We start from the raw sequence: 53,821 nt of genomic DNA on the forward strand, positions 1-53,821 counted from the left end.
CCTCGCGCTCGGCCGGCGCCATGAGCGAGCGCTGCCTACGACGAGGTCCGAACACTGTGTTCCTATGGAGCCGACGTCGTCTCAGCACTGGCCAAGGGGCCGCTGGGTCGGCGAGGACCCGCGCACTTGGCGGCTCCAGGTCGCAGAGCGCGCCCACGTGTCTCGCGACATTGTCATGCGCCTCGGGTACGCCAGGACGCCAGCGCTGAACACCTCCTGCGGGTCTGCCGGGCCCTGGGTGTGCTCGACATGCTCACCGGCGCCTCGACCCGCGCTCCGAGACAGGATCTCAGGGGCCGAGCAGCCCGAGAGGGATGACCGCGACGCCGTCCTTGCGACGGTAGGCGTCCCCGCCGGTGATGACCACGACCCGCTCGACCAGGTCGGTACCGATCTGGGTTTCCATCCAGTTGAGGTGACGGACGTCGGAACCCCCAACCGATGCCGAGAGCTTCACCTCGAGTGCCACGACGGCCCCGTCACGCTCCACGATGCAGTCCACCTCGTGGCGGCCCGACTCGGTCCGCAGATGGTAGGTGGCGGCATCGGCGGCCTGAGCGAATGTCCGCACCGACAAGGTCACCAGCGACTCGAAGAGCGCACCGAGCAGCGCCCCGTCGACGATCAGCGGGCTCGTCACGCCGGAGAGCAGGTCTGCGCCGCTCAACCGCAGAAGGCGGACAGCGAGGGCTGGGTCGGCCATGTGATGCTTGGGGGCGGAGGTCAGACGGGTCAGGTGGTTATGGGTCGGCAGCCACGCCTCGAGCGGGTCGAGGATCCGCAGAGCCGTGAGCAGCTCGGTGTAGGCGCTCGTCGTGGTCTTCGCCGGCTTGTTGACCGTCCGGCTCGTGGCGGCGTCCCGGATCTTCTCCCATGATGCGGTCGTGGCGCTCGCTGCGGCGTAGGCCCGCATCCATGCCATGACCGTCGCCGGCCGGCGCACGCCGTAGCCGGCCTCGGGCAGGTCGTGGTCGACGATGCGGTCCAGGTAGCTGCCGAGCTGCACCTGAGCGGCCTTGCCGCTCAGGTCCCGCATGCCGGGGAACCCGCCGGCGACGATCTCTTCGACGTAGTCGGTGAGGGTGTAGCGGCAGGCCACGCTGATCTTGGGGCGCTCCCCGGCGAGGAGTGAGCGCAACGAGATCTCCCCGCCGTGCGGGGCACGCTCCAAGAGGCAGAGGGGGCGCATCCGCAGAGCGGCGATCCGACCCGCCCCCGAATGGGTGCCCTGCAGCGGTGCAGAGCCCGTCAGGAGGAACTGGCCAGCTCCGGCGCCCTCGTCGACCAAGCGGCGCACCGCATCCCACACCCCGGGGACCCGCTGCCACTCATCGATGAGCACCGGCGGCGCATCGCCGCCGACGACGAACGGGTCCGCATCGAGGACCTCTCGGGCTGGCGCAGAGTCCAGGCGGCGGACAGTCGCCGCCCGCTCGAGGGCGGTGGCGGTCTTGCCGACTCCCTTGGGGCCATCGAGAAGCACAGCGGGCAGCTGGGTGAGGAGCACGTCGAGCTCGTCGTCAATGACCCGGCGGACGTAGGGCCCGTTGAACACCGCAGCGCTCTTCACCGCCACCACGCTCCTGCGTGGCCGGCTGCCTGCAGGCGTTCCGAAGCCATGTCACTTCGGGCCCGTGACGCCACGGAGAGTTGCTGCGGGCTCTACCGGGCGGCCGAGATCGACCAGACCTGGATGACCAAGCTCACCAACAATGACGACATCGCCGCCAAGCATCACGGTGCCCCGGGCTCACCCCCGGCGCGCTGGCGTGCCCGGCCGAAGAGACGCTGGCCAGGTACGCCGAGCGCGAGCCTGGACAAGTGGCGGAGGAGGTAGGCGTCGCCGCGGCGCTCGTGGCGCAGAGCTTCGGCGGCATCGATGAGGCGGCGTGGCACCGAGAGTGCATGTACAGCTTTCCGGCGCCCTCGAAGCGGGACATCGTCTGGCTGGCGGCTCACACGCTCCACGAAGGTGAGCATCACCTTCGAGACTTCGACCGGGTCATGGAACAGGTGGCCGCGCTGTCCCCGGCGCCGTAGGGGGATCCGCTGCGGCACACGGCCAGGGCCCTGGGTCACCCTGCGATGACGACCTCGACTCCGACCTTTTCATAGGTGTCCCGGGCCCGGGCGTCGCGGGTGGCGAGGGCAACCTTGTGCTCGACCGCGGCCAGCGCCACCAGCGCGTCGTAGACCGCTCCACCCGCGATCTCCATCCGGCTCAGTACCTGGGGTAGGCGACGCGCCGTCTGCGGACCGAGCAGAAGCGGTGGGGGGAACCGGTCCTCTAGGAGCCGCGCAGCGTGTGGCGGCGCCATTCGGATGTCACCGGGCAGCCGCGTCAGCACCGAGTACGTCTCGGCCAACGCATGACCGCTCAGGGCGACCTCTCGACCAGCCCACCAGCGGACCACGGCCGCGTGGGCAGCATGGGTCTGTACCAGTAGCGGCACGGCGACGCTGGTATCGACTGCCAGAGAGATGCTCACCGCCGCCCAGCATCGAGGAGAGCGAAGACGATCTCGTCATCGATCTTGGTATCGCCGGTGACGACCGGGACACCTCCCTCCAGGACCACCTGCGCGGTACGACCTGCCGGGATCAGTTGGAGTCCCGCCCCGTAGCGTGAGATCTCGACCTCGGACCCCGGCTGGAGGCCGAGGGCGTCACGCAACGGCTTGGGCACCACGACACGTCCGACCGAGTCGACTACAGCCTTCATGGGAATAGGTTACCAGTGATTTCCCAGTAAGCCGTAAGCGGATCTACAACTGGACTTGGGCAACCGCCGTGGCTGCTGAGACGCTGGTGTTCCGGTGAGGACGCATAGGCGGTGCCGTGGAAGCTGCGATGCTGGCTCTGTGCGCGAGCCCAGCGACGTGCTCGACTCCGTACGCCGCGTCCGCCGGCGGCTGGCCGAGGCTGGTCCGAGCAGCGAGCGAGAGCCCGGCGACTTCCCCCGCGTCGCCCTCCCCGAAGGCGATGCCGATGTGTTCCGGGATCTGCTCATTGCCGAGCGAGCCCGTGTGGTCATCGAGGTGGGCTTGGCCTATGGCAGCTCGGCGCTGGCCATCGGTGAGGCACTCCTCTCCCAGGCCGAGCCGTGGCCCACACAGGTGATCATCGATGCCTACCAGGACCACTTCGGGGATGCCGGTTGTCGGGCGGTCGCCGAGGCTGGCCTGACCGGGGTTGCGAGGCTCTTCCGACAGCGCTCGCTGCCGGTATGGCCGCGCCGGTGACCGAGGGTTCGTGGCCGACGCTGCCTGCGTGGACGGCAGCCACGTCTTCCACAACGTCTTCGTCGATCTCTACTTTCTCGGAGAGCTGGTGCGGCCCTCAGGGCTGGTGATCCTGGACGACTGCCAGTGGCCGTCGGTCGCGACAGCGGTGCGCTACTTCGAGCTCAACGTCGGTTGGCGACCGGTCACGATAGTTGCGTCCACCCGCCTGAGCGCCTACCGCTTGCCCGAACCCCGCGTGGACTCCCCCTGTGAGGACTTCCAGCCGTTCGGCTAACCCCCGATCCCGGCGTCGGCACCGCAGAAGTGAAGGTCGATGGGGGATCCGCTTTCGGGCACGCAGGCCGATGGTCTCAGCTGGCCCGAAGGTACTGGCCGATGGCCCGGCGGATGACCTCGGAGACGCTGATGCGCTCCTCCGCCGCCCGTAACAGCAGGTCGCGCTTCAACTCTGGATCGAGCCTGACCGACTCGACGGAGGATGCCGCAGAGCCCATCGCTGGCCGCCCGCCACGCCGGCGACGAAGGATCTCATCGACGTCGTAACCTCGCTCGGCCTCGTCGGCCATGGGCTCGACCATATCGGCTGTGATGGGGGTGCCATCGGCCTTGGTCCCGTGCGTCTCGGGCATGATCATCCCCTTCCCTCCAAGAGGCTCCGGTACTTCGCTTGCATCGGCATGGAGTGGATCACCGCAGGGCGCGCAGAGAGACGACCAGGGACACCATGTAAATGGAGTTGCACCAATTCCACTTACATGGAGGATCCCAAGGTGAGCGCGCCGACCTCCGCCGGGTGACTTACCGGGTAGAAGTCCGTAGTTCTGGCCGGCGAACGGTCGGGTCAGGCTGAGGTTGAAGTCGGTGCGCACCCCTGACACCGTCGCCATCGCTCCCGTCACGGATGGAGGCCCCGCAGGAACATTGTGAGCAGGCGCCGGCAGGTAGCGCCCCAACGGGGGTCGGTGGGGCGGGGTTGGGCGAGCATGGCGCCGAAGACGACGATGTCTCGGGGTGCGAGGTCTGGACGCAGCGTTGCGTCGTCGACGCCGCGCTTGATGATCCGGCCCACGACCGCGTGGACTTCGGCGCGGACGGCCTTGGTCGCCGGCGAGGTGGGAGCCGGGCCGCCGTGCAGGGGCAGCACCAGTTCGTTGCGTTGGCTGATGGCGGCGTCGATGAACAGCCGCAGGGATTCAGTCGGGGTGGAGCCGTGGCGCTCCGCCGCGCGGGCGTTGGCGAGCACCTGCTCGAACGACTTGTGGGTCAGGTGACTCAGCAGGTCCTCGCGGCTCGGAAAGTGCCGGTACAGGGTGCCGACCCCGACGCCGGCGTCGGCCGCGATCGTGGCCATGGGGACGTTCAGCCCTTCTCGATGGACCGCCGCCGTCGCGGCCCGGGTGAGTTCCTGTTGGTTGCGCGCCGCGTCGCTGCGCAGCTCACGCGAGGGAGCGGGAGGGGTGGTTGCGGGGGCCATCTGGTTATTGAACCCTTCGCCTTCCCGGGTGGACGGAACGATGATAACATGAAGCGGACGAAATCCTCCGTTTATCGACTGGCGGTGCGATGTGAGAGCGCTGGCGGTAGGGGCAACTGGGCAGTTCGCCGGACTGGTCGTTCCTGCCCTCGCAGCCAAGGGGGTGCAGGTGCGGGCGCTGGTGCACGACCCAGCCAAGGCCGAGCGGGCCCGCGAGTTGGGCGCGGAGGAGATCGTCGCTGGTGACCTGCGCGACCGCTGCTGCATCGACGTGGCACTGGACGGGGTCGACGGGGTTTTCCACATCACGCCTGCCTTCGCCCCCGACTCCGCCGAACTCGGGGTCGGCATGGTCGAAGCCGCAACGGCGGCCGGCGTGGGGCGGTTCGTGTTTTCCGGCGTCTACCACCCGTCGCTGTCGCTGGTCAACCACTCGAGCATGCGCCCGATCGAGGAAGCGCTGTACCGGTCCGGTCTGGCCTTCACGATCTTGCAGCCGGCGATGTTCCTGCAGGGACTAGCGGGCAGCTGGGCCGACGCGACAGCGCGCGGCGTGTTCGCGATGCCGTACTCAAAGAACTCGGCGATGACCTTCGTGGACTACCGCGACGTCGCCGAGGTTGCGGCCCTCGCTTTCGTCACCGACGAGCTGGTCGGCGGCACCTTCGAACTCGCCACCGGAGGCATGATCACCCGCGCCGAGATCGCCGCGCTGATGAGCCGCCACGCCCGACGCGAAGTCGTCGCGGTGGACGTCGACCCGGGCTTGGCGCTGGCCGGCATGCCGCCCGGCGCGATGCGCGACGGACTGACCGCGATGTTCGCCGACTACACCGCGCATGGCTTTCACGGCGGCAACAACCTCGTCCTGCGCACGATCCTCGGGCGCGCGCCCCGAACCCTCGACGACTACCTGCGCGAACTCGCCACATCCCCCGTCAGCCAGGAGACGCGATGACCGACCAACCGACCACACCCGCACCGATCCCGCCGGACGATCTGGCCCGCCGGCTCACCGTGGCCCGGCCCGATTCCGACCAGAGCCTGCCGCACCTGGGCCTGGTCGGCGACACCTACACGATCCTGGTAGGCGGCGGCGACACAGACGGCCGCTACACGCTCATCGACATGCATGTCCCACCCGGCGGCGGACCACCGCCGCACCGCCACGACTTCGAGGAGATGTTCACCGTCCTGGACGGCGAGGTCGAAGCAACCTTCCGCGGCCAGACACTGATACTGCGGGCCGGCGAGACGATCAACGTACCGGCCAACGCCCCGCACGCCTTTCGCAATATCGGTGACCAACCCTCGCGCCTGCTGTGTCTGTGTGCGCCGGCTGGCCAGGACGAGTTCTTCACCCTGGTCGGCCAGCCCGTGGCGACCCGCACCACCCCACCGTCACCCCTTGACCCAGCCGGACAGGCCGCCTTCGTCGCCAAGGCCCAGTCGCTGGCCCCGCGGTACAGCACACAGCTACTGCCCCCGCCCGGCACAGGCCGATGAGTTTCACCGTCGACCCCGAGGTGGCGGCCACAATCCAGGCGATAGCAGAAGCGAACGGACCGCTGCCCCCACCGCCACCGGTCGGCGATGTCGAAGCCCGCCGCGGTGCTCTCAATGCCATGCTCGAATGGGCCAACAACGAAGCCCAGCCCATCGCGACCGAGGTCGATATCGTCGATCATGAGATAACCGCGGCCGACGGAACCGCGTTGTTCGGCCGCTGGTACCGGGCGCGCTCCAGCGACAGCCGGGCCGCGGTCCTTTATCTGCACGGCGGCGGAATGATCCTCGGCTCGGTACCGATCTTCGACGGGCCGGTCTCCCGCTACGTCGCCCACACCGGCGTGCCGATGCTGTCGATCGACTACCGCCTCGCGCCTGAGCACCCCTACCCGACCCCGGTCGAGGACGCCTACGCCAGCCTGGTGTGGCTGGCTGGCCACGCGACCGAGCTCGGCGTCGACCCGGATCGCATTGCCGTCATGGGCGACAGCGCCGGCGGCGGCCTCGCCGCGGCCGTCGCCATCCTCAGTCGCGACCGCGGCGGCCCACCGCTGGCCCGGCAGATCCTGCTCTATCCGATGCTCGACGACCGCAACACGGCACCCGACCCGGAGATTGTGCCGTTCGCCGGGTGGAGCTACGAGGACAACATCACCGCCTGGAATGCCCTCCTCGGACCAGGGCACGAGGACCGCGCGGTCGACCCGTCGGCCGCCCCGGCCCGACTCATCGACGCCCGTGACCTTCCGCCGGCCTACATCGAGGTCGGGCAGCTCGACATCTTCCGCGACGAGGACGTCGCCTACGCCCTCACCCTCAGCCGCGCCGGGGTAGACGTCGAACTCCACCTGCACCCCGGCGTGCCCCACGAATACGACGCCATCGCCCCCCACGCCGACGTCTCCCGCCGCGCCCAAGCCGACCGCCACCGCGTCCTGAAAAGCGTTTGACCGACCAGGAATCGCAGCCGGCACGGCATGGCTCTCAAGGCCGGACGATCGGCGCTGCGGGCCGACTCGCCCCGGTCGACGTATTCGCCGGTGAGCCGCGTCCCGGGGATAGCCGAGCTGCTCCACCTGCAGGACATCAACGCGCTCTGGAGCCCCGAAGACGGGGCTTGGATGGCCGACGTCCCAGACCTTCGCTACTGCTCGACCCCCGGTGATACCCCAAATCAAGAGTTCCGATAGGGCGCGGCTTCCCTGGAGTGACTACGCGGCGAGCGGGATGGCGCCCACCGACACGCTCCTTCGATCATCCCGGCGGCGAGCGCCGTCGGGTAGTCGAGGTGGGGCGCCTTGTTCTTCAAGTATCTGGCTGCCTCATCGGCCTTGGTGCGCTTGGAGGTGGCGAGGCCCTCGTCCGGCGCCCGGCGGCGGATGCCTGATCCTCCGTCCTCACGAGAGGGAACGACCCAGTACAAGGGGGGCTCCGCCCGCTCGAGTTGGAGGTAGGGAGAACACGCCAGCCCCGCCCGGCCAGCCGCCAGGTTGCTGCCGGTGGCGTTACCGACGGTCGAAGCCAGCACGGGTGCTATCACGCTATCATTCGCCTATGGCTCAGCTCTTGGTCCGTCAGCTCGACGAGGACGTGAAGAACGCGCTCCAACGTAGGGCTCGAGCCCATGGGCGCTCCACCGAAGAAGAGGTGCGAGAGATCCTCCGGGACGCAGTGCGGGTCGGACCGGCCAGACCGGTTCGGCTTGGGTCGACGATCGCGTCCCGGTTCCGCCGCGAGGGAATTGAACACGACTTCATGGAGTTGCGCGGACACCCGTCCCGGGGCGCGGACCTCTCGGAGCCGTGATCCTGCTCGACACCAACGTGCTCTCTGCGCTCATGCGATCCGAGCCGGAGCCCATCGTGGTCGACTGGCTGGACGCTCAGCCGTCGGAATCGATCTGGACAACCTCGGTCACCGTGTCCGAGATCCGAACGGGCTTGGAGCTCCTTACGGCGTCGCGTCGACGTCGGCATCTCGAAGCTGCCTTCGAGCAGGTCCTCAGCGAGGATCTCGACCAACGAGTCCTCGCCTTCGATGTCGCCGCCGCAGATGCTGCCGGGGCACTTGTTGCTCGAAGGCAGCGGGCTGGCAAGGCGGTCGAGATACGCGACGCTCAGATAGCGGGGATCGCACTTGCACGTAAAGCGCCCGTCGCCACCCGCAACGTCCGTCACTTCACGGATCTCGGCGTGCGCCTCATCGACCCTTGGGCTTTTACGAGCGGACCGAAGCGGTGACACTCAAGGCTCCTGGTTCGACGGTCCTCAGGGCGTGGCTCGGCTGCTTCCGCAGTTCCGTCCGGTTCGAACAGCGACAACGCAGGATCACGAAATTTGTGCTCGGCGTCAGCGCTGGTCGGGACCGCGAATCGCGGCGGATGCCGCGGATTCGCTCCTGCTCTCGGGCATAGACGAGCGCACGGTCCTGCCAGGTACCGACGGCTACGTGAAGCGCCTCATACCGCGTGTCGTCGAGCGGGAACGTCGCCCTCGGCAGCCGGTCGAATCCTGTTCAGCATCTCGGCGAACACCTTCGCGTCGAAGCCGCGACGGTAGTCCACGGTCCCGGCTTCCCTGTTGAGAGCTACCGCAGCGCGAAGTCCCGACAGTCCTTGCTGGCCTGCCAACCTGACCTTCCAGTGGAGCGGACTCGGTCGGCGAAGGCAGGCGCCGCTGGGGAGCCGGGTCGGGTCAGCCAGCACGGCCGCTACAGCCCCCACGGGGGCCTCAATGCCATCGGTCTCGCTACGAGAGGGCAGACCGGTCATGGATCAGCTGTCCCACCGGCAACGGGACCGCCATCGGGCCGATTCGCTGACCGAGCCGCCGCCTGGCGGTCCGGAGCCTCAGCCGAGTGCTTCGCAGGCGGCGGAGATCTGGCGCTCGGCTTCATCGACGCTGCGTCTCACCCGCGCCACGTCGACGACCTTGCTTCCCGCCGAAGACATGGCTACCTGACGGACGAAGGAGGAACGGGTCATCCCGGCGCCCCGGGCGGCTGCGGAGAGTGTCAGAGCGGAAAGCGTTGGCGGATCCAGTCAGCTAGCACTGGATCGACGATTCGCAGCGAGCCGTTGTGCAATATCAGCTCGCCGGCGTCGCGCAGCGAGTCTCTCGAGCTTGTCGCCGGGCTCTTCCCCAGGCCGAGGAGCTCAGCCTCGTGACCATGCACGCTGCCCGAGACCGCCACGGAGCGCAGCACCCGGCGTTCGCTCAGGTTGTGGCCGGAGAAGAGTCGTTCCATGCCGTCTGAGCTCTCCCGTCGCACCTGCGCCAGGCCAGCCGGCCATGCGTCGTCGCCGGAGCCTCCCGGTTGTGTGTGCGACCAGCAGGCGTCGGCGAGCTGCATCGTCCGCTGCGGGTGGCCAGCAGCGAAGTCGACGAGCAGGCCGGCCAGGCGGCCGCTGTGGCGTCCCGTGGTGGCAAAACCTCGGTCCACGATCTCCTCTACGGCAGCTGCCGACAGCGGCGCTATGTCGACCAGGTCCGCCTGGCCGTAGAACGGTTGGGGACGGGAAGTGAACAGAGTCCGCATCATCGACGGGTGGGAGCCGGCGAAGATGAGGCCCAGGTCCCGGTAGTGGTGCTGGAAAGCGGTGCGCATGGCGCCGGCAACGCCCTCGACGCGCGCCACGGAGGAGAATTCGTCGACGACCAGCAGGGTCGCCGAGGACGCGGCGGTCTTCACGATCACGTCCAACAGACCGTGCAGGACCAGCGCCGGGTCGGGCCGGCTGCGAGCAGGCCCGGACAAGGCGACTCGCAGCGCCCCGAGGTTGAGCGACACCTGGACCGCATAGCGGCGGGTGAGGCTACCCAACCGTCCGGTGGTGGCTGCGAGGGCTTCGTCGAAGCGGACGGCGACATCGGCCATGGAGGTGACCTCGTAGAGGTCGACGAAGATGGTGTGTACCTCGGTGAGCTCGGCGGCAACCCGGTGCAGAACGCTGGTCTTTCCGTACCTTCTGGGTCCGAGTAGCGCGGTGACCTTGTGCGCCGCGATCCGCCGGACCAGGTCAGCGACAAGGTCGTCCCGGCCGCGCACCTCGCCCGGCTCCAGCGGCCCCTGATAAGGGAACGGCGACTCCTCCACCCCTAGAAGATACCATGCACTGGGACCATCACAGTACCATTTTATGGTACCCGCTTGGGTGGTGGTCGGCACCGGGCCGGGTTCTCACCGTTCGCAGTCAGGCACCGCCGGAGCGGCCGGGCGGTCCCGGCGCGCCGTTCGAGGTGAGGTCAGGGCCGCCGGACGGTTCTGCGCATACACACCCGGATCTGTGGGTTCAAGCCGCGGGCCGCTTCGTCGCTTCGAAGCGCTCGCAACGCCGGTGACAGCTCCTCGTCGGCGAGCACCCGAAAGCCGAGGTGCTCATAAAGCGGCCGGTTCCAGGCGACGTCGGCGAAGGCAGTCAGCGTCATCCACTCGAGCCGCTCGGCCGCGGCCCACCGTTCCACCTCGTCGATCAAGGCCCGTCCGAGACCGTGCCCCTGGCGACTGGGTGCGACGCTCACCTGTTCGATGTGGGCGCATCGATCGACCAGCTCCACCACCACGTAGCCCACGACCTGGGCGTCGTGGTCTTCCGCGACCCACGAGCGGCCCCCTCTCGCGTAGGCCGCCAACTTCTCGGCGCTCATCGGCTCGTCGGCGGCGACCTCCGCCATGCCGACCTCCACGAAGCGAGCACCCGCAGCGCGCTCCACCGCCCGCTGGGCTTCCGCGTCGCCCGGCCGCGCAGGACGGATCACTCGGCAATCCTCCCACCTTCCCGCCTGCTCCCGCTCCCCCACTCGCAGAGAGACTTCGGCCGGGGGCGCTCGAGGCCGGGAAGCGCCGCGGCGCGTCGCGGCTTCGCTTCGACAACAAGCCGGCCGCAGGCCGGTGCGTTAGCCAACGGGCCCCCGGCCCGTTGTGCCTTTCCGTAGGGCGCACAGCCACGATGCGGCCTCCGGCCGCCTCGCTACCGCCCTCGACTCGCTTCGCTCGCTCGGTTGGTGCCCGAAGGCAGCTGCCCGGCCTTCCCTGTGTCGCGGGCGTGTCGCCCGGCGCGGAGCGACGCCGGGCGTTGCGTTGAACGAGCCGGCACCATGGGTCCATGGGCGACGACGACAGAACCGCAGAGTGGAGGGCCGAGCTCGAGCGCGACTTCGGCCTGTACAGCACCGGCGACGTGGCCCGGCGGGCCGGGTCGAGAGGCCATTCGCCGGCGACGGCGGTGAAGCGGTGGGCCGCAGCAGGGAAGATATTCGCCGTCGCCTCCGCCGCCGGGGTCGACGTGTATCCCGGCTTCTGCTTCGACGTTAACGGCCGTCCCCACCCCGCCATCGCGGCGGTGGTCAAAGCGTCCGCCGGCCGGCTTACCGGCTGGTCCCTGGCCGGCTGGTTCGTCACTCCCAACTCCCGTCTCGGAGGCGCCCGGCCGGTTGATCACCTCGAGCAGGTCGACGCCCTCGCCGCGGCGGCCGCCGCGGCACGAGCCGATCCGGCCGACTAGCAACGAATGGGGATCGACCACCTCCGCGAGCCCTTCGGTGAGGCTTGGTCATCCGAGCCGTCAGCAGGTGACCACTATGAGCGACAGGGCTTCGAATTCTACGGCCAGATCGTGCCCCTGCTGGTCGGTGAGGTTCCCGTGACGGCTGGTGGGATGTCGCGCCTTGAGCACCGACCCATTAGTGAGCTGCGGGAGGCCTCGGGCTCGATGTCGGGCCTCGTGTTCGACAACCCGGCCGGCGGCCAGCCGGCGACAGCAGCCGAGTACCTGTCCGGCAACGTCCGCCAGCGGCTGGACCAGGCCGGCCGTGCAGTCGAGCAAGACCCCCGCTGGCAGGGCAGCCCGGGTAGGGCCTCGCGGTCCTTCGGTCGCCCGGCTCGCTCCTAGGCGTTGATGATGTCGTCCACACCGGCGGTGCGGATCACGAACCCATCGCCTTGGAACACGGCCGCCCGTTCGGTCAACTCTTCATTAGGGCACCAGGCGACCGTCGAGGGCTTCCAGGCCGGCGAGCACATCGAAGGGGCCGGCATCGGTCAACCAGGTCGACATGCCAGCCGCCTCGAGCGCAGCCGCGTCGAGCTGCACGGGCAAGAGGCGCGCTTCGACGTCGGTCATCCCTCCGACACGCAGCCGAGCGTTCAGCTCCCGCAGGGCGGCGGCGAGACGATCCAGGTTGTCCCGTCCCCGGCGCACCACACAGTCGGCGTCGTCGGAGGGCCGCTCAGCCCCATAGGCGGTAGCGGCTGCACCTCCGGCCAGGAGGTAGTCGACACCGTGGCGATCGAGGACCTCGATCAGACGCCGGAGGTCGTGAGGTGGACCGTCAGGCGTCGACGCCCGCGGCGGCGGCTTCCTCGGCACGCTTGGCGTCGACCTCGACCAGCCACTCCATCACGGCATCTCGCGAGTCGAGCCGCCGCCCGTCCCACAAGGTCGTCACGTCATCGGGAGTCGGGGGCGCGGCATGGCGCATGTCAGCGGTCAATGTCGGCGGCCAGCAGAAACTGTCCGTAGACGGCCAGGAAGCCGACGGTCTCCGCGACCACGATCAGTGGTGGTCGGGAAGGCTCCGGAGACGCCTAACGCCGGATCTCGCGCTCGGTTCCGGCAAGTTCGCGAGGTCACGGCGAGCGCAAGATGGAACGTTGTCCGCGGTCAGCAAGTCGGTGATCGCCAGTCACGACCAGGCGGCACCCAGCCGGCGGGCGCGGTAGCCGTGCTGCGCTTAGGGCCGCGTGTCGGTGTTGATGCTAGTGACCCGACGGTGCCGTTTTCGTCTGCGGCCGCACCGACCGGGCGACGCTGGGGAGCGGCCTCTCAGGGGTGGGTTAGTGCAGCTCGGGCAGGACTGCCAGGTGGAACTCCCGCTCGCCTTGGCGGAGAAGCTCGTCGGGTATGTCATAGCTGGCCGAAATGAACAGCTTTGTGTCACCGGCTCCACCGAAGACGGCGATGCTGCGTTCCTGGAAGGCCGGGTCGTGGCGAGCTGTGTAGTGGACGCCGTCGAAGCCGGCCGCGTACAGCCGGGCCGCCACCTGCTGGGAGGTCCAGTAGTCGGTCCCGGCGCTGAGGTCCCCGGTGATGCCGTAGGAGCCAAGCACGCCCCGGTCGGTGGTGTCCGCCAAGCGGACCGGCCGGGTGAGAGCCAGCTCTGTCAAGCAACGCTCGGCGATGTCGGAGACGGTGATGGTGCCGAGCCGGCCGAAGGTCTCGATGTAGGCGCCGATCGGAGACGGCGACATGTAGCAGGTGCCGGTGCCATCCACAGCTGTGAGATCAAAACGGCCGCTCCCCTCGGAGCAGAAGTGGACCGGGTCGTTTTGGTTGCGGTGAACCCGGTACAGCACCCTTTCGGGATGCAGGACCAACTCGGGGAAGGCTGACCACTCGACTGCAGAGGCGGTCACTTGGCCAGGGCGCCGGCTGCTCTTTCAGCGGCGAGGACAGCCGGATGGACAGGGCGTTCCCGCTCCAACCATTCCGCTGGGGTGGTGCCGTCCAGCTCCGGCTGGGTGGTGCGGGCCCAGGCGGCAATCTGGACAGCTTTCACCTCCGGGTAGACCCGCCGAAACACTCCGACGACCTCGGCGACCTCGGCGCGCATCTCGAGGCGGCCGGGCTGCCTCCGAAACTGCCAGACCGGGAACCGGCGGGTCTTGCCGGCGGGCAGGGCGACGAGCCGCCCGGCGATGACCGCCTTGGCCACCGCCTGGCGGGACACGCCCAGCTCCTGGCATACCTGGCCGGTTTCGAGGGCCGGCCCGAGCCGTTCTTCCCACACGAACGACGCCAGGGCCGCGTGCACCGCCTGGCGGGCCCGTTCGGCCAGCTGGTCGGGGTCGATCCGATCCAGTAGTCCGGTGCTCTGTAAGTCCTCGACGGCCTCGTAAAGCCCGACTTTGAGGCCCTCCTCGAGAAGAGAGTAGGAGTCGGCCATGCATTCACTCTACCCCCACCGTCAACCACCGTCAACCAGAAAGGGATCCGAGCGGGAGTCGGTGCTGTCGTCCGGCAACAGCCGTGACGTGTCGCCGCAGATTGATCCTTCCGTATCGGCTCCTAGCGCCTGCAGGGTTTCTAGACGGATGGGGCCCCAGAGGCGCTGATATAGCCATTGGACGTGTTGGCGCAGCCGGTGGTTGCCATCCACAGATCGATGGTCTGGCCGTTTGGGTAGTCGAGCGCCACGACGGTGGCAGACCCGCCACCGCTGGGGCAGTTGACGACCTGGTCGTCGAGGTGGCCTAGCTGGAGTCGTCCGACACTCGTCGCGAACGCGTTGGCCGCCGCAGAATCCATCACGGATCTCTGCTCGAGAGCGAAGGGGGTCCCATTGAGACCGTAGTACTGACATGCCAGCCCGCTCGTCGGCGATCCAGGAGGAAGCAGTGACGAATCCAGCGGCGGCAGCGGGTTGGTTACGCCCACGAACCCCCGGTCGCTCGGGGAGCACCCGGACGCCAGGGTGATGCGCATACGAGGACCCCGCTGGTTGTCGGGGATGGGAACGGGGTCGATCCATAGCGCAATCCCGTCGGCCCTCACGACGGAGGTGTCAGAGCCTGTCGGAGCAACTCCGATTTCAACCGATGCGCCCGTCCATGCCGCGCTCGAGGGGGCGTCGTAGCTGACACCGCTGGTCATTGTTGTGCCGTGCGACGACGACGAGCCGGAGCCGGACGGCGGAAGCCCTCCGGGATGATGTCCAGCAAACCAGGTGAGGGTGACGCTCATAGACGTTGGAACCTTCCAGAAAGCGGTGTCGTCGATCAGGGACGACGTCGCAGGAGTTCCCATGGCCGGTCCCGACAGCGATGACGGACCAGCAGTCAACCTGATCGAACCGGCTGGCATCACCACTGAGGCCAGCAGCCGCCTGGCTTCAACCTGGGCCTTCGCCTTGTTGCTGCTCCCCGTCGTGGTGCTGCTCTGGCTCGGAGCCGTGGTTACCGTGGTCTGTCCCTTCACCACGTCCCGGTTCTGCCCGCAGCTCGCGGCGACTACCGCCATGAAGATCACGGCCACTACGACAAGAGCCTTCCGCATGACCGTATGACGTCTCACGGTCGCCCCCAGTTCCGCGTGACCCATTCCATCGGCGTGGACAGCACTCCGATGCCAACTGGTTCGGAGCCCGCTCCGATCGATGGGTCGGGGCGCAGGCGCCATGGCGACGGTCGTCACCCTGAGTGACGGCTTGGCCGTCCTTGGGCAGTCCCTGTTGGCCGCCAATGGGCAGATCCTGTTGGCCGCCCACACCCGAGCGGACCCGGCGGCCCCGGCAGTATCCGGCGAAGTAAAAGCCTGAGATCCTGGCCTAGTACGAGCGGCTGGGAGCGGCCGGCAACGGTGCCCTGTTGCGCCGGAGGGCCTGAACCGTCGTTAATCTACGAGCGGCGCAAGCAACGCGACCGCGGAGCCGTGTCCGAGCTGGCCCGGCCGTCCGGGCGGCAGGCGGTCGACCCGAAAGCCATGGAGATCGCCCGGTTGAAGCGCCGGGCGGCGCGGGCCGAGGCGGAGTTGGACAAGGCCCGGCGGGTGATCCAGATCCAGGGAAAACTCTCCGCGCTGTGGGAGCAGCTCGCCGCCGACAGCGCCTCGACGGAGACGAGGGGCGAGACCAGGTGATCGACGCGGCCATCGAGGAACTCGTGCCGCTGATCGGTGTCCGCACGGCCTGTGAGGGCGCTCGGCGAGGCCCAGGCCCGCTGGTATCGCCGGCGCCGCCAGAGCCCGCCTGCGGCACGGCCACCGGCATCCCAGCCTCGGGCGCTTTCGGCCGAGGAGCGAGATCGGGTGCGGGCGGTGCTCAACTCGCCCGAGCATGTGGACGAGGCCCCGACCACCGTCTACGCGAAGCTGCTTGACGACGGCATCTATCTGGCGTCGGTGCCGACCATGTACAGGATCCTGCGTTCCCACGGCGAGGTCCGGGAACGCCGCCGTCACGCCACCCATCCGGCGCACAGAAGCCGTTCTACGACACCCACCGGGCCGCCGGTGACACCGATCCGAGCAGAAACCTCCCGAAGCCGCTTGACATTTCGAGCCGTGAGAGTCTGGCCGCAGCGGTTGGGCGCGTGTTGGCATGACGCCGCGCTGGTCGATCCCGCGGAGGCGACCCGCCACGGCACTAGTCGAGTGGTGGCCCCGCCGCCAGGTCGTCGAACTGCTGGGCTCCGACGACGCCCAGCAGCTGCAAACGGTCGGCCGACTCCGAGCCCGGCGTGGCGGTGTACACGAGCAGGATCTGCGAGTCGCTCTCCGCCACCAGCGTCTGGCACTCCAGGTCGATGACGCCGACGTGGGGGTGCACGAAGCGCTTCGGTTCGGTCCCCGGCCGCCACGACACGTCGTGCTCGGCCCAGAGCGCAGCGAACTCCGGCGACGCGTCTCGCAGTCGGTCGACCAGGTCACGGCCCCGTCGGTCGTCGGGGTGCCGGCTGACGGCCGTCCGCAGCCCCGCGGCGTACGACCGCGACAAGCGGTCGTGGTCTTCCGGGGCGTGCAGGGTCCGCTCGGCGGGGTCGGCGAACCACCGGTACCAGCGCGATCGCTGCGGCGTGCCCCACCCGAAGCGGGTCTCGTCGCCGAGGAGGGCCACCGCCAGCGGGTTCTGGGCCAGCACCTCGCCGAGGTCGTTGGTCACCATGGCCGGCGCGTCGAGCCGGTCGAGGACCCGGTGCAAACCTCTGCTCACGTGATCGGAGCGCGACCCGTCGACCGACGGGGCGTGGCCGGCCAGCCGGAAGAGGTGGTCGCGCTCGGCCCGGCTCAGGCGAAGGGCCCGCGCGATGGCCGCCAGCATCGACACCGACGGCTGCGGGCCTCGCCGCTGCTCGAGGCGGGTGTAGTAGTCGGTGGACATCCCCGCGACCATGGCGACCTCCTCGCGGCGCAAGCCCGGCGTCCGGCGCCGAGCCGAGCGGCCCATCCCGAGGTCCTCCGGCTGCAGGGCTTCACGCCGGCGGCGGAGGAAGTCGGCGAGCTGCGCGCGGTCCACGGCTCCCAGTATGGGCGCCTCCCGGAGCGCCGAGCCAGGGATCGCCGATCCCCCGCTCGTTAGGCCCCTTGTCCCGCCGAGCGGGGCGGCGCAGCGTGGAAGCATGACCACCGCAGCTCATGCACCGACCGCGCTCGTCACCGGCTCCAGCCGCGGCCTCGGCCGGGCGACCGCCCTCGCCCTCGCCGCGGCCGGCGTCGACGTCATCGTGACCTACCGGACCCAGGAGACCGCAGCCAAGGAGGTGACCGACCAGATCGCCGCGCTCGGCCGGCGCAGCGCGGCGCTGCCGCTCGACACCACCGATCTGGCGTCCTTCCCCGCCTTCGCGGACCGGTTGCGGGAGAACCTTCCTGACGGCACGTTCGACACGCTGGTGAACAACGCAGGGAGCGCCCTGTACAGCCCGTTGGCCTCCACCACCGAGGCCGACTTCGACCGGGTGTTCACCGAGCACGTGAAGGGACCGTTCTTCCTCACCCAGACCCTCCTCCCGCTGCTCGCCGACGGCGGGCGGATCATCAACATCAGCTCCGCGCTGACCCGGGTGTCGTTCCCGTCGTCGGGCCCCTACGCGGCGGCCAAGGCCGCGGTCGAAGCCCTCACCCGCTACGAGGCCCTCGAGTTCGCGAAGCGGGGCATCACCGCCAACGTCGTGGCGGTAGGCGCCGTGCCGACCGATTTCGGCGACGCCCACCTGCGCTCCGACCCCGCCCTGCAACAAACCGTCCTGGCCTCCACCGCGCTTGGTCGGCTGGCGACGCCTGAGGACATCGGCCAGCTCATCGCCGGGCTCACCACGGCCACCGGCACCTGGGTCACCGGGCAGCGGATCGAGGCGACCGGAGGGATGCTGCTCTGAGCCGAGCCGAGCCCCCGCCCGGTGCCGAGCTCGCGCATACCTACGTGTATCCTTGGGAATGCCCGCATCCCAGCCCCGTCCGCAGCCGAACCTCGCCGGCGAGGACGGCGCCCCCCGACTGACGCCGCGCAACGTGAAGGCCGCCGACACCCGCGAGCGGATCGTGCTCGCGGCGGCCGGCGCTTTCGAACGGCGCGGCTACATGGGCGTCAACTTGAAAGAGGTCGTCGAGGACCTCGGGCTGACCAGCGGCGCGCTCTACTACTTCTTCAAGCGCAAAGAAGACCTGGCCAGCGAGATCGTCGAGCGGCACTTCGCTGCGCTGGACGCGCTGGTAGGAGCGCTCCCCGCCGCCGGCGACGACCCTCTCGACGCCGTCGTCGCCCTCACCTACCGCGTCAGTGCGGCCTTCGAGCGCGACGTCGTGGTGCGCGCCGGCGCCCGCCTCTCCGTCGAACGCAACCTGATCAACGCCGACATGCACCCCCCTACGGCGGAGTGGTCGGAGCGGGTCACCAAGCTGGTGCGCGCCGGGCAGCGGCGCGGCACGGTCCGCTCCGACGTGTCGGCCAAGGCCACCGCGGAGGTCATCGTCGCCTACTTCTACGGGGCCAAGGAGCTAGCCCGGATCGGCGACGAGGCCAAGGGCGTCAAGCGCCGCCTCGACGGGTTCTGGGCGCTGATGCGCCCCGCGCTGACCGCCTGAGCTGAGCTGGCCGGGGCCAGCGGAGCGCGGGCCGGCGAGGGCCGCCCTCGGTCACGGCTCGAGGTGCTCGAGGTCCGCGAGGAGGCCGGGATGGGTCGGCTCCCAGCCCAGCGCGGCGCGGGTGTGGGCGCTCGACGCGGGTTGGTCGGCCGCGAAGATCGGGCCGAAGGGACCGAAGGTCTCCGCCGCCACCGCCTCGGCCGGCAGGCCCAGCCGCCGGCCAATGACCGCGGCGATCGCCGCCACCGGGTCGCCCTCGTCGGCCACCGCGTGCCAGCAGCTGCCGGGCGGCGCCTGCTCGAGCGCCAGGCGGAAGACCACCGCCGCGTCGAGGGCGTGCACCGCGGGCCAGCGCTGCGTTCCGTCTCCCGGGTAGCCGGCCACCCCGCTTTGGCGGGCGATGGCGGTGAGCAAACCGGCGAAGCCGCCCTCACCGCGGTTGTGGACGGTGCGGGGCAGGCGAACGGCCGTGCTGCGCACCCCTCGGTCGGCCAGCCCCAGGATCCCCGCCACTGACCGGGAACGGCCGCCGACGGGACCGTCGGTCGGGAGGGGATCGGCTTCGGTCGAGGGCCGGCCCGGCACGGGCGGGGTGCCCGACACCGTGACGAGCGGCCGGTCGGTGCCGACCAGCGCCTCGCCCAGCGCCGCCAGGGCGTCGCTTTCCTCGCCGACCGCCGCCTGCAGCGCCGCTGGGGTGGTGAAGTCGTGGCCGAACGCCAGGTGGATGACGCCGTCTGCTCGGGCCGCGCCCTCCCGCAGGACGTCGAGGTCGCTCAGGCCGCCCCGCAGCACTTCGGCGCCGGCGTGGTGCGCGGCGCGCGCGGAGGCGTCGGAGCGGGCCAACGCCAAGACGGTGTGGCCGTGGCCGAGGAGCTCGGCGACGACGGCAGAGCCGACCAGGCCGGTGCCGCCGGTGACGAAGACGTGCATTGGGTGCCTCCAAACGTTGATGGGACTGTTGTCCTATCACCGTAGCCGACTGATGGGACATGAGTCGCATCACGTAGGATGGAGGCATGCCCCGATGGGAACCCGGTGCCCGGGAGCGGCTCGTGGCCGCCGCCGCCGACCTGTTCACCGAGCAGGGCTACGACGCCACGACGGTGGCCCAGATCGCGGCGCGCGCCGGGACGACCAAAAGCACCTTCTTCCGGTATTTCCCCGACAAGCGGGAGGTGCTGGTGGCGGGGCAGGCGACGCTCAGCCGGCTTTTCGCCGAAGGCATCGCCGACGCGGCGACCGAAGCGACGCCCCTCGAGGCCGTCGCAGCCGGCCTGCGGCGGGCGTCGGACGAGATGGGCCCGCTGAACCGGGCGCCGGGTCCTCGCCTGCAGGCGGCGGTCGCCGCCAACGCCGAGCTCCAAGAGCGCGACGCGCTCAAGCGGGTCGGCCTGGCCGAGGCCATGGCCGCCGCGTTGGTCCGCCGGGGGGTGCCCGACCCGACCGCGCAGCTCGCGGCCGAGCTCGGGGTCCTGGCGTTCAAGCGGGGTTTCGCGGAGTGGAGCCGGCCCGATTCGGACAGCGACGACTTGGCGGGCTGCGCTCTTCGGGCCCTCGCCGAGCTGCGAGCCGCGACGTCGTCGCTCGGCTGAGCGCATCTCCCGGGCCGCCGGTGGGTACGTACGCCTCAGGCTGGCGCTCTCGCCGGCCGCGTATGGGAGGAGACGGCACATGATCGTCATCGGATTGTTGCTTTTGGCCGCTGCTGCGGCTTTCGGCGTGGACGTGGTGGTAACCAACTCGCACCGGGTGGTGTCGCCGAGCGCGTTCGGCCAGAGCCTCGGGGTGCACACCGACTGGTGGGTGTTCGTGATCGGTGCCATCACCGGGGCCGTGGCCTTGCTGGGGCTGGCGCTCATGACCGGCGGGGCCGGGCGGGCCCGGCGCAACCGGCGGATGGCCCGCCGCAACGGTGAGTTGACCGCGGCGCTCGCGGAGCGCGATCGCCTGGCGCAGCACAACCAGGCGCTGGTCGCCGAGCGCGACCGCATGGCAGGCGAGCGGGAGGGCCTGCTGGCGGAGCGGGACCGCCTCGCCGGCCAGGTCGAGGGTCGCCAGGCGGCCACCGCGGAGCGGGGCGGTGACGACATGGTGGACATCACCACCGCGGTGCCGACCACTCCCCGCCCGCTCGACGGCGGCTGGCAGACCGCTGAAGGCGACCGCAGCACCCTCGAGGACCGGCCGATGGCCACCGCGGGACGCAAGCGCCACTTCTGGGAGCGCTAGAAGCCGGCGCTCCCCTGGCCGTGGTCATGGCGTCCCGACGTTCGCCGGGGCGCCATGGCCCGGACTTGGCCGGCCGGGCGAGCGCTCAGGCGTCGATGGCCGCCCGGAGGCGGGCCAGGCGGCCCCGGTCGAGCGAGTACCACACCCACTTCCCCCGGCGGTCGCCGTGGACCAAGCCGGCATCGCCGAGCACCTTCAGGTGGTGGGAGATGGTCGGCTGCGACTTGCCGAGCGGCCCGACGAAGTCGCAGACGCATACCTCGCCGTCGGGCGCGGCGGCCAGCATCGACAGCACCCGGAGCCGAACCGGGTCGGCCAGGGCGCTGAAGCCCCGGGCCAGGTCGCCGGCGTCGGCGGAGCCCAGCGGCGCCCCGAGCACCGAGGGGCAACAGGCGGCGGCTTCGGCCACTTCGATCAGCCCGCTGCGCTTCGCCATCCCACCCTCCTATTGACATCCATCTATGTATCGACGATGATAAACGCATCGACGATCGTGGATGCTACCAGGAGGATCTTTGATGTCCCGTGTCCAGCTCGCCCTCAACGTCGCCGACCTCGACGAGGCCATCGCGTTCTATTCGGCGCTGTTCGCCACCGAACCGGCGAAGGTCCGTCCCGGCTACGCCAACTTCGCGGTCGCCGACCCGCCGCTCAAGCTGGTCCTGATCGAGGACGCCACCCAGACCCCCGGCTCCCTCAACCACCTGGGCGTGGAGGTCGCCTCGAGCGACGAGGTGAGCGCCGCGCACGTCCGCCTGGCCGGCGAGGGCCTGGCCACCGCCCTCGAGGAGCAGACGGCGTGCTGTTACGCCGTGCAGGACAAGGTGTGGGTCGACGGGCCCGGCGGCGAGCCGTGGGAGATCTACACCGTGCTCGGCGACGCCGACCAGCCGGCCGGGGCGCCGCGCGCCGGCGAGCCGTCGGCGTCGGGGTGCTGCGCCACCCGCCCTGACCTGGCGCTCACCCCCGGCCAGTCGACGTCCTCGTGTCGCTGAGCGACGCCGCCGGCCCCGACCGGGAACGCCGGTCATGAGCGACGTGGTCTCCGAGCGGCCGGCTCCGGGCACCGATCCAGACGCCCCCGTCGCCGCCCGGCTGCCGTTCCTTGACCGCTTCTTGCCGGTGTGGATCCTCGCCGCGATGGCGACCGGCACGATCCTCGGGCGGGCCATCCCCAGCCTGAACCGGCACCTAAACGCCTTCCAGGTGACCTCCGGGACGTCCCTGCCGATCTTCATCGGGCTGCTGGTGATGATGTACCCGGTGCTGGCCAAGGTCCGCTACGGCCAGCTCGGCGCGGTGACCAGGGACCGGCGGATGCTGGTCTCGTCGCTGGTGCTCAACTGGCTGGTCGGGCCGGCAGTGATGTTCACGTTGGCGTGGCTGCTCCTGCCCGACCAGGCGACCTACCGCACCGGCTTGATCATCGTCGGCCTGGCCCGTTGCATCGCCATGGTCCTCATCTGGAACGACCTCTCCTGCGGCGACCGGGAGGCCGCCGCGGTGCTCGTCGCCATCAACTCCCTTTTCCAGATCGTGGCTTTCGCGTTCCTCGGGTACTTCTACCTGCAGACCCTGCCCGGATGGCTCGGCCTCTCCACCGTCGGCATCCACCTGTCGGTGTGGCGGATCGCCCAAACGGTGCTGATCTTCCTCGGCGTGCCCCTCGTCGCCGGGTTCCTCACCCGGGCGGTGGGCGAGGCCCGCAAGGGCCGGGAGTGGTACGAGACGGTTCTGCTACCCCGGCTCGGTCCCTTCGCCCTCTACGGGCTGCTCTACACGATCGTCATCCTCTTCGCTCTGCAGGGCCACACCATCACCTCCAAACCGGGCGACGTGGCCCGCATCGCCCTGCCGCTGCTGGCGTACTTCGCGGTGATGTGGTTCGGCGGGTTCGCCCTCGGGCGGGCTTTGGGGTTGCCCTACGAACGCACCGCCACCTTGGCGTTCACCGCGGCCGGCAACAACTTCGAGCTGGCCATCGCGGTGTGCATCGGGGTGTTCGGCGTGACCTCCGGCGAGGCCCTCGCCGGCGTCGTCGGCCCGCTCATCGAGGTGCCGGTCCTCGTCGGGCTGGTCTACGTCGCGCTGTGGGCCCGCCACCGCTACCACCCGGCGTCGGGCCCGACCACTGGAGGACCTCAGTCGTGACCCGCCCGCCCGTCGTGCTCTTCCTCTGCGTCCACAACGCCGGGCGCAGCCTGGCCGCCAAGGTCCTCCTCGACCACTACGCCGCCGGCCGAGTCGAGGTCCGCTCCGCGGGATCCGAGCCCGGCGAGCAGCTGAACCCGTCGGTCGTCGCGGTCCTCCAAGAGCGGGGCCTCGACACCGCGAAAGAGTTCCCCAAGCCGCTCGCCGCGGCCGACGCCGAGGAGGCCGACGTGGTGGTGACCATGGGCTGCGGCGACACCTGCCCGGTGTACCCCGGCAAGCGGTATCTGGACTGGGACCTCACCGACCCGGCCGGGCGGCCGGTCGAGGAGGTGCGTCCCATCGTCGACGACATCGACCGCCGGGTCCGGGCCCTGCTCGCCGAGCTGACCGCCCCCGACGCCGCGTGAGCGCCCCCGCGGGCTAGCCGACGCCCGGGTTCGGGGCGCGCCCGGCCCCGGCGGATGGACGCGAACTGCGCACTTGACTGGTTCCGGAGGGCCCGACGGGTATTCGCTAACCCCCTCCGGCGGACTGCCGATCTTCCTGGAGCACCGAGCCGTCTGGGCCGGACATGACCCTACGAAAGGCAGCCCCGTGGCCATCCTGGTCGTCGACGACAGCAAGGCAATGCGGATGATCGTCCGCCGAGAGCTCCGGAAGGCCGGCTACGACAACGTGGTCGAGGCGGAGAACGGCGCGGCGGCGCTGCAGACCATCACCGGCGGCGGCGTCGAGCTGGTGCTCTCCGACTGGAACATGCCGGAGATGAACGGCATCGAGCTGCTCAACTCCGTCCGCGACGCCGGCAACCGGGTGGCGTTCGGGTTCGTCACCTCCGAGGCGGCGGTGGAGATCCGCCTCCAGGCGTTCGAGGCCGGCGCCAGCTTCGTGATCATCAAGCCGTTCACCTCCGACGACCTGGCCCACCAGATCACCCTGGCGCTCGGCACCGGCGGGCAGGACGACGCCAAGGTCGCCGGCGGCTCCGAGCAGACCGTCGCCGAGGTCCTCGAAGGCCTCCTCGGCCGCAAGGTCCTCACCGGGGACGCCGCGGCGCCCCGCAAGGAGGTGGCGCGCGCGGTGGCCACCTACGACATCGCCGGAGCCGAGCACCACGCCTACTTCGTCGCCGAGATCCCGGTCGCTGCGTCCCTCGCCTGCGCTTTGACCAGGATCCCCGCCGGACGGGCGGAGGAGGCGGCCAAGGCCGGCAGCCTCGCCGAGGGCCTCGACTCCAACTTCTACGAGGTGGCCAACGTCCTGGCCAAGATGGCGTCCTCCGAGCACTGCGTGCTGCGCGCGGTAGAGGTGGTCCCCGGCGGCAAGCAGCTGCCGGGCGGCGACGCCCCCGCCGGCTGGCACATCTCCTTGGACGTCGACGTTGAGGGATACCCCAAGGGGCGCCTCGGCTTCGTGACGATCTGAGCCGGGGCCAGGGCGAGGGGTGGTTGGGGTGACAGACAGCGAACCGATCCGGGTGATGCTCGTCGACGACTCGGCGGTCGTGCGCCGCCTCGTCGCCGGCATCCTCCGCGAGCAGCCAGACATCAACGTGGTCGGCATCGCCGTCAACGGCCAAGAAGCCCTCGACCAGATCGACATGCACCGTCCCCACGTGGTGGTCCTCGACGTGGAGATGCCGGTCCTCGACGGGCTGGCCACGCTGCGCAAGCTCCGGCCCCGCTGGCCGAAGCTGCCGGTGATCATGTTCAGCACCCTGACCCAGCGCAGCGCCGAGGCGACCCTCGACGCGCTGACCCACGGCGCCAACGACTACGTCACCAAGCCGTCCAACAGCTCCCGCGAGGAGTCGATGGCGGCGGTGCGCGACGGGCTGGTGCCGCTGGTGCGGGCCTGGGGCGCGATCGGCCGCCGCCGCAGCGCCGAGCCGCCCGCCGCGGTCCCCGTCGCCGGGGCTCAGCGCTCGGCGCGCGCCGCCGCCCCCGCCGCCCCGACCCGCGTCGCCCTCCGCCCGGCGCCGCAGTACCGCCGCAACGTCGGGGCGATCACCATCGGCTCGTCGACCGGCGGCCCCAACGCGTTGGCGGAGCTCATCCCGAGCCTGCCCGCCAACCTCCAGGTCCCGGTGCTCGTCGTGCAGCACATGCCCGAGATGTTCACCCGGCTCCTCGCCGGGCGCCTCGACGCCGCCAGCCCCCTCCGGGTGGTCGAGGCCGAAGACGGGGCGGTCGTCGAGGCCGGGCACGTGTACGTCGCCAAGGGCGGCGTCCACATGGCGGTGCACCGGGTGGCAGGCAAGGTGCAGCTCTCCCTGATCGACTCGCCGCCCGAGAACTCCTGCCGGCCGGCCGTCGACGTGCTGTTCCGGACCGCGGTCCAGGTGTGGCGCAGCGGCCTGCTCGCGGTGGTGCTGACCGGGATGGGCGAGGACGGGCTCAACGGGGCGCGGGAGATCGTCGCGGCCGGCGGCGAGGTGCTCACCCAAGACGAAGTGACCTCGGTGGTCTGGGGGATGCCGGGCGCGGTGGCCAGAAACGGGCTGTCCGCGGCCAACCTCCCCCTCTCGGGGCTGCCCAACGCCATCCTCGGCCGGCTGCGAAGCCCGTCTCCGGTGGGGGCGCGGCGGTGAAGGCGGAGGCGACGGCGAGCGAGCAGACCCGGACGGTCCGGTCGTTGGCCGAGGGCGGAAACGATTACCAGAGAACACCGCGCAGCCCACGGGCTGGCGGCCGACCCCACTCTCCCCAGGCACCGACCGGTCCCCGGGGCGACTCTGCAGGAGAGGACGAATGACCACCCCCACACTCACCGGCGACATGATCGCCGAGCTGACCCAGGACATCTGGAGCGCGCTGCTCAACGACGAGGGCGGCCTTCGCACCGGAGGCATCGGCGGCAACGACGTGGCTGCCACCGTGGAGATCAGCGGCGAATGGAACGGCACCGCGTGCCTGTCGTGCTCCGAGCCGGCCAGCCGCCACGCGGCCGCCGCCATGTTCGGGATGGAGGTCGACGAGCTCTCCGGCAGCGACGTGCGAGACGCGGTCGGAGAGCTGGTCAACGTGGTCGGCGGCAACATCAAGGCTCTGCTGCCGGGGCCGACCGAGCTGTCGCTGCCCTCCGTGCACGACGAGGGTGACTACACGCCGCCCGGCCACCTGGAGCTGACCTGCGAGGTCAAGTTCACGTGGATGGACGAGCCGGTGGTCATCACCCTCTGGAACGCCGGCTGACTCGCGGTCGGCGACGCCTCGCATTTGACCCTTGACAGGTCTCTGCGAGAGGCGTCTAATCGATCAAAGAGGCCGTAACGGCCACCGTTACCGAAGCAGGGAAAGGAGGGCACCGTGGAAGCACGGAGTTCGTCCGAGGAGGACGGTCCACCCCGCTGAGAGCGGGCCCGTGGCCAGCCGCCGGCAGGCGGCGCGGTGGCTCCGGGTCCTTCAGGGGATGTTGGTTCATCGGCCCTCGACCAGACCGGCCACATGCTCGGGCAACGGATCAGTGATCCTGCCGAGCCGTAGAGGCGGTTCCACTCCAGAGAGTGGTCCGATGGGACAGCATCCAGCAGCAGCGGCGCAGGGCTTTCGGTCCTGCGCCGTTGCCGCGCCCCCGCATCGGTTAACGGCATGGGACAATCGAGCCGTGCCCGCCGCGACCCCGCCTTCCGCCTCGGGCCCTTCGCCAGCGGAGGGCCGGTCCCACAACCGGAAGTGGATGCTGGCGATCGGGATGACCCCGCTCCTGGTCGGCGCCGTCGCGGCTGTCGTGTACCTGATCGGCCCGAGCGAGCCGTCGGTGGCGATCACCCCGCCCGCCGGCTACCAGGCCATCACCGACGCCTACTGGGGCTACGCCATCCCGGCCGGCTGGACCCAAGACAGCGCCTACACCGACAGCAACGGGGACTTCTTCTACAGGGGGACCGGCGGCTGGGCCGCGGAGACCCTGCGCATCCGCGCCGAGGCACCGACCCTGGACGAGGCCCCGCCGAGCACCCTGGCGTCGTTCGGTCAGCTCCGCCCCAGCCCCTACCAGCTGATCGGCGGGGCCCGGGCCACCGTCCCGGGGGCCGACGCGGCGTGGTCCTACACGCTGGTGCGGGGGTCAACCACCGCCCGGGTGCTCGACGCGTGGGTCCGCTCCTCGAAGACCGAGATCTGGCTGGTGGTCCAGGCCGACCCACAGGTGAGCGCCACCGTCGTCTCCTCCCTCCGGGCCTGAGCGGGGGCGTCGGCGCTGCTCAAAGCGGCCTGAACGCCCGCCACTCCAGCCGGCACCACCCGAAGCGCCCGCAGCTCGGGCAGCGCATGTACCGGCTGTAGCGGCTGGCCGGCCGCCAAAGCGACGGGACCAGCTGGCGGGTGAGGTGGACCACCCCTACCGGGGTCCGCCGCCCGCAGCGCCGGCACTCCACCACCACCGAGCGAGGTCCGATCGCCGGCTCGCTGAACAGCGCCCGCCGTCCGGTCGGGGGAGGGTCGAGGGGCGCCTCGCCGGCGGAGCCGCCCGGCGGGCTGAACAGGGCCCGGGTGCCGAGCGGGTCGGCGCCGCGCCCGGCGCCGGCGCTCGGGGGGAGGTCGGCCATCACTGCTCCATCAGGGCGGCGGCCAGCTCCCGGTACGCCTCCGCGCTCGGCGAGCGGGGGGCGTGGCGCAGCACCGAGCAGCCCCGCCCCGGCGCCTCCGCGACCCGCACCGACTTGGGGACCGGCGGCTGCAAGACCGCCAGGCCGTAGGCCGCGCCGACGCCCGCCAGGGTCTCTTGGGCCAGCCTGGTGCGCGGGTCGTACATCGTGGCGATCACGCCGAGCACCGCCAGCTTCGGATTGGTGAAGGATCGGACGTCGCCGATCGTCTCCAGCAGCTGCCCGACGCCGCGGTGGCTGAGGGTCTCGCACTGCAGCGGGATGACGACGCTTCGGGCCGCGGTGAGACCGTTGATGGTGAGGATCCCGAGCGACGGCGGGCAGTCGATGAGCACCGTGTCGTAGGCGCCGAGCAGCGGTTCGAGCGCCCGCTGCAGGGCGTACTCCCGGCCCGGCCTGGTCAGGAGGTGGACCTCGGCGCCGGCCAGGTCGATCGACGCCGGCAAAAGGTCGAGGTCGTCGAGCTTCACCAGCACGTCGGCGGCCGGGGTGCGCCCGACCAGCACGTCGTGGAGCGACGCCTCAAGGGCATCGGGGTCGGTCCCCGTCGAGTAGGTGAGGCACGCCTGCGGGTCGAGGTCGACGAGCAGCACCCGCTGCCCCCGGTCGGCGAGCGCCGCGCCCAGGGAGTGGACGGTGGTCGTCTTCGCCACCCCGCCCTTCTGGTTGGCCACCGCGACAACGCCGGTCATCGCGGCCAGCCTAACGACCCTCGGCCGGTCCCACTTCCGGCGCGTGTCCCCGTCGGGCTACTGGTGGGCGATGGCGTAGATCCCCATGCCGTTGTAGACGTCGGAGTCGGTCGGCAGGAACGGCCCGTTGATCGTCACGTTGTACTGGCCGTAGGCGCCGGGCCCGGAGTCGCCTTCGATGGTGACGACCGCCCCGTCGGGCCACACCTGGGCGACGATGCCCATGTGCACCGACGTGTCGGCGTTTTGCGGGCCCGTGCCGTAGAGCACCGCGTCCCCCGGCACGGCCTTGGTCGCGGCGTCGTACACGTAGGTGTTGGCCACCGCCCAGTCCCACACCGCTCCGGTGAACGCCTCGCGGGGGATGGGCACCCCGCCGGCCTCCCACGCCCAGGTCGCGAACAGCGCGCACCACGCCTCGCACGGCCCGTACGGGTTGCAAAACAGCCCTTCGCTCTGGTCCGGGTTGCCCTCGATCTGGCTGGCGGCGGCGGCCACGATGGCCCCGCCGCCGCCCGGATGGCTGAACGCGGTCGGGAACGCGTCGGGTTCGAGCAGGTAGTAGCCCTTCCCCCCGGCGCTGGCCGCGATGCCGGCGATCGGCTGGGTGGGCGTGGCCGCGGTGTTGTCGCCGTAGCTGACCGCGTCACCGAAGGGGTAGATGCTGCCGTCGCTGCCCGCCAGCAGGTAGCCCTTGCCGTCGGTGGTCGGGATCATGCCGGCGACGGAGGCGGGAAGCGACCGGTCGCCGGCCGAACCGTAGAAGCCGGCGTCGCCGAAATCGAAGATCCCGCCGTCGGCGGCGACCAGCCAGTAGCCGCCCCCGTCGGGGGTGGCCGCCATCCCGACGATCGGCGAGTTGAGGTGCACGTTGCCGGTGGAGCCGAAGAACTTGGCGTCGCCGAAATCGAAGATCCCGCCGTCGGACGCCACCAGCCAGTAGCCCTTCCCGTCGGGGGTGGGGGTCATCCCGACGATCGGCTGGTTGAGCGCGACGTTCCCCGTCGACCCGTAAAACCCGGCGTCGCCGTCTTGGAAGACTCCGCCGTCGATGGCGACGCTCCAGTAGCCGTGACCGCTCGGGGTGGCGGCGATGCCGACCACCGGGGCGTTGATGTTGACGTTGCCCGCCGACCCGTAGAAGCCGGCGTCGCCGTAGTTGAAGATGCCTCCGTCGGCGGCGACCAGCCAGTAGCCGTTGCCGGTGGGCGTGGCGGCCATCCCGACGACGGGCGCCGACAGCCCGGCGACGTCGGTCGGCGACCCGTCGAACTGGGCGTCACCGAAGGGGATGACCCCCCTGTCGGCGTACGCCGAGGCCCGCACGCCGCTGCCGGCGGGCCGGGACCGGGGGGCGCCGGCGGGGTGCTGGACCGCCCCGGCTCGTGGGGGTAAGGCGACCGCAACCGCCGGGACGGCCAGCGAGCCGATCGCTGCCATCGCGGCCGCCGCCGCCATGCGCGCGTGAATCCGCATGGACCCAAAGGGTATCCCCGCCGGCGGCGGCCGGCGCCCGCGGAGCCCGACGGCCCCGGAACGAGAAGACCGCCGGCGGCAGGGCCGGTCAGGCGAGCGGGCGGGTGGCCGCCAACAGGTCGGGGGCGGCCACCGGGTCGGTCCGGACGTCCGCCCCGGTGTAGGGGGCGTCGATCATGTGGGTGGCGTCGACGGCGATGCCGACGTGGTGGATCGTCGCCGACGACGTCCCGTAGAACACCAGGTCGCCGGGCTCCAGCCCGGTGAGGGGCACCCGGGCCGCGGCGGTGGCGGCGTACTGGGCGGCGGCGTCGTGGGTCAGGCGGACCCCGGCCTCGGCGTAGGCCGCCTCGACCAGCCCGGAGCAGTCCCACGACCACGGCCCGGCGCCGCCCCACTGGTAGGGCCGCCCGATCTGGGACCGGGCGAAGGTCAGCACCGCGGCGACGCCCCCCGCCGCGCGGCCCGGCCCCTGACCCTGCCCCTGCTGTTGGGGGAGCGCCGCGGCGGAGCGGGATTGGCGGTAGCCGGCCGCCAGGGCCAGGACCTGCGCGACGTAGCGAGGGTCGTGGTTGTAGGCGAACACCGCTCCGCTCGGGTCGGTGGCGCCGCCGTTGGCCGCCAGCATCCTGGCGGTGGACGCCACCGCGTCGGCCGGGTCCCACGGGTCGGCGATCCCGTCCCCGTCGCCGTCGGTGGCGTACCCCTGGCCGTCGGCGGCGGGAGGGCCGGGCTGGATGATCGCGCCGAGTGGCAGTCCCCGCCGCCACGTCCCGGGGAGGAACTGGCCCGGGCCCTCGGCGCCGGCGCTGTTGCGGGTACCGGGGGGGCACCCGGCGAGCTGGCTCTGGCCGAAGTCGCACTCGACCCGGTAGATCCCGGCCAGCACGTCCCACCCGACGCCGTAGGCCGCCGCGGCCCGGTCGAAGGCGGCCAGGTAGACGGGAGGGATGTCCGACACCGCCGCTGCGCCCGCCGCTGCGGCCGGGGGCGCTTCGGTGGCGGGCTGCCCCGAGGCGGCCAGCGGGAGCACCGCCACGAGCATGGCGGCCGCCGCCGCGCCCGCGGCCGCCATGCCGCCGGTGGCGGCCAGCCCCCCAGCGAAGACCCGCGCGGCGCGAGTCACTGCTGCACGTGGGCTATCACCCACCCCGACGGTGACGGGACCGCCAGGACCTCCATCGCCCACCGGGCCGAGACCGGGGCCGCGCCCCGGGAGCTGACGGTCACCGGGGCGGTCACCGCCAGGCCGATCCCGGTCCCGGAGCGGTCGGCGACGCTGACCGCGGGGGCGCCGACCGCGACCCTCCGCTGCTCGGCGGTGGCCGCCTGGTCCAGGACCGGGCTGCCGGGTCCCGACGCCAGGGAAGCCGCCAGCGGCGGGGTCACCAGCGGGCGCAGGACGCCAGCGGTGCGGCCGGGGGGATCGCGCCAGTCGTAGCTCCACCACGCCACCGCGAAGCGAGCGGCGGTCGCCTCTGCGCCCGCCACCGCCCCGGGCGCCGCCGACCCGCCGGGCGCCGACCCGGCCGGCGACCACCGGGCCCGGGTAGCCGGGCCTGCGGCCGGGGCTCGGCCCGCGCCGGGGTCACCGCGGTGGATCCACACCACCCCCGCCGCCACCGCCGCCAGACCCACCAGCCACCAACGCCGCCTCCGCCGACGCCGGCTCGCCCGGCACCCCCACCGATCCAAACCCCTATAAGCATTTTTCATAGTGTTTCATTCTATCTCGTGTCGAGGGATGGTGGGGGTTGCGGCCCGGTACGCTGCCCGGTTGCCATCTCCACCCAGGCGGCCTTCGGTGTCCCACCAGCCCCCGTCACCCAGCCAGGAAGGCCCGATGCAGGACTGGATCGCCGACTACCACGTGGTACGGCCCCTCGACGATCCGGCCCGCCCCGGCTCGCGGTTCGTCGCGCTGGCCCCGCCCCGCCTCGACCTCGACGGCCGCCCCGTCGTGATCGAGGTCGGTCCCGGCGAGCCGGCGGACCTGCTCCCCGACCTGAGCCGCTGGGCCGCGGCGGCGGCGCGCGCCGCCGCGGGCGACCCGGGCCGCTCGGCGCTGGCGGTGCCCCTAGAGGTGGGTCCGTTGGACGCGGCCGCCGGCGGCCCCGGACCGGGCGGCACCGACGCGCAGATGTGGCTGTCGCGGCTGGCCGACGTCGAGGACCGGCCCGGAGCCGACCCGGTGGTCATCGTGGCCGGCGCGGCCCGGGGCCTGGCCACCCTGCACGAAGCTGGCGGGGTGCACGGCGCGATCTCCGCTGGGCGGATGCTGACCACCCCCGACGGCGGGGTCCTCGACCTTCCGCCGCTCACCGGTCCTGCCACTCCTGGGCTGGTCGCCCGGGTGTCGGAACCCGGTCAGCTCGACGGTCTGGCCCCCGAAGTGGCCCGGGGTGAGCCGCCGAGCGCCGCGTCGGACGTGTGGGCGCTCGGGGCGTGCCTTCACACCGCGGTCACCGGGCGGAGGGTCCACCCCGACCTGGACCGGGCTGTGCTGCTCAACGCGCTGCAGCGGGTGGTGTTCGAGCCGGCCCGGATCGACGCCGGCGATCTCACCGAGATCCTGTCGGCCTGCTGCCAGGCCGACCCTTCGCAGCGTCCCTCCGCGGCGGCGGTGGCCGCCGGTTTGGCGGGGCTGCGATGACCGGGCGGGTGGAGGTCATGTCCGGGCCCGGCGTGGTCATGCGCTACGGCCGGCTGTGCGTGTGGGCCGGCGCCCGCAGCTCCGACGCCCTGCTGCAGTTCCTCGGTCAGTCGGCGCGCAACCTGGGGCCCTCGGCGCGGGGCGGGGCGCTGCTCGCCGAGCACGTCGCGGGGGTGCTCGAGCGCGGCGACCCCGAACCCGACGCCGCGTTCGTCACCCTCGGGCCTGACGGCGCCGGCGGTTACGTCGCTTTGCTCCACGGGCCGGTCCGGGCGTGGACCGGCGTGCAGTGGGTTGAGCCCCCGGTGTCGCCGGGCTGGCAGCGGGTCGCGTTCGCGCCGGCGCCGGTCGTTCTGGCCGGCTCCGCCAGCAGCCAGCCCGCGCCGGGCGGCTCCCACCCGGCGCTGGACCTCGAGACCGGCACGGTGCCCGGCGGAGGCTTCGCGCTCATCGACGCCGACCCCTCCGCCCCCTCCCCCGCCGGCGACGACACCGCGGGCCCCGCCCCGGTATCGGCTCCGACGCCGACGGGTGCCACCCCGGCGGTGGTCGCCGCGGCGGCTGCCGCGGCCAGCGACGCCGCGAACACGGCCTCCCCGGTCGGGTCGGTGGATCCGGGCGGCCCGGGCGGCGAGGACATCGTGGCGGTGGCGTTCGCTGCGCCGGACCGCCCCGACCCCGGCCCCCGAGGCCACTGGGGCGGCCCGGGCGGGCGGGCCCCTGAGCCCGACGACGCCCGCGACACGCCGACCGCGGTTCTGTCCGTTCCGGGCGCGCCGAGCGACGCGGCCACCGCCATGACCGTCGCGCTGCCCCACCCCGTCGCGGCGCCCGCCGCCGCGCCGACACCGGGGGACCCGGCCCCGACAGGGCCGGGCCCGGCCCCGGCGCGGCCCCGCCCGCACGGCGCCATCGGCCTGCTCCCCCCGCCCGGCGGCCTGGTGCCAGGACCGCCGGTAGGCCCGGTTGGGTCGGTGCCGGTGGTGCGCGGCGTGCGCTGCGCCAGGGGCCACTTCAACCACCCGGAGGTGACGGTGTGCGTCTGCTGCGGTGAGGCGGTCGGCGCCGCGGTCGGCGCCGCTCCGGCGGTGGTCAGCGGTCCCCGGCCGTCGCTCGGGGTCCTCGTCGTGGACGACGGGTCGATCTACGCGCTGGACCGGCCCTACCTCCTGGGGAGCCGGGTCTCCGACGACCCGGCGGTCACCGGCGGCAGCGCCCGGGCGTTGATGCTGCGCGGGGAGCGGGTCGCGGCGGTCCACGCCGAGATCCGCCTGAGCGACTGGACCCTCTCGGTGCTCGACCGGGCGTCGAGCGGATCGACCCACGTGTTGCTCCCCGGAGCGGATGGCTGGAGCGCGCTGGCCCCGTTCCAGCCGACGGTCCTGCCTCCCGGCGCGCACATCGCGGTCGGTTCCCGGGTCCTGACCTTCGTCAGCCCCTGGCCCGGCTGAACCCGTGCCGGCCGGGCGCTAGTGGATCAGCGACTCGTACTGGGGGCAAAACGACGCCACCGCGGCGGTGATCACCGCCCCCAAGTCGGCGGTCGGCACCGGGTGGCTGCCCTGGATGAGCACCAGGCGGTCGGCCAGCTGCTGGTAGGACACCCCGCTGCGGAAGCCGTCGCAGGCGGCGTGCCCGAGACGGATCAGCGACACGTCGCTGCGGTAGGAGCCGATGTCGGGGGCGTTGCCGTGGACCGCAGCCAAAAACGCCGAGTCTTGCTGGGTCGCCGCCGCGCTCGTAGACGAGCCGCACCCGAGCGCGACCACCGCCAGCAGGGCGACACCGACCGACGACAACAGCCTCCGGTTGCGCACCTCGAAACCCACCCTCTGTGTCCTCCCGGCTCGCTCGCGCCGCAGCCCGCGGATCATAGGCCCGGCGGCCGGTCCGCTACGCGCTGGCCGGGGTCGACCCGGCGGTCACCTCCGCCACCCAGTCGTCGATCAGGCGCCGGGCGATGCTCAACCGGGGCGGCACCGGCGGCAGGTCATCGGCCCGCCACCAGTGAGCTTCGAGGATCTCCTTGCCGTCGGGGGCCAGCTCACCCGACTCCCACTCGGCGCTAAACCCGATCATCACCGAGTGCGGGAACGGCCACGGCTGGCTGGCCACGTAGCGCGGCTCCCGGAGCTTGATGCCGACCTCCTCGAACACCTCGCGGTGGACCGCCTCCTCGAGCGTCTCGCCGGGCTCGACGAACCCGGCCAGAGCCGAGAACATCCGGCCCCGGAACCGGTTTCCTTGCGCCAGCAGGGCCTCCTCCCCCCGCCGGACGAGGACGATGATCGCCGGCGCCAGGCGCGGGTAGTTCGACAGCCCGCACGCCGGGCAGCGCAGCGCCCGCTCGCCCTCGGCCCGCTCCGTCGGGGTGGCGCACCGCCCGCAGAACCGGTGGGTGCGCACCCACTCCACCAGTTGCACCGCCCGCCCTGCGAGGGTCCACTCCTCCTGCGGCCACTGCCCGCCGAGGGACCGCAGCTCCTGCCACCAAAGCTCGCCCGGCGCCTCCGTGGAGCGCTCCACCCCGGCGGCCCAGCACGGCTGGCCGTCCAACGCGCCGAGGTACACCGGATCGGCGTCGGGCACCAGCCCGAGGCTGGCCGGGTCCGCGTCGGGCAGGCCGCCCTCGGGGGTCGTCAGAAGCTCGCCGTGACGCACCACGTACCAGCGCGACGGTCCGTCGGCCCCGGGGGGCGGGGCGACGTCAGGGACGAAGGTAGGCATCCCCTGTCACTACCACGCCCGGCCCGGCCCGACCCCTCGGGTCAGCCGCCGCGCTTGTAGATGTGGCTGGTGCGGCGCACCCCTTCGGCCCGCAGCCGCCGCAAACCCATCCGCAGCGCGGCGTCCGCCCGCAGCAGCGCGTCCAGGCCCCGGTCGCCGGGCCGGGCCCGGAACGACGTCACGTGGAAACGGTCGTCGTCGCGCAGCGGGCGGGGCGAGAAGTAGTAGTTGGACACGCACCGGCGGGCCGGGCCGGCGCCGACCGGGCTGACCGAGTGCAGCGACCCGCCGTGGGTCTCCATCACCACCAGCCGGTTGAAGTCGCTCGGGATGGTCACCCGCCCGCGGCCCATCCCCTGCGGCCAAAGCTCCAGGTTGCCGCCCTGGTCGGCGTGGCGGTCCGGGGTGACGTAGTAGAGGAGGTTGAGCACCCGCCACCGGTCCCGCTCGGCGTCGTGGCTGTTGTCGAGGTGGGGGTGCAGGTAGTGGCCGGGCTCCATCGACGAGACCCCGCCGGCGTAGAGCTGCGCGTCGGGGAGCAGCTCGGGGATCCCGGTGATCCGGCCGACCGCGGCGACCACCCGCGGGTCTTGGAACGCGTAGGTGACCTCCTCGATCAGCGGGTCGAAACGGTCCATCTGCACGCCGATGTACTTCAGCTCCCGGATCGACTTGTGCAGCTCCAGGCGGTCCTCGCCGGGGAAGGCCGCGGCGACGGCCCGGGCGTCGTCGTCGGGGAGCAGGCCGTCGACGCAGAAGTGGCGGATCGTCCCGCTGGCCGCCCAGCCAGCCGCGAGCTGGTCCCCGTCGGCCTCCAGCCGGGACGCGATGTGGCCGGCCAGGGTCTGGCGGGTGCTCGACACGGTCATCGGGCCAGGCTACGGGCTGGCGAGCGGGCGAGCAGGGCGGCGCGGGGTGCCATGCTGGAGGGGTGCAGTCCACCATGTACGACCGCGTCGGCGGCACCCCGTTCTTCGACGAGCTGACCAAACGCTTCTACGAGGGAGTGGCCGCCGACCCGGTGCTGGCGCCGCTTTACCCGTCGGACCCCGACGAGTTCGAGCAGGCCCGGGTCAACCTGTTGTGGTTCTTGGTCCAGTACTGGGGCGGACCGGCGACCTACAGCGAGGAGCGCGGCCACCCGAAGCTGCGCTTGCGTCACGCCCCTTTCGTCATCGGCGCCGCGGAGCGCGACGCGTGGCTGGCCCACATGACCGAGGCGGTGCGCGCCGCGGGCCTGTCGCCCCTCGACGAGGCTCAGATGCTGACCTACTTCCAGGCGTCCGCGGCGCACATGGTCAACGCCGCGGAGTAGAAGTCGGGGAAATCGGGGCGGTTCGGCGCCGCCGCGCCGTGGACTATCATGCCCGGCGTTCGGCGACAGCCCCGACCCGGAGGAGGTGACGTACGTGAGCACAGGCGAGCCCCCCAGTAGCCCGTACCGATCCTCATCTCCCGGGCCCGCCCGCCGCCGCGCCAGCACCGACTGACGGGGACGCCGGCAGGGACCCGTTCCCTTATTGGCGACGCTTCCTGCGAGGTCGGACATGCCGCTGCGCCCCTCCCTGCCCCCCGTACACCCCACCCGCTCGCTGCAGACCCGCCGGCGCCACCGCCGCCAGCGGCTCCTCGCGGTCCGCAACGTCCGCGAATCGCTGGTGTCCCTGGCCGGGATCCTCTCCGGCCCGGTCCTCAACCCCGCCGGCGGCGAGGTCGGCCGCCTCGCCGACGTCGTCGCCCGGTGGGGCGGCGAGGAGTCGTACCCGCCGGTGACCGGCCTGGTCGTGCGGGTCGGGCGGCGGGTGGTGTTCGCCTCGATCGACCAGGTCGCGTCCGTGCAGAACGGGCGGGTGGAGCTGGCCTCGGCCCGCGTCGACCTGCTCGACTTCGTCCGGCGCGACGGCGAGGTGATGCTGGCCCGCGACGTGCTCGACCATCAGCTGGTCGACATCGACGGCGTGCAGGTGATCCGCGCCGCCGACTTGTACCTGGCGTACGTCCCCGGCCCGGCCGGGCGGGCGCTGCGCCTGGTCGGCGCGGACGTGTCGGCCCAGACCCTCCTGCGCCGCCTCGGCCCCCGCCGGTGGCGGGGCACGCCGACCCCCGAACGGGTCATCGACTGGTCGGCGATCGCCCCCTTCGGCAGCGAGGTCAGCACCATCGCGCTGCGGACCCGCAGCGACGGGCTGCGCCGGTTGCGGCCCGGCGAGCTGGCCGACCTCCTCGAGGACCTCGGCCGCGACGGCCGCCAGGAGCTGCTGGCCAGCTTGGAACCCGAGCAGGCCGCCGACGCCCTCGAGGAGATGGACCCCGAGGAGCTGGGCGCCCTGCTCAGGGAGACCGCCCCCGAAGACGCCGCCGAGCTGCTCGCCCACATGGAACCCGACGAGGCGGTCGACGCCTTGCGGGACCTCGACGAGTCCGAGCGCGAGGAACTCCTCGAGCACATGCCCGACGAGCAGCGCGAAGAGCTGAGCGAGCTGCTCGACTACGAGGAGGACGAGGCCGGCGGGTTCATGACCACCAACCTGGTCACCGCCACCCGCGACGAGAACGTCGGGGCGCTAAGGGACCGCCTCCGCGACCAAGCCGAGCACGCCGGCGACCTCGACGGCGTCGTCGTGGTCGACAGCGACGGGCGCCTGGTCGCCGACGTCACCCTCTTCGCGCTGCTGACCGCGGACGAGGACGCGACGATGGGATCGCTGGTCCAGCACGCCGAACCGGTGTCGGTGCGCACCGGATCGGGGTTCGCGGCGGTGGCCGACCGGCTCATCGCCACCCGCCACTCGTCGGTGGTGGTGGTCGACGACGACGAGCGCCCGATCGGGCGGATCCTCGCCGATGACCTGATCGACCGGCTGGTGCCCGAACGGGGCCGCCACCACTTCCCGAGGCTGCTGTCGTGACCGGATCGGTCGTGACCGGCTCGGTGGCGACCGCCGAGGGGCCCGGCGCCGACGGCACCGCCGACAGCGACCGGCCCCGGGGCCGGTACCGGCGGGTGTTCACCTACCTGGCGATGGCCGGGCCGGGGATCATCGCCGCCAACGCCGGCAACGACGCCGGCGGGATCATCACCTACGCGTCGGCGGGCGCCGAGTTCGCGTACCGGACCCTTTTTTTCATGCTGCTCATCACCATCGGCCTGGTCGTGGTCCAGGAGATGTGCGCCCGTCTCGGCGCGTTCACCGGCAAGGGTCTGGCCGCGCTGATCCGCGAGGAGTTCACGCTGCGGTGGGCCGCGTTCGCGCTGTTCTGCCTGGTGCTGGCCAACCTGGGGCTGGTCGTGTCGGAGTTCGCCGGGGTCGGCGCCGCCCTCCAGCTGCTCGGCGTGAGCCGCTACATCTCGATCCCGATCGCCGCGGTGGCGATCTGGGGGCTGGTGATGTTCGGCTCCTACCGGTACGCGGAGCGGCTGTTTTTGATCCTGACCCTGGTGTTCTTCGCGTACCCCGTCGCCGCGCTGCTCGGCCACCCGGCGTGGGGCACCGCCCTGCACCAGACGGTGGTCCCCCACCTCGAGGCGTCCAGGGCGTTCATCCTCGTCGGGGTGGCGCTCATCGGCACGACGATCACCCCGTACATGCAGCTGTACGTGGCCGCCGCGGTCGCCGACAAGGGCCTCGGCCCAGACGAGTACCGCTACGAGCGGTTCGACTCCATCGCCGGCGCGGTGTTCTCCAACGTCATCAGCTTCTTCATCATCGTGTCGACCGCGGCGGCCATCGGGAAGCTGGGCCAGCCGCTGGGCTCCGCCCAGCAGGCAGCCCAGGCCCTCAAGCCGGTCGCCGGGTCGGCCGCGACCAAGCTGTTCGCGCTCGGCCTGTTCGGGGCGTCCGCGCTGGCGGGGGCGGTCGTGCCGCTGTCGACGGCGTACGCGGTGTCGGAGGCGGTGGGCGTCGAGCGTTCGGTGTCGCGCCGGTTCACCGAGGCGCCGGTGTTCCTGTCGCTGTTCACCGGGCAGGTGTTCATCGGGGCGCTGGTCGCGTTGGCCCCCGGCAACCTGGTCAACCTGCTGCTCAACACCCAGGAGCTCAACGGGATCATCACGCCGATCATCTTGGTGTTCATCTTGATCCTCGCCAACCGCCGCAGCCTGCTCGGCCGGGCCGCCAACGGACCGGCGCTGCGGGTGGTGGCGACCGTGGTCGTCATCGGGGTGAGCGCCATGTCGCTGGCCGTGGTCGGCCAGACCGTCCTCGGCTGGTTCGGGGCGTGACCGCCGGGAAGGCGAACCGGCCCGGGTAACCTCCCGGGGATGCCCACCCTCCGGCCGCTGGTGGCCGACGTCGAGGGCGACGGGCCGGCGGTGATCCTCCTACACGGCCAGCCCGGCCGGGCCGGCAACTGGTACCGGGTCACCGCCCGCCTGGCGGACCGCTACACCACCGTCGCCCCCGACCGCCTCGGGTACGGGCGCACCGGCGGCCCGGCCGGCGACTTCGCCGACAACGCCGCGGCCACCCTGGCGTTGATGGACCAGATGGGCATCGAGCGGGCGGTGATCGCCGCCCACAGCTGGGCCGGCGGCGTCGCCCTGCGCCTGGCGCTGGACTCCTCGGCCCGGGTGGCCGGCTTGGTGCTGGTCGCGTCGGTCGCCCCCGGCGACCCGGTCGGCCGCCTGGACCGGCTGCTGGCCCGCCGTCCCGTCGGCGAGCTGGCCGCGCTGGCCACCCTCGGCGTAGCCGGCCGGGCGCTGGCCGTCCCGGCGTTGCGCCGGGCGGTGTCGCGGGCGCTGCCCGACGGGCCGGCCGAGATGGTCGCCCAGGCCCGGCCGTCGCGCAACGCGTGGCGGGCGTTCGCCGCCGAGCAGCGGGTGTTCGTCGAGCAGATCGACGGGATGGCCGCCGACCTGCGCCGCATCGACGTGCCGACCCGGGTGGTGATCGGCAGCGCCGACAAGGTCGTCGGGTCCGGGGCCGGGACGCTGCTGGCCTCCGGGATCCCCCGGGCGGTCCTCACCACGGTCCCCCGCGCCGGTCACCTGCTGCCGTGGGATCACCCCGAAGCGGTGGAGGCGGCGGTGGACGCCGTCGCCGGCGGTTAGACCGCCAGGAACCGGCGGACCGCGAACGCGGAGCCGAGCGCCCCGATCGCCGCGCCGACCACCAGCACGACCAGCCCGGTCAGGAACGCCTCGTGGGGGCTGATCAAGATCTTGGTGATCGCGAACGGGCTGTTGTTGCTCACGAACGACGCGATGGTGTTGCGCAGGAAGTAGGTGAACACGAACGCCGCGACCGCGCCGACCAGCCCGTGGACCAGCCCTTCGATCATGAACGGTATTCGGATGAACCAGTTGGTGGCGCCGACCAGCTTCATCACCGCGACCTCTCTACGCCGGGCGAAGATGGCCAGCTGGATGGTGTTGATGATCAGCGCGATCGCCCCGATCATGACCACCGCGGCGATCACCGACGCGCCGTAGCGCAGCTGGTGGGAGGTCTTCACCAGCTTGGCGATCTCCTGCTGCGCGTAGGTCACCGTCCGCACGCCCGGCTGCCCCTGGAACTGGCGGGCCAGCTGCGCGGCGTCTTGGGCCCGGACCGGCACCACCCGGTACGACGTCGGCATGGAGTTGACGTCGAGGGCTTGGAGCAAGTCGGGCTGCCCGGCGAAGATCTGCTTGAACTCGGCGTACGCGTGCGGCTTGTCGACGAAGTGGTAGCTGCGGATCCCCGGCATCGACGACAGCTCGTGGCCGACCGCTCCGACCTGGTTGCTCGACGCGCTCGGCTGCATGAAGATCGCGACCTGCACCCCGCCCCGCCACTGCAGCGTCGCTTTGGACACCGCCTGGCGGGTGACCAGCACCACCCCGAGCGCTCCGAGCGACACCGCCATGGTCAAGATCGCGGCGATGGTCATGAGCAGGTTCCGGCGGAGGTTCCCGCCGGTCTCCCTGGCGACGTAACCGACTGAGACCGGCACTAGGCGCCCATCCCGTAGACGCCGCGGGCCTGGTCGCGGATGACGGTGCCCCGGTCCAGCTCGATCACCCGGCGGCGCATCGAGTCGACGATCCCCGAGTCGTGGGTGGCCATGACCACCGTCGTCCCGGTCCGGTTGATCCGGTCCAAGAGCCGCATGATCCCCGCCGTGGTGCTCGGGTCGAGGTTGCCGGTCGGCTCGTCGGCGAGGAGGATCAGGGGCCGGTTGACGAACGCCCGGGCGATGGCGACGCGCTGCTGCTCGCCGCCGGAGAGCTCGTGGGGGAGGTTGGTCAGCTTGCGGCCCAAACCGACCAGGTCGAGGATTTGGGGCACCTGGGACTTGACGACGTGGCGGGGACGGCCGATGACCTCGAGCGCGAACGCCACGTTCTCGTACACCGACTTGGTCGGCAGGAGCCGGAAGTCCTGGAACACGCAGCCGATGTTGCGGCGCAGGTAGGGGACCTTCCACGGGCTGAGCGCGCCGACTTCCTTGCCGGCGACCCACACCGCGCCGCGGTCGGCCTGCTCCTCTTTGGTCACCAGATGCAGGAACGTCGACTTCCCCGAGCCGGACGGGCCGACGAGGAAGACGAACTCGCCCTTCTGGATGTCAACCGAGACATCCCGGAGAGCCACAGTGGTGCCCTTGTAGGACTTGGTGACGCTGTCGAACTTGATCATAAGTAAGTAGGCGGTGCGGACTGCCCCTGCGCACCGAGGTCAAAGCGTACTCCCCGCGCCGCGGCCGGGGAGGTCACGCGCCGGCGCCGGCCCTCCTCCAGCGCAGCCAGGCCTCCATGAACGCGTCGAGGTCCCCGTCGAGGACGGCTTGGACGTTGCCGGTCTCGTAGTCGGTGCGCAGGTCCTTGACCTGCTGATACGGGGCCAGGACGTAGGAACGGATCTGCGCTCCCCACCCGACCTGGGCCTTCGGGCCGGCCATCGCGTCGAGCTGCGCGGCTCGTTCCTCCCGCTGCCGCTCGGCCAGCTTGGCCGCCAGGATCTGCATCGCCTTGGCCTTGTTTTGGTGCTGGGAGCGCTCGTTTTGGACCGCCACGACGACCCCGGTCGGGAGGTGGGTGATCCGCACCGCGGAGTCGGTGACGTTGACGTGCTGGCCGCCGGCGCCCGACGACCGGTAGGTGTCGATGCGCAGCTCCTTCTCGTCGATGTCGACCTCGCCGGAGAGATCCTCGAAAAACGGCACCGCGCTGACCGACGCGAAGCTGGTCTGGCGCCGGGACTGGGAGTCGAACGGCGAGATCCGCACCAGGCGGTGCACCCCCCGCTCCGAGCCGAGCAGACCGAACGCGAACCGGCCTTTGACGATGAACGTCGCGGAGAGGATCCCGGCTTCTTGGCCCTCGGACACCTCGTCGATCTCCATCTCGAAGCCGCGCCGCTCGGCCCAGCGCTGATACATCCGCAGCAGCATCTCGGCCCAGTCCTGGGCATCGGTGCCGCCGTCTTTGGCGTGGATCTCGCACACCGCGTCGCGTTCGTCGTGCTCGCCGGTGAACAGCGACCGAAGCTCCAGCTCGTCGAGGGTGCGTGCCGCCGCCGCGCTCTGGTCCTCCAGCTCGCCGGCGACGGAGTCGTCGCCCTCCTCCTCCGCCAGCTGGAAGAGGGTCTCGATGTCGCCGATGCCGGCATCGAGGGCCTCGAGGACGTCGACGTCGCCTTTCACCTGGCCGTACTCGCGGGTCACCTTCTGGCCGAGGTCGGTATTGTCCCAGAGGTCGGGGCGGCCCATCTCCTCCTCCAGCTCGGCCAGCCGCCGCCGGCTGCCGTCCAGATCGAGGTAGGTCTCGGCCTCCGACAGTCTGCGCCGCAGGGCGCGGATGTCCTCTGTGAAGTCCCGCACCGGGCTAGGCCCGGCCGTGGCAGAACTTGAACTTCTTGCCGCTCCCGCACGGGCAGACGTCGTTGCGCCCGACGTTGTCGAAGTCGCTGGTCTTGACGATCGGCTGCATCACGTCGGTGGCCGCGCCGGCGGCCGCGTTGGCCCGGGACTGGGCGCCGGAGGACCCGCCGACGTTGGCGCCGAGCGCGGCAGCGCCCTCCTCGCCGGACGCGAACACGACTTCCTCGCCCGGCGCCGGGCCGGCCGCCAGGACCCGGGCGAAGCCGTCGTCCTGGGGTCCGTCGGGGCCCTGGTAGGTGGCGCCGTCGAGGGCCGGCTGCTCCGGGGGCTGCTCGAGGACCTGGACCTGGGCGTGCATCACGATCTTGACGTAGTCGTCGTCGATGCTGGCCATGAGCTGACCGAACATCTCGTAGCCCTCCCGCTGCCAGGCCACCAGCGGGTCTTGCTGGCCCATGGCCCGCAGCCCGATGCCTTCCCGCAGGTAGTCCATCTCGGAGAGGTGCTCGCGCCACTTCTGGTCGATCAGCTGCAGCATGACGTCGCGCTCCAGGCTGCGCATGGTGTCGGCCCCTCCGGGCATCGACTCCTCGCGCTGCTCGTAGTAGGCGATCGCCTCGCCGGCGAGCAGCTCGTAGACCGCGTCGCTGCTGCCGGCCTCCCGCACCGCGTCGGGGGTGGTGGTGGTCGGGAAGTACAGCTTGGTCTCGGTGAGCAGCCCCTCGACGTTCCAGTCCTCGGGGTACTCGGTGACGCAGTGGGCCATCACGATGCTGTCGAGGGCGGAGGAGATCACCGCGATGGTCCGCTCCCGCAGGTCCTCGCCTTCGAGGATCTGCATGCGCCGGGCGTAGATCACCTTGCGCTGCTCGTTCATCACCTCGTCGTACTTGAGGACGTCCTTGCGGATCTCGGCGTTGCGGCCCTCGACGGTGTTTTGGGCCCGCTCGATGGCCTTGGACACCATCTTCGAGTCGATCGGCAGGTCGTCGGGGAGGGCCTTGCCCATCACCCAGCTCATCGCCCCGGTGGCGAACAGCCGCATCAGCTCGTCCTCGAGGCTCAAGAAGAACCGGCTCTCGCCGGGGTCGCCCTGGCGCCCGGCGCGGCCGCGCAGCTGGTTGTCGATGCGGCGCGACTCGTGGCGCTCCGAGCCGAGCACGTACAGCCCGCCCAGCTCCCGGATGGTGTCGCCTTCCGCCTTGCACTCCACCTCGTACTTGGCCAGCAGCTCGTGGTAGCGGGCTTGGCCTTCCTCCGACTCGAGCTCCAACCCGCTGGCCACGACCTCCTGGGCGGCGAGGCCCTCGGGGTTGCCGCCGAGGAGGATGTCGACGCCCCGGCCGGCCATGTTGGTCGCCACGGTCACCGCTCCCAGCCGCCCGGCCTGGGTAATGACCTGCGCCTCCCGGGCGTGCTGCTTGGCGTTGAGGACGTGATGGGCGATCCCGCGGCGCTCCAGCATGCCGGAGAGCACCTCGGACTTGGCCACCGACGCGGTGCCGACCAGGACCGGCTGGCCCTTCTCGCGCCGCTCGACGATGTCCTCGATGATCGCCTCGAACTTGGCGTTCTCGGACTTGTAGATCAGGTCCGGGGCGTCGACGCGGATCATCTTGCGGTTGGTCGGGATCGGCACGACCGGAAGCTTGTAGGTGTTGGCGAACTCCGACGCCTCGGTCTCCGCGGTGCCGGTCATGCCGGCGAGCTTGTCGTAGAGGCGGAAGTAGTTCTGGAGGGTGACGGTGGCCCAGGTGTGGTTTTCCTCTTTGATCTGGACCCGCTCTTTGGCCTCGACCGCCTGGTGGAGGCCGTCGGACCACCGCCGGCCCTCGAGGACCCGGCCGGTGAACTCGTCGACGATCTGCACCTCGCCGTTGGCGATGATGTAGTCCTTGTCCCGCCGGTAAAGCTCCTTGGCCTGCAGCGCCTTGGTCAGCTGGTGGACGTAGTTGGACGACACCAGGTCGTAGAGGTTGTCGATGCCGAGGGCCCGCTCGACCTTCTCGATGCCCTCCTCGGTCGGCGAGACGGTGCGCTTCTCCTCGTCGACCTCGTAGTCGACGTCGCGCACCAGGCTGCGGGCGACGCCGGCGAACTGGTAGTACAGCCGGGCCGAGTCGTTGGACGGGCCGGAGATGATCAGCGGCGTGCGGGCCTCGTCGATCAGGATCGAGTCGACCTCGTCGACGATCGCGTAGTGGTGGCCTCGCTGCACCATGTGCTCCATGGCGCGGGCCATGTGGTCGCGCAGGTAGTCGAAGCCCATCTCGGTGTTGGTCCCGTAGGTGACGTCCGAGAGGTAGGCGGCCTTCTTGTCCGCCCAGTCGTCGATCTCGGGGGACACCCGCCCGACGCTCAGGCCGAGGAACCGGTGCACCTGGCCCATCCAGTCGGCGTGGAACTTGGCCAGGTAGTCGTTGACGGTGACGACGTGGACGCCTTTGCCGGCCAGCGCGTTGAGGTACACCGGCAGGGTCGACACCAAGGTCTTGCCCTCACCGGTCTTCATCTCCGCGATCCACCCGAAGTGCAGCGCGGCGCCGCCCATCAGCTGCACGTCGAAGTGGCGCTGCCCGATGGTCCGCTTCGCGGCCTCCCGGACGGTGGCGAACGCCTCGATCAGCAAGTCGTTGAGGTCCTCGCCGTTGTCCAGGCGCTCCCGGAACTCGACGGTCTTGTGGGCCAGCTCGTCGTCGGAGAGCTTCTCCCAGTCCGGCTCCAGGGCACCGATGTCGGGTACCAGGTCCTGGAGGGCACGGACCTTCTTGCCCTCCCCTGCCCGCAGGATCTTGGTGAACACACTCATGGCCCGCTCATGCTACCGGTCCCCTCATGGTCCGGCGGAGCGCTCGCCGGCCGCGGCGGGCTCCCCGGCGCGGCGCCGGGCCGCCCCCGGCGCAGTTTTCCCCACCGCTACCGTCTACCAGCGTGGATGCCGCCGCCACGCTCCGAGCGCCGTCGCGTCTCGCCGCTCGGGTCCTCGACGCCCGGCTGCTCGTCCACCTGCCGGTCGCCGCCTTGGTGGCCGCGTACGCGCTGCGCTTCAGCGTTCTCACCGTCTCGGTGTACGACGGTTACGGCACTCCCCCCTACGACATGTCGATCCCCGACCAGGGGATCTGGCTGCTCAGCCGGCTGCACGCCCCGTTCTCGACGGTCATGGGACGCGACGTCATGGCCGACCACACGTCGTTCATCTTCGCCCTGCTCGTCCCGCTGTTTTGGGTGTACCCGCACGCCGCCGCGCTCCTCGTCGCCCAGTCGGTGATGCTGGCCGCGGCGGCCATCCCGATCTACCTATACGCCCTCCGCCGCCTCGACAGCCCGGCGATGGCCACCGCCCTGGCCGCCGCCTACCTCCTCAACCCGGCGCTGCAGTGGGGCAACCTCGAGCAGTTCCACGTCGAGTGCTTCACCGTGCTGCTGGTGAGCGTCGGCCTGTACGCCGCGCTCGAGAGCCGCTTCAGGCTGCTCGTGGTGTGCGTCGGCCTGCTGTTTCTCTGCAAGGAGGACGTCGGCCTCGTCGCCGCCCCGCTCGCTTTGTGGGTGGCGTGGCGGCGCAACCGCCGCCTCGGCGCCGGCCTCCTCGCCGCGACCGCGGCGTGGTCGGTGGCGGCGTCTTCGATCATCTACGCCATGGTCGGGATGATCAACGTCCACACCGGCCGGCTGCCCTTCGGCGGCGCCGGCGGCACGGTCCGCACCGCTTTGGCGCACCCCGGGAAGTTCTTCTCCTACCTGCGCTCCGGCGGGCGCCCGTTCTACCTGTGGCAGATGCTCTCCTCGGTCGGTCTGGTGCTGGTACGGGCCCCGGAGATCGCCGCGCTGTGCGTGCTCACCCTGGCGGTCAACGTGATCACCTCGTTCGGCTACGAGCACCAGATCGCCTACCACTATTCGATGCCGCCGGTCCCGATCCTGGTGATGGGGACCGCGTTCGCCATCGGCGCGCTGCGCAGCCGCCGGTCCCGGACCGTGGCCACCGGCGTGGTCCTCGGCTGCGCCGTGGTCACCTGCTACCTGTGGGGGCTGGCGCCGTTCTCCCGGCACACCTACCCGCACCTCAGCCCGGCCAGCGCCGAGGTCCGCGACATCGACAGCGTGCTGGCGAAGCTCCCGTCCCACGCGGTGGTGTCGGCCTACTACCCCTACGTCGCCCACCTCGACCACCGGAGCGGGATCTACATGTGGCCCAACCCGTTCCGGGCCGAGTACTGGAACACCTTCCACCAGGAGGGCCAGCGGCTGCCCGTCGCCGACCAGGTCGAGTGGCTGGTGCTGCCCACCGACCTCAGCGAGGCGGACGGGGCGGCCACGTTCGGTTCCATCGCCGGGTCGTTCCACGTCGTGGCCCGCGCCGGCGGCGTCGCCCTCTACCAGCGCAACGGCCCCTAATCGTCGCCTTGGTGTGGGTCGAGCAGCCGCTGGCGCACGGCGTACATGACCGCCTCCATCCGGGAGTGCAGGTGCAGCTTCTCCAAGATGTTGCGGACGTGGTTTTTCACGGTGTTCTCGGAGATGAACAGCCGGTCGGCGACCTCCTTGTTGCTCATCCCCCGGGCCACCAGCTTGAGGACCTCGAGCTCCCGGGCGGTGAGCACCGGCGTCGGGAACTGCTCGCGCTGCGCGGCCTTCTTGGCCAGCGCGTTGAACTCGTTGAGCAGCTTGGAGGCCATCGACGGGGAGATCAGGCTCTGGCCTTGGACCACCGCCCGGATCGCCTCGGCGACCTCCTCCACGGAGATCTCCTTGAGCAGGTAGCCGTTGGCGCCGGCCTTGATCGCCTCGTAGAGGTCGTCCTCCTCGTCGCTCACCGTCAGCATCAAGATCTTGGTCGTCGGGAGCAGGTCGCGGATCTGCCCGGCGGCTTCGATGCCGGTGACGCGGGGCATCCGCACGTCCATCAGGACCACGTCGGGGGCGTGCTCGGTGGCGCGGGCCACCGCCTCCTCACCGTTCTCCGCCTCGGCGACCACCTCGATGTCGTCCTCGGTGCCGAGCACCACGAACAGGCCCCGACGAAACAGCGCTTGGTCGTCGGCGATGAGCACCCGGATCACGTCCTCCGCGGGCCGCCAGTGCCGGTCCGCGTCGGCCCCCTCGTTCGTCGGGTCTGGCTGTTCGAACGTCATCGTGGTGCTCCAGACGGATACGCCGTCGCATCTCGTATCACTTCACGCTAGCCGGGGGTGCCCGCGGGCAGCCCATCTTGCGGGGTTTGCGCGGGCCTCAGCGGCTGACCTGGTCTTTGACCCCACACCCGCCTGCTGCGCCGATCGGGAGGCGGTGGCGGCGGCCGGAGCCCTGCACCACCGGATGCCCTCCTTGTACGGCGTCTCCGCCCCGGGACCCGGTTGGTCCCATCGGCGGGCAGGCCTTACTTCTAAGCCGCACCATGCTCAGCAACCACGGGTTGCCTTACGTGGGTCGTTTCGCCTGCGACTGGCATCGACTTGCAACCACAGACCCGCTGAGGCCCTCCCCAAGTGTAGGAGGTCCGGCGGCGGCCGGCCCGGCGGCTAGCTGCCGGCCAGCTGGGCCTTCAAGTCGGCGAGGACCGGCACCGGACCCGGGTCGATCCCGGCTTCGGCCGCCATCCACAGCGAGACGTAGTCGCCGAACAGCACCAAGTCGAACAGCTGGGCCAGGTCGCCGTCGCCTTCGGCGCGGATCTCCACGACGTCGGCCACCACCTCCCGGAGGATCTCGCCGACCAGGTCGAAGCGCCGGCCAACCTGCGGGTGCTCCCCGTCGTGGCGGAGGGCCACCGCGGTGAGGACCTGGCGGGTGACGTCGCCGTGCTGACCCCACCCGCACACCTCGTTGTGGCACAGCTCGGGCTGCGACGACCAAAACGCCGGGGCCTTGGCGTTCTCGTTGACCTGGGTCTTCCAGCGGGCGGCGGCCGCCGAGCCGACCGCTCCCCCGCCGTGGATCAGCGGGATCGTCCGGCCGATGCGGCGGGCGACGTCCGCCGCCGCGGAGGTGTCACCGGCGGTCGCCAAGGCGTCGCGGCGGCGTTTGAGCTGGTCGATCGCCGCGTCGATCCAGTACGACCCGCCGCGAAACAGCCCGATGTCCTCGAGCACCACCAGCGGAGGGAAGGCCATCGCGCCCAGCGCGGCGCGGGGCTGGGGGATGTCGGCGGGGACGGGGATCACCGGCGCCCCCCAGCTGTCGCCGAGGCGGGCCAGCTCGCCGCCGCCGGCGACCACGACCATCCGGGCGCCGCTGACCGCGGCGTCGGACGCGGCCTGGATCGTCTCCTCGGTGTCCCCGGACGCGGACACCGCGAACACCAAGGTGCCGTCACCGACGAACGCCGGGCACTCGTAGCCCTTGACCACCATCACCGGCACCGGCATCTGCGGCGCGGCGACCGCGGTGAGGACGTCGCCGGCCATCCCGCTGCCGCCCATGCCGAGCACGACGACCGCTTCCACGTCCTCCCGGTTGGGTAGCCCCTCCAGGCCGCGGGCGCCGGCCACCGCGGCCTCCACCTGCTCGGGGAGCCCTTCGGCCAGGTCGAACATGCCGAGCGAGTCGAGCACGGTCATCGGGCGTCGCTCCCCGGCGGCGCCGGCTCGTCGCCGGCCGCCTCGAAGGTCGGGCGGATGCCGTCGCGGTCGGCCTTGGCCACGAGACGCTGGTGCTCGGCGTCGTCGACGTCGGACGCCTCGTCGATCAGCATGATCGGGATGTCGTCGGTGATCTCGTAGCGGCGCCGGAGCCTCGGGTTGTACAAGAAACCCTCGTCGGCGAAGTAGAGGAGGGGGCCCTTGTCCTCGGGGCAGGCCAGGATGTCGAGCAGCGCAGGATCGAGAGGCATCAGGAAAGGTCCTTCAAGAGGGCTACGACCTCGGCGGTCCGGGCCTGGCACTCGCTCGGCGTCGGGGCCTCGAGGTTGAGGCGGAGCAACGGTTCGGTGTTGGAGGGACGGAGGTTGAACCACCAGTCGCCGAGGTCGACGGTCAGGCCGTCCATCCGGGACTGGGTGGCTTCGGGATGGCGCTCGGCGCCGTACGCGGCGGCGACGGCCTCGATCACCGCGTGGGGATCGCTGACCTCGGTGTTGATCTCGCCGGAGTCGGCGTAACGCTCGAAGTCCTTGCGGATCTCCGACAGCGGCCGGTCGGCTTTGGACAGCAGCTCCAACACGACCAGGGCGGCGATGGACCCGGAGTCGGCCCGGTAGTTGTCCCGGAAGTAGTAGTGCCCGGAGTGCTCGCCGCCGAACACCGCGCCGGTCTCGGCCATCACCGCCTTGATGTAGGAGTGGCCGACCCGGGTGACCACCGGCGTGCCGCCCCGCTCGCGGACGATCTCGGGGACCGACTTGGAGCAGATCAAGTTGTGCAGGATCGTCGAGCCCGGGTACTTCTCGAGCATCGCCGCGGCGACCATGGCGGTGGTGGTCGACCCCGACACCGGCTGAGCCTTGTCGTCGACGAGGAAGCACCGGTCGGCGTCACCGTCGAAGGCCAGCCCGACGTCGGCGCCGGTCTCGGTGATCCGGCGCTGCAGGTCGACCAGGTTGGCGGGCTGGATGGGGTCCGCCGGGTGGTTCGGGAAGGTGCCGTCCAGCTCCCCGAAGAGGACTTCCAGCTCGACGGGCAGGCCGGCGAACACCGCCGGGACGACCAGGCCGCCCATGCCGTTGGCGGTGTCGGCGACGACCTTCAGGGGTTTGAGGCTGGACACGTCGATGAACGAGCGGACCTTGGCCGCGTAGTCGCCCAGCACGTCCTGCTCGCTGACCCGCCCCGCCTCTGCGGCGGGCTCCGGCGCCGGGCCGGCCACCGCGGCTTTGATGTCGACCAGCCCCGACTCCGCGCCGACCGGCCGGGCGCCGGCCAGGCACAGCTTGATCCCGTTGTAGCGGGCCGGGTTGTGCGACGCGGTGAACATGGCGCCGGGCGCGTCGAGGGCCCCGGACGCGTAGTACAGCTCGTCGGTGGAGGTCAGCCCGAGGTCGACGACGTCGGCGCCGGCGGAGGTGGCGCCCCGCCCGAACGCGGCGACCAGCTCGACGCCCGAAGGCCGCATGTCCCGGGCCACGAGGATCCGAGGCGCCCCGCTGAACGCCGCGAACGCGGCGCCGACTCGCGCCGCGAGCTCGGCGTCGATCTGGTCGGGGAACGTCCCTCGGATGTCGTAGGCCTTGAAGATCTCGTCGAGGGCTGCCATGGCGAGCCCGACCTTACAGGAGCCTCCCGGCGACGACCCGGGCCGGGCCGCCCGGCCCGGCCCGGCGCCGGCCAACGGGGTCAGTCCGGTAGGTCGGTCTCGTGGCGGGTCGCGGTGTCGCCGTCGCCGAGGACCTCGGCGTCGAGCAGCGGGGCGGCCTCGTCGGTCGACGGGTCCGCCCACGGCCACTCGCCGTCACCGCCGACGGTGAGCGGCTCGCCGGCCGGGCGGAAGTACGCCGGGTAGCGGACCCGCCCGGCGACGGCCAGGCCGGCGACGCCGACCAGGCCGAGGAGGCTGAGGAGGAACCCGGCCCAGTCGACCGGCGTGTAGCCGTAGCTCAGCGTGACGTGGTGGGAGGTGGGGACCACGATCATCAGGTTGGGGGTGGCCCGGTAGACGGTCCCGGCGCCGCTGGCGTGCCAGTTGGGGAAGTACGACACCTTGACCAGCACCGGTACGCCGGTCTGGCTGACGTCGAAGGACACCGAGCTCTCGGTCTGCTTGATCGAGGACACCTGCACCGGCGGCAACGGCTTTTCCGGGACCGTCGCCGCCGACGGGCTGACCCGGGCCCACGACGACGGCCCGGAGGAGGTCTCGAACACGCTCCAGCGCGACGGGCTCAAATACCAGGCCTGCGACGCCTTCAGCCACGCCGCCTCGTTGGACCCGACGTGGTTCATGACCACCGGCTGGTTGAGCAGCGGGGTGACCTTCGCCGAGTCGATCAGCTTGTAGATCTTCCACGTCCGTTGCGTGACGGTGGTCTGGCTGCCGCTGGTGTAGCTGACCGGGAACGGGCCGACCGAGCCGACCTGCTCGAGGGCGGTGTCGGCGCTGGCCTGGCTCTGGACGTCGGGGGTCAGGGCCATGAAGTACTTGACGCCGAGCATCTGGAGGTGCTGGATGCCGAGGGTGACGTCGGGGGCGGTGGCGTACTGCAGCCCGACCATCGGGTCCGAGGGCTTGTCGGACAGCTCCGAGACGTTGAGGAAATGGTACGGGGTGGTCGCCGACGACTCGTAGTACAGGCCCTCCATCGAGCCGACGCAGCCGTTGGTCCAGTACGGCAGCAGCATCAACGCGTCGGGGGTGCCCATCTGGTCGAGTTCGGGCTCGTACTCCCACATCGCCTGTCCGCACCCGTCCGCCGGGTCCTGGCCGAGCTTCTTCATCTCCGCGACCAGCGCGAAGTACTCGGCTCGGCGGGCCTTGCCCGGCGACTGGTATCCGCTGTAGTTCCAGTCGACCCAGTCGGGCACGTAGGACCCCGCGGCGGTGGAGTGGATGCCGAGCCAGGAGTACTCGGTGGCGCCGCTCTTTTTGTTCGCCACCATGTGTCCGAACGGCAGGATGTGCAGCGGGTACCCCACCCAGATCAGCGCCGCGAGCAGCGACACCACCGGCACCGGGATCAGGCTGAGGCGGAGGTCCGGGCGCCGGGTCACCCCTTCGGCGACGAAGATCCCTAGCTCGGCGACGGCCAGGCTGGCGAGGAGGTACAGGCAGAGGAACCAAAACGGCAGGACCCTGGCGTTCCACAAGCGGGCCTGAGGAGCGAAGCGGAACACCACCGCCGCGGCGACGGTCATGGCCACCAGCCACGTGCCGATGGGCCGGCGCCGCACCAGCGACGCCAGGGCGCCGACGCCGGCCACGACGAACAGCCAGGTGTCGCCGTGGGGGAACAGCAGGGCCACGTAGGTGGTGAGCTTCTGGTAGCCCATGTTGGTGGCGTAGGGCAGCCGGTACTCGAAGGGCAGCGCCCACCACGCCGCCAGCAACCCGCCGGTCACCAGCACCGGGAGCAGCCAGCGCCACCGGCGCCGCTGGGGGCGCAGCAGGTACATCAGAATCGCGCCGCCCACCGCGAAGAAAAGCGGCAGCACGTGGGACATCGCGCAGCACGCCAGGACCACCGCGGCCAGCCCCCGGGACCGGCCGGTGTCGAGGCCGCGGGCCACCAGCCCGAGGAACACCAAGGCCAGGGCCAGGCTGATCGCGAAGGAGAACTCGCCGGCCATCGTCGAGGCGATGTTGCCGCCGTAGATCGTGAAGTCCCGGTTGAACAGGAACACCAGCGCCCCGGTGGCCAGGCACGCCGGGGCCGGGAACGGCATCCGGGCCAGGCGGCCCAGCGCCCACGCCGCGATCGGCATGGCCAACAGCCCGAGGACCGAGACCAGCTTGAAGGCGATGTTGTAGGGGATGACGTAGCTGACGACCGCGATGGCGACGATCGGAAGCGGGAAGTAGTACGTCAGCGCCGGGAAACCGTCGTACCAGTCCTGGGTCCACCCGGTGAGACGGAAGTGGGGCAGCAGGTGGGCCTTGACGTAGGCGGGGAGCCAGACGTGGGCGCCCATGTCGCCGCCGGCCGGGGTGGTGTTGGCGAACAGCTTCGACGGTTTGAGCTGGACGAAGGTGAACACCACGCACGCCGCGACCACCAGCAGGGTCAGGACCGCCTGGGGCCG

Annotated in this window: 65 protein-coding genes and 1 pseudogene (1 of these 66 cut by a window edge); 32 read left to right on the forward strand and 34 right to left on the reverse strand. The window is 71.3% G+C overall.

The window, feature by feature from the left end; all coding sequences use genetic code 11:
• Window positions 1–289: 289 nt before the first annotated feature.
• Entirely contained in the window at window positions 290–1,570 is a 1,281-nt protein-coding gene (locus K6U06_RS14720; RefSeq protein WP_262322699.1) for an ATP-binding protein, read from the reverse strand.
• A 251-nt stretch (window positions 1,571–1,821) separates the two neighbouring features.
• Here K6U06_RS14720 and K6U06_RS14725 point away from each other — a divergent pair, with 251 nt between their 5' ends.
• Complete coding sequence (locus tag K6U06_RS14725) at window positions 1,822–2,040, forward strand: hypothetical protein (RefSeq protein ID WP_262322700.1); 219 nt, start codon at window positions 1,822–1,824, stop codon at window positions 2,038–2,040.
• A 35-nt stretch (window positions 2,041–2,075) separates the two neighbouring features.
• Here K6U06_RS14725 and K6U06_RS14730 read toward each other — a convergent pair whose 3' ends face one another.
• Entirely contained in the window at window positions 2,076–2,489 is a 414-nt protein-coding gene (locus K6U06_RS14730; RefSeq protein WP_262322701.1) for a type II toxin-antitoxin system VapC family toxin, read from the reverse strand.
• Window positions 2,486–2,722, reverse strand: a complete 237-nt coding sequence (locus K6U06_RS14735; RefSeq protein WP_262322702.1) for an AbrB/MazE/SpoVT family DNA-binding domain-containing protein — start codon at window positions 2,720–2,722, stop codon at window positions 2,486–2,488. The genes K6U06_RS14730 and K6U06_RS14735 overlap by 4 nt, the downstream gene beginning before the upstream one ends.
• A gap of 139 nt (window positions 2,723–2,861) precedes the next feature.
• Between K6U06_RS14735 and K6U06_RS14740 the strand changes: the two genes are divergently transcribed.
• Both K6U06_RS14740 and K6U06_RS14745 read left to right on the forward strand, forming a co-directional pair.
• A complete protein-coding gene (locus K6U06_RS14740; RefSeq protein ID WP_262322703.1) occupies window positions 2,862–3,242 on the forward strand; it encodes a hypothetical protein in 381 nt (126 codons plus the stop codon).
• 10 nt (window positions 3,243–3,252) lie between these two features.
• On the forward strand, window positions 3,253–3,519 hold the full coding sequence (locus tag K6U06_RS14745; protein WP_262322704.1) for a hypothetical protein: 267 nt from the start codon (window positions 3,253–3,255) through the stop codon (window positions 3,517–3,519).
• A gap of 76 nt (window positions 3,520–3,595) precedes the next feature.
• On the opposite strand, the gene K6U06_RS14750 is transcribed toward K6U06_RS14745, so the two are convergent.
• Both K6U06_RS14750 and K6U06_RS14755 read right to left on the reverse strand, forming a co-directional pair.
• Window positions 3,596–3,874 carry a ribbon-helix-helix protein, CopG family gene (locus K6U06_RS14750; protein WP_262322705.1) on the reverse strand — a complete coding sequence of 93 codons (279 nt, stop codon included), beginning with the start codon at window positions 3,872–3,874 and terminating at the stop codon, window positions 3,596–3,598.
• Window positions 3,875–4,140: 266 nt separating this feature from the next.
• Window positions 4,141–4,719 (reverse strand): TetR/AcrR family transcriptional regulator, encoded by a 579-nt coding sequence (locus K6U06_RS14755; protein WP_262322706.1) that lies wholly within the window; start codon window positions 4,717–4,719, stop codon window positions 4,141–4,143.
• Window positions 4,720–4,810: 91 nt separating this feature from the next.
• On the opposite strand from K6U06_RS14755, the gene K6U06_RS14760 reads away from it, so the two are divergent.
• From K6U06_RS14760 to K6U06_RS14775, 4 genes are read left to right on the forward strand one after another with little or no spacing between them, the layout of a single operon-like run.
• Entirely contained in the window at window positions 4,811–5,677 is an 867-nt protein-coding gene (locus K6U06_RS14760) for an NmrA family NAD(P)-binding protein (protein ID WP_262322707.1), read from the forward strand.
• A complete protein-coding gene (locus tag K6U06_RS14765) occupies window positions 5,674–6,225 on the forward strand; it encodes a cupin domain-containing protein (RefSeq protein WP_262322708.1) in 552 nt (183 codons plus the stop codon). The genes K6U06_RS14760 and K6U06_RS14765 overlap by 4 nt, the downstream gene beginning before the upstream one ends.
• A complete protein-coding gene (locus tag K6U06_RS14770) occupies window positions 6,222–7,178 on the forward strand; it encodes an alpha/beta hydrolase (RefSeq protein WP_262322709.1) in 957 nt (318 codons plus the stop codon). The genes K6U06_RS14765 and K6U06_RS14770 overlap by 4 nt, the downstream gene beginning before the upstream one ends.
• A 27-nt stretch (window positions 7,179–7,205) precedes the next feature.
• A complete protein-coding gene (locus K6U06_RS14775) occupies window positions 7,206–7,418 on the forward strand; it encodes a type II toxin-antitoxin system HicB family antitoxin (protein ID WP_262322710.1) in 213 nt (70 codons plus the stop codon).
• Here the strand turns inward: K6U06_RS14775 and K6U06_RS14780 are convergent.
• The gene (locus K6U06_RS14780) at window positions 7,403–7,756 is read right to left on the reverse strand and encodes a hypothetical protein (protein ID WP_262322711.1); all 354 of its coding nucleotides are present in this window, start codon (window positions 7,754–7,756) and stop codon (window positions 7,403–7,405) included. The two genes, K6U06_RS14775 and K6U06_RS14780, sit on opposite strands and share 16 nt — an antisense overlap.
• Before the next feature lie 26 nt (window positions 7,757–7,782).
• Between K6U06_RS14780 and K6U06_RS14785 the strand changes: the two genes are divergently transcribed.
• On the forward strand, window positions 7,783–8,034 hold the full coding sequence (locus K6U06_RS14785; protein ID WP_262322712.1) for a FitA-like ribbon-helix-helix domain-containing protein: 252 nt from the start codon (window positions 7,783–7,785) through the stop codon (window positions 8,032–8,034).
• Entirely contained in the window at window positions 8,031–8,468 is a 438-nt protein-coding gene (locus K6U06_RS14790; RefSeq protein WP_262322713.1) for a type II toxin-antitoxin system VapC family toxin, read from the forward strand. The genes K6U06_RS14785 and K6U06_RS14790 overlap by 4 nt, the downstream gene beginning before the upstream one ends.
• Before the next feature lie 608 nt (window positions 8,469–9,076).
• Here K6U06_RS14790 and K6U06_RS14795 read toward each other — a convergent pair.
• The 3 genes from K6U06_RS14795 to K6U06_RS14805 form a co-directional block, all read right to left on the reverse strand.
• Window positions 9,077–9,211, reverse strand: a complete 135-nt coding sequence (locus tag K6U06_RS14795; RefSeq protein WP_262322714.1) for a hypothetical protein — start codon at window positions 9,209–9,211, stop codon at window positions 9,077–9,079.
• Window positions 9,212–9,240: 29 nt separating this feature from the next.
• Window positions 9,241–10,323 carry a hypothetical protein gene (locus K6U06_RS14800; protein ID WP_262322715.1) on the reverse strand — a complete coding sequence of 361 codons (1,083 nt, stop codon included), beginning with the start codon at window positions 10,321–10,323 and terminating at the stop codon, window positions 9,241–9,243.
• 149 nt (window positions 10,324–10,472) lie between these two features.
• The gene (locus K6U06_RS14805; RefSeq protein WP_262322716.1) at window positions 10,473–10,985 is read right to left on the reverse strand and encodes a GNAT family N-acetyltransferase; all 513 of its coding nucleotides are present in this window, start codon (window positions 10,983–10,985) and stop codon (window positions 10,473–10,475) included.
• 347 nt (window positions 10,986–11,332) lie between these two features.
• Here K6U06_RS14805 and K6U06_RS14810 point away from each other — a divergent pair, with 347 nt between their 5' ends.
• Both K6U06_RS14810 and K6U06_RS14815 read left to right on the forward strand, forming a co-directional pair.
• The gene (locus tag K6U06_RS14810; protein ID WP_262322717.1) at window positions 11,333–11,731 is read left to right on the forward strand and encodes a hypothetical protein; all 399 of its coding nucleotides are present in this window, start codon (window positions 11,333–11,335) and stop codon (window positions 11,729–11,731) included.
• A gap of 207 nt (window positions 11,732–11,938) precedes the next feature.
• Window positions 11,939–12,118, forward strand: a complete 180-nt coding sequence (locus K6U06_RS14815) for a hypothetical protein (protein ID WP_262322718.1) — start codon at window positions 11,939–11,941, stop codon at window positions 12,116–12,118.
• A gap of 84 nt (window positions 12,119–12,202) precedes the next feature.
• On the opposite strand, the gene K6U06_RS14820 is transcribed toward K6U06_RS14815, so the two are convergent.
• The 5 genes from K6U06_RS14820 to K6U06_RS14840 all read right to left on the reverse strand — a co-directional run bounded on the left by K6U06_RS14820 (window position 12,203) and on the right by K6U06_RS14840 (window position 14,536).
• Entirely contained in the window at window positions 12,203–12,595 is a 393-nt protein-coding gene (locus K6U06_RS14820) for a hypothetical protein (protein WP_262322719.1), read from the reverse strand.
• Window positions 12,558–12,707 carry a hypothetical protein gene (locus tag K6U06_RS14825; RefSeq protein ID WP_262322720.1) on the reverse strand — a complete coding sequence of 50 codons (150 nt, stop codon included), beginning with the start codon at window positions 12,705–12,707 and terminating at the stop codon, window positions 12,558–12,560. The genes K6U06_RS14820 and K6U06_RS14825 overlap by 38 nt, the downstream gene beginning before the upstream one ends.
• Before the next feature lie 355 nt (window positions 12,708–13,062).
• Window positions 13,063–13,641 (reverse strand): RES family NAD+ phosphorylase, encoded by a 579-nt coding sequence (locus K6U06_RS14830; protein WP_262322721.1) that lies wholly within the window; start codon window positions 13,639–13,641, stop codon window positions 13,063–13,065.
• A complete protein-coding gene (locus tag K6U06_RS14835; RefSeq protein ID WP_262322722.1) occupies window positions 13,638–14,171 on the reverse strand; it encodes a hypothetical protein in 534 nt (177 codons plus the stop codon). The genes K6U06_RS14830 and K6U06_RS14835 overlap by 4 nt, the downstream gene beginning before the upstream one ends.
• 140 nt (window positions 14,172–14,311) lie before the next feature.
• A complete protein-coding gene (locus tag K6U06_RS14840) occupies window positions 14,312–14,536 on the reverse strand; it encodes a hypothetical protein (protein WP_262322723.1) in 225 nt (74 codons plus the stop codon).
• 421 nt (window positions 14,537–14,957) lie between these two features.
• On the opposite strand from K6U06_RS14840, the gene K6U06_RS14845 reads away from it, so the two are divergent.
• The 3 genes and pseudogenes from K6U06_RS14845 to K6U06_RS24735 all read left to right on the forward strand — a co-directional run.
• On the forward strand, window positions 14,958–15,290 hold the full coding sequence (locus K6U06_RS14845) for a hypothetical protein (protein ID WP_262322724.1): 333 nt from the start codon (window positions 14,958–14,960) through the stop codon (window positions 15,288–15,290).
• A 365-nt stretch (window positions 15,291–15,655) separates the two neighbouring features.
• Window positions 15,656–15,862, forward strand: a complete 207-nt coding sequence (locus K6U06_RS14850; protein WP_262322725.1) for a hypothetical protein — start codon at window positions 15,656–15,658, stop codon at window positions 15,860–15,862.
• Between the two features lie 201 nt (window positions 15,863–16,063).
• Window positions 16,064–16,198 (forward strand): annotated as a pseudogene (locus K6U06_RS24735) (IS3 family transposase); the annotation flags it as partial.
• Window positions 16,199–16,367: 169 nt separating this feature from the next.
• On the opposite strand, the gene K6U06_RS14855 reads toward K6U06_RS24735, so the two are convergent.
• Entirely contained in the window at window positions 16,368–17,237 is an 870-nt protein-coding gene (locus K6U06_RS14855; RefSeq protein WP_262322726.1) for a helix-turn-helix transcriptional regulator, read from the reverse strand.
• Between the two features lie 103 nt (window positions 17,238–17,340).
• Here K6U06_RS14855 and K6U06_RS14860 point away from each other — a divergent pair, with 103 nt between their 5' ends.
• Complete coding sequence (locus tag K6U06_RS14860; RefSeq protein WP_262322727.1) at window positions 17,341–18,099, forward strand: SDR family NAD(P)-dependent oxidoreductase; 759 nt, start codon at window positions 17,341–17,343, stop codon at window positions 18,097–18,099.
• A gap of 58 nt (window positions 18,100–18,157) precedes the next feature.
• A complete protein-coding gene (locus K6U06_RS14865; protein WP_262322728.1) occupies window positions 18,158–18,805 on the forward strand; it encodes a ScbR family autoregulator-binding transcription factor in 648 nt (215 codons plus the stop codon).
• 51 nt (window positions 18,806–18,856) lie between these two features.
• On the opposite strand, the gene K6U06_RS14870 is transcribed toward K6U06_RS14865, so the two are convergent.
• A complete protein-coding gene (locus tag K6U06_RS14870) occupies window positions 18,857–19,738 on the reverse strand; it encodes an SDR family oxidoreductase (RefSeq protein WP_262322729.1) in 882 nt (293 codons plus the stop codon).
• Between the two features lie 86 nt (window positions 19,739–19,824).
• Between K6U06_RS14870 and K6U06_RS14875 the strand changes: the two genes are divergently transcribed.
• Entirely contained in the window at window positions 19,825–20,400 is a 576-nt protein-coding gene (locus K6U06_RS14875) for a TetR/AcrR family transcriptional regulator (RefSeq protein WP_262322730.1), read from the forward strand.
• Window positions 20,401–20,479: 79 nt separating this feature from the next.
• On the forward strand, window positions 20,480–21,037 hold the full coding sequence (locus K6U06_RS14880; protein WP_262322731.1) for a hypothetical protein: 558 nt from the start codon (window positions 20,480–20,482) through the stop codon (window positions 21,035–21,037).
• A gap of 85 nt (window positions 21,038–21,122) precedes the next feature.
• Here K6U06_RS14880 and K6U06_RS14885 read toward each other — a convergent pair whose 3' ends face one another.
• On the reverse strand, window positions 21,123–21,473 hold the full coding sequence (locus tag K6U06_RS14885) for an ArsR/SmtB family transcription factor (RefSeq protein WP_262322732.1): 351 nt from the start codon (window positions 21,471–21,473) through the stop codon (window positions 21,123–21,125).
• Between the two features lie 82 nt (window positions 21,474–21,555).
• On the opposite strand from K6U06_RS14885, the gene K6U06_RS14890 reads away from it, so the two are divergent.
• The 7 genes from K6U06_RS14890 to K6U06_RS14920 all read left to right on the forward strand — a co-directional run bounded on the left by K6U06_RS14890 (window position 21,556) and on the right by K6U06_RS14920 (window position 27,376).
• Entirely contained in the window at window positions 21,556–22,032 is a 477-nt protein-coding gene (locus tag K6U06_RS14890; protein WP_262322733.1) for an ArsI/CadI family heavy metal resistance metalloenzyme, read from the forward strand.
• Window positions 22,033–22,066: 34 nt separating this feature from the next.
• The gene (gene arsB, locus K6U06_RS14895; RefSeq protein ID WP_262322734.1) at window positions 22,067–23,188 is read left to right on the forward strand and encodes an ACR3 family arsenite efflux transporter; all 1,122 of its coding nucleotides are present in this window, start codon (window positions 22,067–22,069) and stop codon (window positions 23,186–23,188) included.
• Window positions 23,185–23,598, forward strand: a complete 414-nt coding sequence (locus K6U06_RS14900; RefSeq protein ID WP_262322735.1) for a hypothetical protein — start codon at window positions 23,185–23,187, stop codon at window positions 23,596–23,598. Before arsB ends, K6U06_RS14900 begins: the two co-directional genes overlap by 4 nt.
• 187 nt (window positions 23,599–23,785) lie before the next feature.
• Window positions 23,786–24,616 carry a response regulator gene (locus tag K6U06_RS14905; protein WP_262322736.1) on the forward strand — a complete coding sequence of 277 codons (831 nt, stop codon included), beginning with the start codon at window positions 23,786–23,788 and terminating at the stop codon, window positions 24,614–24,616.
• Window positions 24,617–24,644: 28 nt separating this feature from the next.
• Window positions 24,645–25,781: a chemotaxis response regulator protein-glutamate methylesterase gene (locus K6U06_RS14910; RefSeq protein ID WP_262322737.1), complete on the forward strand. Its 1,137-nt coding sequence runs from the start codon at window positions 24,645–24,647 to the stop codon at window positions 25,779–25,781.
• A gap of 160 nt (window positions 25,782–25,941) precedes the next feature.
• Window positions 25,942–26,385: a chemotaxis protein CheX gene (locus K6U06_RS14915; protein ID WP_262322738.1), complete on the forward strand. Its 444-nt coding sequence runs from the start codon at window positions 25,942–25,944 to the stop codon at window positions 26,383–26,385.
• Between the two features lie 412 nt (window positions 26,386–26,797).
• A complete protein-coding gene (locus K6U06_RS14920) occupies window positions 26,798–27,376 on the forward strand; it encodes a hypothetical protein (protein WP_262322739.1) in 579 nt (192 codons plus the stop codon).
• Between the two features lie 19 nt (window positions 27,377–27,395).
• Here the strand turns inward: K6U06_RS14920 and K6U06_RS14925 are convergent, their stop codons facing one another.
• The 5 genes from K6U06_RS14925 to K6U06_RS14945 all read right to left on the reverse strand — a co-directional run bounded on the left by K6U06_RS14925 (window position 27,396) and on the right by K6U06_RS14945 (window position 31,606).
• Window positions 27,396–27,740 (reverse strand): hypothetical protein, encoded by a 345-nt coding sequence (locus tag K6U06_RS14925; protein WP_262322740.1) that lies wholly within the window; start codon window positions 27,738–27,740, stop codon window positions 27,396–27,398.
• Window positions 27,740–28,492, reverse strand: coding sequence for a ParA family protein (locus K6U06_RS14930; RefSeq protein WP_262322741.1), 753 nt, complete (start codon window positions 28,490–28,492; stop codon window positions 27,740–27,742). The genes K6U06_RS14925 and K6U06_RS14930 overlap by 1 nt, the downstream gene beginning before the upstream one ends.
• A 57-nt stretch (window positions 28,493–28,549) precedes the next feature.
• Window positions 28,550–29,968 carry a DUF4988 domain-containing protein gene (locus tag K6U06_RS14935; RefSeq protein ID WP_262322742.1) on the reverse strand — a complete coding sequence of 473 codons (1,419 nt, stop codon included), beginning with the start codon at window positions 29,966–29,968 and terminating at the stop codon, window positions 28,550–28,552.
• A gap of 88 nt (window positions 29,969–30,056) precedes the next feature.
• On the reverse strand, window positions 30,057–31,094 hold the full coding sequence (locus K6U06_RS14940; RefSeq protein ID WP_262322743.1) for a C40 family peptidase: 1,038 nt from the start codon (window positions 31,092–31,094) through the stop codon (window positions 30,057–30,059).
• A complete protein-coding gene (locus K6U06_RS14945; protein ID WP_262322744.1) occupies window positions 31,091–31,606 on the reverse strand; it encodes a hypothetical protein in 516 nt (171 codons plus the stop codon). The genes K6U06_RS14940 and K6U06_RS14945 overlap by 4 nt, the downstream gene beginning before the upstream one ends.
• Before the next feature lie 205 nt (window positions 31,607–31,811).
• On the opposite strand from K6U06_RS14945, the gene K6U06_RS14950 reads away from it, so the two are divergent.
• Both K6U06_RS14950 and K6U06_RS14955 read left to right on the forward strand, forming a co-directional pair.
• Complete coding sequence (locus K6U06_RS14950) at window positions 31,812–32,621, forward strand: protein kinase (protein WP_262322745.1); 810 nt, start codon at window positions 31,812–31,814, stop codon at window positions 32,619–32,621.
• Complete coding sequence (locus tag K6U06_RS14955; protein WP_262322746.1) at window positions 32,618–34,072, forward strand: hypothetical protein; 1,455 nt, start codon at window positions 32,618–32,620, stop codon at window positions 34,070–34,072. The genes K6U06_RS14950 and K6U06_RS14955 overlap by 4 nt, the downstream gene beginning before the upstream one ends.
• Window positions 34,073–34,090: 18 nt before the next feature.
• Here K6U06_RS14955 and K6U06_RS14960 read toward each other — a convergent pair whose 3' ends face one another.
• The 3 genes from K6U06_RS14960 to K6U06_RS14970 form a co-directional block, all read right to left on the reverse strand.
• Window positions 34,091–34,450, reverse strand: a complete 360-nt coding sequence (locus K6U06_RS14960) for a DUF732 domain-containing protein (protein ID WP_262322747.1) — start codon at window positions 34,448–34,450, stop codon at window positions 34,091–34,093.
• Window positions 34,451–34,514: 64 nt separating this feature from the next.
• On the reverse strand, window positions 34,515–35,348 hold the full coding sequence (nudC, locus tag K6U06_RS14965) for an NAD(+) diphosphatase (RefSeq protein ID WP_262322748.1): 834 nt from the start codon (window positions 35,346–35,348) through the stop codon (window positions 34,515–34,517).
• A gap of 41 nt (window positions 35,349–35,389) precedes the next feature.
• Window positions 35,390–36,217: a 2OG-Fe(II) oxygenase gene (locus tag K6U06_RS14970; RefSeq protein ID WP_262322749.1), complete on the reverse strand. Its 828-nt coding sequence runs from the start codon at window positions 36,215–36,217 to the stop codon at window positions 35,390–35,392.
• 62 nt (window positions 36,218–36,279) lie between these two features.
• On the opposite strand from K6U06_RS14970, the gene K6U06_RS14975 reads away from it, so the two are divergent.
• From K6U06_RS14975 to K6U06_RS14990, 4 genes are all read left to right on the forward strand, one after another.
• The gene (locus K6U06_RS14975) at window positions 36,280–36,663 is read left to right on the forward strand and encodes a globin (RefSeq protein WP_262322750.1); all 384 of its coding nucleotides are present in this window, start codon (window positions 36,280–36,282) and stop codon (window positions 36,661–36,663) included.
• A gap of 232 nt (window positions 36,664–36,895) precedes the next feature.
• Window positions 36,896–38,257: a magnesium transporter MgtE N-terminal domain-containing protein gene (locus K6U06_RS14980; RefSeq protein WP_262322751.1), complete on the forward strand. Its 1,362-nt coding sequence runs from the start codon at window positions 36,896–36,898 to the stop codon at window positions 38,255–38,257.
• On the forward strand, window positions 38,254–39,570 hold the full coding sequence (locus tag K6U06_RS14985) for an NRAMP family divalent metal transporter (RefSeq protein WP_262322752.1): 1,317 nt from the start codon (window positions 38,254–38,256) through the stop codon (window positions 39,568–39,570). The genes K6U06_RS14980 and K6U06_RS14985 overlap by 4 nt, the downstream gene beginning before the upstream one ends.
• 39 nt (window positions 39,571–39,609) lie before the next feature.
• Window positions 39,610–40,398: an alpha/beta fold hydrolase gene (locus K6U06_RS14990; protein WP_262322753.1), complete on the forward strand. Its 789-nt coding sequence runs from the start codon at window positions 39,610–39,612 to the stop codon at window positions 40,396–40,398.
• Here K6U06_RS14990 and K6U06_RS14995 read toward each other — a convergent pair.
• From K6U06_RS14995 to secA, 4 genes are all read right to left on the reverse strand, one after another.
• Entirely contained in the window at window positions 40,395–41,282 is an 888-nt protein-coding gene (locus tag K6U06_RS14995; protein WP_262322754.1) for a cell division protein FtsX, read from the reverse strand. The two genes, K6U06_RS14990 and K6U06_RS14995, sit on opposite strands and share 4 nt — an antisense overlap.
• Window positions 41,282–41,968, reverse strand: coding sequence for a cell division ATP-binding protein FtsE (gene ftsE / locus K6U06_RS15000; protein ID WP_262322755.1), 687 nt, complete (start codon window positions 41,966–41,968; stop codon window positions 41,282–41,284). The genes K6U06_RS14995 and ftsE overlap by 1 nt, the downstream gene beginning before the upstream one ends.
• Before the next feature lie 73 nt (window positions 41,969–42,041).
• Window positions 42,042–43,151: a peptide chain release factor 2 gene (prfB, locus tag K6U06_RS15005; RefSeq protein ID WP_262322756.1), complete on the reverse strand. Its 1,110-nt coding sequence runs from the start codon at window positions 43,149–43,151 to the stop codon at window positions 42,042–42,044.
• Between the two features lie 4 nt (window positions 43,152–43,155).
• Complete coding sequence (gene secA / locus K6U06_RS15010; protein ID WP_262322757.1) at window positions 43,156–45,960, reverse strand: preprotein translocase subunit SecA; 2,805 nt, start codon at window positions 45,958–45,960, stop codon at window positions 43,156–43,158.
• Between the two features lie 122 nt (window positions 45,961–46,082).
• Between secA and K6U06_RS15015 the strand changes: the two genes are divergently transcribed.
• Complete coding sequence (locus tag K6U06_RS15015) at window positions 46,083–47,549, forward strand: DUF2079 domain-containing protein (RefSeq protein WP_262322758.1); 1,467 nt, start codon at window positions 46,083–46,085, stop codon at window positions 47,547–47,549.
• Here the strand turns inward: K6U06_RS15015 and K6U06_RS15020 are convergent.
• The 5 genes from K6U06_RS15020 to K6U06_RS15040 form a co-directional block, all read right to left on the reverse strand.
• Complete coding sequence (locus tag K6U06_RS15020) at window positions 47,546–48,286, reverse strand: response regulator (protein WP_262322759.1); 741 nt, start codon at window positions 48,284–48,286, stop codon at window positions 47,546–47,548. The two genes, K6U06_RS15015 and K6U06_RS15020, sit on opposite strands and share 4 nt — an antisense overlap.
• A 387-nt stretch (window positions 48,287–48,673) precedes the next feature.
• The gene (locus tag K6U06_RS15025; protein WP_262322760.1) at window positions 48,674–49,711 is read right to left on the reverse strand and encodes a bifunctional phosphoglucose/phosphomannose isomerase; all 1,038 of its coding nucleotides are present in this window, start codon (window positions 49,709–49,711) and stop codon (window positions 48,674–48,676) included.
• Entirely contained in the window at window positions 49,708–49,983 is a 276-nt protein-coding gene (locus K6U06_RS15030; protein ID WP_262322761.1) for a Trm112 family protein, read from the reverse strand. Before K6U06_RS15030 ends, K6U06_RS15025 begins: the two co-directional genes overlap by 4 nt.
• The gene (locus tag K6U06_RS15035; protein WP_262322762.1) at window positions 49,983–51,341 is read right to left on the reverse strand and encodes a phosphomannomutase/phosphoglucomutase; all 1,359 of its coding nucleotides are present in this window, start codon (window positions 51,339–51,341) and stop codon (window positions 49,983–49,985) included. Before K6U06_RS15035 ends, K6U06_RS15030 begins: the two co-directional genes overlap by 1 nt.
• Before the next feature lie 80 nt (window positions 51,342–51,421).
• Window positions 51,422–53,821, reverse strand: the 3' portion of a protein-coding gene (locus tag K6U06_RS15040; RefSeq protein ID WP_262322763.1) for a hypothetical protein. It continues 168 nt past the right edge of the window; the window shows 2,400 of its 2,568 coding nt (coding positions 169–2,568); the start codon falls outside the window, past its right edge; it ends in the stop codon at window positions 51,422–51,424.

This window comes from Acidiferrimicrobium sp. IK (assembly GCF_025499425.1).
GTDB lineage: Bacteria > Actinomycetota > Acidimicrobiia > Acidimicrobiales > Palsa-688 > Acidiferrimicrobium.

Excerpts from the sequence above, each read along its gene's own strand:
- K6U06_RS14735 (WP_262322702.1), bottom strand. The coding sequence starts at position 2,722 with ATGAAGGCTGTAGTCGACTCGGTCGGACGTGTCGTGGTGCCCAAGCCG.
- K6U06_RS14750 (WP_262322705.1), bottom strand. The coding sequence starts at position 3,874 with ATGCCCGAGACGCACGGGACCAAGGCCGATGGCACCCCCATCACAGCC.
- K6U06_RS14755 (WP_262322706.1), bottom strand. The coding sequence starts at position 4,719 with ATGGCCCCCGCAACCACCCCTCCCGCTCCCTCGCGTGAGCTGCGCAGC.
- K6U06_RS14765 (WP_262322708.1), top strand. The coding sequence starts at position 5,674 with ATGACCGACCAACCGACCACACCCGCACCGATCCCGCCGGACGATCTG.
- K6U06_RS14770 (WP_262322709.1), top strand. The coding sequence starts at position 6,222 with ATGAGTTTCACCGTCGACCCCGAGGTGGCGGCCACAATCCAGGCGATA.
- K6U06_RS14775 (WP_262322710.1), top strand. The coding sequence starts at position 7,206 with ATGGCTCTCAAGGCCGGACGATCGGCGCTGCGGGCCGACTCGCCCCGG.
- K6U06_RS14785 (WP_262322712.1), top strand. The coding sequence starts at position 7,783 with ATGGCTCAGCTCTTGGTCCGTCAGCTCGACGAGGACGTGAAGAACGCG.
- K6U06_RS14795 (WP_262322714.1), bottom strand. The coding sequence starts at position 9,211 with ATGACCCGTTCCTCCTTCGTCCGTCAGGTAGCCATGTCTTCGGCGGGA.
- K6U06_RS14810 (WP_262322717.1), top strand. The coding sequence starts at position 11,333 with ATGGGCGACGACGACAGAACCGCAGAGTGGAGGGCCGAGCTCGAGCGC.
- K6U06_RS14815 (WP_262322718.1), top strand. The coding sequence starts at position 11,939 with ATGTCGGGCCTCGTGTTCGACAACCCGGCCGGCGGCCAGCCGGCGACA.
- K6U06_RS14825 (WP_262322720.1), bottom strand. The coding sequence starts at position 12,707 with ATGCGCCATGCCGCGCCCCCGACTCCCGATGACGTGACGACCTTGTGG.
- K6U06_RS14835 (WP_262322722.1), bottom strand. The coding sequence starts at position 14,171 with ATGGCCGACTCCTACTCTCTTCTCGAGGAGGGCCTCAAAGTCGGGCTT.
- K6U06_RS14860 (WP_262322727.1), top strand. The coding sequence starts at position 17,341 with ATGACCACCGCAGCTCATGCACCGACCGCGCTCGTCACCGGCTCCAGC.
- K6U06_RS14865 (WP_262322728.1), top strand. The coding sequence starts at position 18,158 with ATGCCCGCATCCCAGCCCCGTCCGCAGCCGAACCTCGCCGGCGAGGAC.
- K6U06_RS14870 (WP_262322729.1), bottom strand. The coding sequence starts at position 19,738 with ATGCACGTCTTCGTCACCGGCGGCACCGGCCTGGTCGGCTCTGCCGTC.
- K6U06_RS14875 (WP_262322730.1), top strand. The coding sequence starts at position 19,825 with ATGCCCCGATGGGAACCCGGTGCCCGGGAGCGGCTCGTGGCCGCCGCC.
- K6U06_RS14880 (WP_262322731.1), top strand. The coding sequence starts at position 20,480 with ATGATCGTCATCGGATTGTTGCTTTTGGCCGCTGCTGCGGCTTTCGGC.
- K6U06_RS14885 (WP_262322732.1), bottom strand. The coding sequence starts at position 21,473 with ATGGCGAAGCGCAGCGGGCTGATCGAAGTGGCCGAAGCCGCCGCCTGT.
- K6U06_RS14890 (WP_262322733.1), top strand. The coding sequence starts at position 21,556 with ATGTCCCGTGTCCAGCTCGCCCTCAACGTCGCCGACCTCGACGAGGCC.
- arsB (WP_262322734.1), top strand. The coding sequence starts at position 22,067 with ATGAGCGACGTGGTCTCCGAGCGGCCGGCTCCGGGCACCGATCCAGAC.
- K6U06_RS14915 (WP_262322738.1), top strand. The coding sequence starts at position 25,942 with ATGACCACCCCCACACTCACCGGCGACATGATCGCCGAGCTGACCCAG.
- K6U06_RS14925 (WP_262322740.1), bottom strand. The coding sequence starts at position 27,740 with ATGGCCGACCTCCCCCCGAGCGCCGGCGCCGGGCGCGGCGCCGACCCG.
- K6U06_RS14930 (WP_262322741.1), bottom strand. The coding sequence starts at position 28,492 with ATGACCGGCGTTGTCGCGGTGGCCAACCAGAAGGGCGGGGTGGCGAAG.
- K6U06_RS14935 (WP_262322742.1), bottom strand. The coding sequence starts at position 29,968 with ATGCGGATTCACGCGCGCATGGCGGCGGCGGCCGCGATGGCAGCGATC.
- K6U06_RS14950 (WP_262322745.1), top strand. The coding sequence starts at position 31,812 with ATGCAGGACTGGATCGCCGACTACCACGTGGTACGGCCCCTCGACGAT.
- K6U06_RS14955 (WP_262322746.1), top strand. The coding sequence starts at position 32,618 with ATGACCGGGCGGGTGGAGGTCATGTCCGGGCCCGGCGTGGTCATGCGC.
- nudC (WP_262322748.1), bottom strand. The coding sequence starts at position 35,348 with ATGCCTACCTTCGTCCCTGACGTCGCCCCGCCCCCCGGGGCCGACGGA.
- K6U06_RS14970 (WP_262322749.1), bottom strand. The coding sequence starts at position 36,217 with ATGACCGTGTCGAGCACCCGCCAGACCCTGGCCGGCCACATCGCGTCC.
- K6U06_RS14980 (WP_262322751.1), top strand. The coding sequence starts at position 36,896 with ATGCCGCTGCGCCCCTCCCTGCCCCCCGTACACCCCACCCGCTCGCTG.
- K6U06_RS14990 (WP_262322753.1), top strand. The coding sequence starts at position 39,610 with ATGCCCACCCTCCGGCCGCTGGTGGCCGACGTCGAGGGCGACGGGCCG.
- ftsE (WP_262322755.1), bottom strand. The coding sequence starts at position 41,968 with ATGATCAAGTTCGACAGCGTCACCAAGTCCTACAAGGGCACCACTGTG.
- secA (WP_262322757.1), bottom strand. The coding sequence starts at position 45,960 with ATGAGTGTGTTCACCAAGATCCTGCGGGCAGGGGAGGGCAAGAAGGTC.
- K6U06_RS15020 (WP_262322759.1), bottom strand. The coding sequence starts at position 48,286 with ATGACGTTCGAACAGCCAGACCCGACGAACGAGGGGGCCGACGCGGAC.
- K6U06_RS15025 (WP_262322760.1), bottom strand. The coding sequence starts at position 49,711 with ATGACCGTGCTCGACTCGCTCGGCATGTTCGACCTGGCCGAAGGGCTC.
- K6U06_RS15030 (WP_262322761.1), bottom strand. The coding sequence starts at position 49,983 with ATGCCTCTCGATCCTGCGCTGCTCGACATCCTGGCCTGCCCCGAGGAC.
- K6U06_RS15035 (WP_262322762.1), bottom strand. The coding sequence starts at position 51,341 with ATGGCAGCCCTCGACGAGATCTTCAAGGCCTACGACATCCGAGGGACG.